This is a genomic window from Bifidobacterium callitrichidarum (genome assembly GCF_003129905.1).
Lineage (GTDB): Bacteria > Actinomycetota > Actinomycetes > Actinomycetales > Bifidobacteriaceae > Bifidobacterium > Bifidobacterium callitrichidarum.
The window spans coordinates 115,343-173,013 of record NZ_QFFM01000001.1 but is presented as its reverse complement, the minus strand read 5'-3'; the positions used below and the strand labels follow the sequence as shown (position 1 = coordinate 173,013).

Annotated in this window: 40 protein-coding genes, 2 tRNA genes and 6 pseudogenes (2 of these 48 running past the window's edge); 16 read left to right on the top strand and 32 right to left on the bottom strand. The window is 63.6% G+C overall.

The features are described from left to right. From DF196_RS00620 to DF196_RS00585, 8 genes are all read right to left on the bottom strand, one after another. Nucleotides 1-147 carry the 5' portion of a fluoride efflux transporter FluC gene (locus DF196_RS00620; protein ID WP_421728438.1) on the bottom strand. 222 nt of this gene lie to the left of the window's left edge, so only the first 147 of its 369 coding nucleotides appear in the window; it begins with the start codon at nt 145-147; its stop codon lies beyond the left edge, outside the window. A 2-nt stretch (nt 148-149) separates the two neighbouring features. Next, on the bottom strand, nt 150-1,013 hold the full coding sequence (locus DF196_RS00615; protein WP_109055994.1) for a fluoride efflux transporter FluC: 864 nt from the start codon (nt 1,011-1,013) through the stop codon (nt 150-152). Between the two features lie 49 nt (nt 1,014-1,062). After that, nucleotides 1,063-2,349 carry an adenylosuccinate synthase gene (locus DF196_RS00610; RefSeq protein ID WP_109055993.1) on the bottom strand — a complete coding sequence of 429 codons (1,287 nt, stop codon included), beginning with the start codon at nt 2,347-2,349 and terminating at the stop codon, nt 1,063-1,065. Between the two features lie 189 nt (nt 2,350-2,538). Then, nucleotides 2,539-3,606 (bottom strand): class II fructose-bisphosphate aldolase, encoded by a 1,068-nt coding sequence (fbaA, locus tag DF196_RS00605; protein ID WP_109055992.1) that lies wholly within the window; start codon nt 3,604-3,606, stop codon nt 2,539-2,541. Between the two features lie 96 nt (nt 3,607-3,702). Next, nucleotides 3,703-4,686 (bottom strand): DMT family transporter, encoded by a 984-nt coding sequence (locus DF196_RS00600; RefSeq protein WP_109055991.1) that lies wholly within the window; start codon nt 4,684-4,686, stop codon nt 3,703-3,705. 29 nt (nt 4,687-4,715) lie between these two features. Further along, nucleotides 4,716-4,789 (bottom strand) — tRNA-Gly (locus DF196_RS00595). A gap of 64 nt (nt 4,790-4,853) precedes the next feature. Beyond that, nucleotides 4,854-5,798 carry a zinc metalloprotease HtpX gene (gene htpX / locus DF196_RS00590; RefSeq protein ID WP_109055990.1) on the bottom strand — a complete coding sequence of 315 codons (945 nt, stop codon included), beginning with the start codon at nt 5,796-5,798 and terminating at the stop codon, nt 4,854-4,856. Nucleotides 5,799-6,547: 749 nt separating this feature from the next. Then, a complete protein-coding gene (locus DF196_RS00585; protein WP_109055989.1) occupies nt 6,548-7,999 on the bottom strand; it encodes an FAD-dependent oxidoreductase in 1,452 nt (483 codons plus the stop codon). A 211-nt stretch (nt 8,000-8,210) separates the two neighbouring features. Between DF196_RS00585 and DF196_RS00580 the strand changes: the two genes are divergently transcribed. After that, a complete protein-coding gene (locus DF196_RS00580; protein WP_109055988.1) occupies nt 8,211-9,395 on the top strand; it encodes an ATP-binding protein in 1,185 nt (394 codons plus the stop codon). Nucleotides 9,396-9,488: 93 nt separating this feature from the next. Here the strand turns inward: DF196_RS00580 and DF196_RS00575 are convergent, their stop codons facing one another. The 8 genes and pseudogenes from DF196_RS00575 to DF196_RS00545 all read right to left on the bottom strand — a co-directional run bounded on the left by DF196_RS00575 (nt 9,489) and on the right by DF196_RS00545 (nt 20,924). Then, the gene (locus DF196_RS00575) at nt 9,489-11,543 is read right to left on the bottom strand and encodes a right-handed parallel beta-helix repeat-containing protein (RefSeq protein ID WP_109055987.1); all 2,055 of its coding nucleotides are present in this window, start codon (nt 11,541-11,543) and stop codon (nt 9,489-9,491) included. 169 nt (nt 11,544-11,712) lie between these two features. Beyond that, the gene (locus DF196_RS00570) at nt 11,713-12,543 is read right to left on the bottom strand and encodes a carbohydrate ABC transporter permease (RefSeq protein ID WP_109055986.1); all 831 of its coding nucleotides are present in this window, start codon (nt 12,541-12,543) and stop codon (nt 11,713-11,715) included. Nucleotides 12,544-12,549: 6 nt separating this feature from the next. After that, a complete protein-coding gene (locus DF196_RS00565; protein ID WP_109055985.1) occupies nt 12,550-13,524 on the bottom strand; it encodes a carbohydrate ABC transporter permease in 975 nt (324 codons plus the stop codon). A 156-nt stretch (nt 13,525-13,680) separates the two neighbouring features. After that, the gene (locus DF196_RS00560) at nt 13,681-15,075 is read right to left on the bottom strand and encodes an ABC transporter substrate-binding protein (RefSeq protein WP_109055984.1); all 1,395 of its coding nucleotides are present in this window, start codon (nt 15,073-15,075) and stop codon (nt 13,681-13,683) included. Nucleotides 15,076-15,375: 300 nt separating this feature from the next. Then, on the bottom strand, nt 15,376-15,990 hold the full coding sequence (locus DF196_RS00555; RefSeq protein ID WP_158276220.1) for a TetR/AcrR family transcriptional regulator: 615 nt from the start codon (nt 15,988-15,990) through the stop codon (nt 15,376-15,378). Between the two features lie 86 nt (nt 15,991-16,076). Then, nucleotides 16,077-17,819: pseudogene (locus DF196_RS00550) on the bottom strand (heavy metal translocating P-type ATPase); the annotation flags it as partial. A 204-nt stretch (nt 17,820-18,023) separates the two neighbouring features. Beyond that, a pseudogene (locus tag DF196_RS14150) lies at nt 18,024-18,611 on the bottom strand (hypothetical protein); the annotation flags it as partial. 351 nt (nt 18,612-18,962) lie between these two features. Next, a complete protein-coding gene (locus DF196_RS00545; protein ID WP_109055982.1) occupies nt 18,963-20,924 on the bottom strand; it encodes a S1C family serine protease in 1,962 nt (653 codons plus the stop codon). A 421-nt stretch (nt 20,925-21,345) separates the two neighbouring features. On the opposite strand from DF196_RS00545, the gene tgt reads away from it, so the two are divergent. Beyond that, nucleotides 21,346-22,671 carry a tRNA guanosine(34) transglycosylase Tgt gene (tgt, locus tag DF196_RS00540; protein ID WP_109055981.1) on the top strand — a complete coding sequence of 442 codons (1,326 nt, stop codon included), beginning with the start codon at nt 21,346-21,348 and terminating at the stop codon, nt 22,669-22,671. Between the two features lie 101 nt (nt 22,672-22,772). Beyond that, nucleotides 22,773-22,858: transfer RNA gene (locus tag DF196_RS00535), tRNA-Leu, on the top strand. 57 nt (nt 22,859-22,915) lie between these two features. Here the strand turns inward: DF196_RS00535 and DF196_RS00530 are convergent. Further along, nucleotides 22,916-23,782 (bottom strand): annotated as a pseudogene (locus DF196_RS00530) (IS1249 family transposase); the annotation flags it as partial. A gap of 283 nt (nt 23,783-24,065) precedes the next feature. Next, a complete protein-coding gene (locus DF196_RS13175; RefSeq protein ID WP_146194640.1) occupies nt 24,066-24,725 on the bottom strand; it encodes a hypothetical protein in 660 nt (219 codons plus the stop codon). A gap of 144 nt (nt 24,726-24,869) precedes the next feature. Between DF196_RS13175 and DF196_RS00525 the strand changes: the two genes are divergently transcribed. Next, nucleotides 24,870-25,139 carry a hypothetical protein gene (locus DF196_RS00525; RefSeq protein ID WP_109055980.1) on the top strand — a complete coding sequence of 90 codons (270 nt, stop codon included), beginning with the start codon at nt 24,870-24,872 and terminating at the stop codon, nt 25,137-25,139. A 530-nt stretch (nt 25,140-25,669) separates the two neighbouring features. Next, nucleotides 25,670-27,349 (top strand): RNA-binding domain-containing protein, encoded by a 1,680-nt coding sequence (locus tag DF196_RS00520; protein ID WP_109055979.1) that lies wholly within the window; start codon nt 25,670-25,672, stop codon nt 27,347-27,349. A gap of 453 nt (nt 27,350-27,802) precedes the next feature. On the opposite strand, the gene DF196_RS00515 is transcribed toward DF196_RS00520, so the two are convergent. Genes DF196_RS00515 through DF196_RS00505 form a run of 3 tightly spaced genes read right to left on the bottom strand, consistent with a single transcriptional unit; the run spans nt 27,803 to nt 29,192 of the window. Beyond that, nucleotides 27,803-28,507, bottom strand: coding sequence for a hypothetical protein (locus tag DF196_RS00515; protein WP_146194639.1), 705 nt, complete (start codon nt 28,505-28,507; stop codon nt 27,803-27,805). A 60-nt stretch (nt 28,508-28,567) separates the two neighbouring features. After that, nucleotides 28,568-28,900 carry a putative heavy metal-binding protein gene (locus tag DF196_RS00510; protein ID WP_109055977.1) on the bottom strand — a complete coding sequence of 111 codons (333 nt, stop codon included), beginning with the start codon at nt 28,898-28,900 and terminating at the stop codon, nt 28,568-28,570. Between the two features lie 25 nt (nt 28,901-28,925). Continuing rightward, nucleotides 28,926-29,192, bottom strand: coding sequence for a hypothetical protein (locus tag DF196_RS00505; protein ID WP_109055976.1), 267 nt, complete (start codon nt 29,190-29,192; stop codon nt 28,926-28,928). A 142-nt stretch (nt 29,193-29,334) separates the two neighbouring features. Here DF196_RS00505 and DF196_RS00500 point away from each other — a divergent pair, with 142 nt between their 5' ends. From DF196_RS00500 to DF196_RS00490, 3 genes are all read left to right on the top strand, one after another. Further along, on the top strand, nt 29,335-29,757 hold the full coding sequence (locus DF196_RS00500; protein WP_109055975.1) for a (deoxy)nucleoside triphosphate pyrophosphohydrolase: 423 nt from the start codon (nt 29,335-29,337) through the stop codon (nt 29,755-29,757). 85 nt (nt 29,758-29,842) lie between these two features. Continuing rightward, nucleotides 29,843-33,049 carry a DUF3427 domain-containing protein gene (locus tag DF196_RS00495; protein WP_421728436.1) on the top strand — a complete coding sequence of 1,069 codons (3,207 nt, stop codon included), beginning with the start codon at nt 29,843-29,845 and terminating at the stop codon, nt 33,047-33,049. Nucleotides 33,050-33,430: 381 nt separating this feature from the next. Continuing rightward, nucleotides 33,431-34,528, top strand: a complete 1,098-nt coding sequence (locus DF196_RS00490) for a Fic family protein (RefSeq protein WP_109055973.1) — start codon at nt 33,431-33,433, stop codon at nt 34,526-34,528. A 58-nt stretch (nt 34,529-34,586) separates the two neighbouring features. Here the strand turns inward: DF196_RS00490 and DF196_RS00485 are convergent, their stop codons facing one another. Further along, nucleotides 34,587-35,381 (bottom strand): pyridoxamine 5'-phosphate oxidase family protein, encoded by a 795-nt coding sequence (locus tag DF196_RS00485; protein ID WP_109055972.1) that lies wholly within the window; start codon nt 35,379-35,381, stop codon nt 34,587-34,589. 2 nt (nt 35,382-35,383) lie between these two features. After that, the gene (msrA, locus tag DF196_RS00480) at nt 35,384-36,361 is read right to left on the bottom strand and encodes a peptide-methionine (S)-S-oxide reductase MsrA (protein WP_421728435.1); all 978 of its coding nucleotides are present in this window, start codon (nt 36,359-36,361) and stop codon (nt 35,384-35,386) included. An 80-nt stretch (nt 36,362-36,441) separates the two neighbouring features. Between msrA and DF196_RS00475 the strand changes: the two genes are divergently transcribed. Beyond that, on the top strand, nt 36,442-36,777 hold the full coding sequence (locus DF196_RS00475; RefSeq protein WP_241519520.1) for a hypothetical protein: 336 nt from the start codon (nt 36,442-36,444) through the stop codon (nt 36,775-36,777). A gap of 39 nt (nt 36,778-36,816) precedes the next feature. Here the strand turns inward: DF196_RS00475 and yddG are convergent, their stop codons facing one another. From yddG to DF196_RS14145, 8 genes and pseudogenes are all read right to left on the bottom strand, one after another. Beyond that, the gene (gene yddG, locus DF196_RS00470) at nt 36,817-37,773 is read right to left on the bottom strand and encodes an aromatic amino acid DMT transporter YddG (RefSeq protein WP_109055970.1); all 957 of its coding nucleotides are present in this window, start codon (nt 37,771-37,773) and stop codon (nt 36,817-36,819) included. 58 nt (nt 37,774-37,831) lie between these two features. Next, nucleotides 37,832-39,004 (bottom strand): toxic anion resistance protein, encoded by a 1,173-nt coding sequence (locus DF196_RS00465; RefSeq protein WP_241519519.1) that lies wholly within the window; start codon nt 39,002-39,004, stop codon nt 37,832-37,834. A gap of 116 nt (nt 39,005-39,120) precedes the next feature. Continuing rightward, entirely contained in the window at nt 39,121-40,221 is a 1,101-nt protein-coding gene (locus DF196_RS00460; RefSeq protein ID WP_109055969.1) for a substrate-binding domain-containing protein, read from the bottom strand. Then, on the bottom strand, nt 40,218-40,970 hold the full coding sequence (locus DF196_RS00455) for a hypothetical protein (RefSeq protein ID WP_241519518.1): 753 nt from the start codon (nt 40,968-40,970) through the stop codon (nt 40,218-40,220). Before DF196_RS00455 ends, DF196_RS00460 begins: the two co-directional genes overlap by 4 nt. An 85-nt stretch (nt 40,971-41,055) precedes the next feature. Further along, nucleotides 41,056-41,655 (bottom strand): annotated as a pseudogene (locus tag DF196_RS14085) (vWA domain-containing protein); the annotation flags it as partial. A 1,225-nt stretch (nt 41,656-42,880) separates the two neighbouring features. Beyond that, nucleotides 42,881-43,978, bottom strand: a complete 1,098-nt coding sequence (locus DF196_RS00445) for an alpha/beta fold hydrolase (protein ID WP_109055968.1) — start codon at nt 43,976-43,978, stop codon at nt 42,881-42,883. Nucleotides 43,979-44,311: 333 nt separating this feature from the next. Beyond that, nucleotides 44,312-46,405: pseudogene (locus tag DF196_RS00440) on the bottom strand (alpha/beta fold hydrolase); the annotation flags it as partial. Nucleotides 46,406-46,585: 180 nt separating this feature from the next. Beyond that, nucleotides 46,586-47,209, bottom strand: a pseudogene (locus tag DF196_RS14145) (peptidase); the annotation flags it as partial. 447 nt (nt 47,210-47,656) lie between these two features. Here DF196_RS14145 and DF196_RS00435 point away from each other — a divergent pair. The 7 genes from DF196_RS00435 to pknB are packed head-to-tail and all read left to right on the top strand — an operon-like array spanning nt 47,657 to nt 56,950. Then, entirely contained in the window at nt 47,657-48,358 is a 702-nt protein-coding gene (locus tag DF196_RS00435) for an FhaA domain-containing protein (protein ID WP_094667912.1), read from the top strand. 30 nt (nt 48,359-48,388) lie between these two features. After that, nucleotides 48,389-48,916, top strand: a complete 528-nt coding sequence (locus DF196_RS00430; protein ID WP_109055966.1) for an FHA domain-containing protein FhaB/FipA — start codon at nt 48,389-48,391, stop codon at nt 48,914-48,916. A 4-nt stretch (nt 48,917-48,920) separates the two neighbouring features. After that, nucleotides 48,921-50,585 carry a protein phosphatase 2C domain-containing protein gene (locus tag DF196_RS00425; RefSeq protein WP_109055965.1) on the top strand — a complete coding sequence of 555 codons (1,665 nt, stop codon included), beginning with the start codon at nt 48,921-48,923 and terminating at the stop codon, nt 50,583-50,585. Beyond that, complete coding sequence (locus tag DF196_RS00420; RefSeq protein ID WP_109055964.1) at nt 50,582-52,462, top strand: FtsW/RodA/SpoVE family cell cycle protein; 1,881 nt, start codon at nt 50,582-50,584, stop codon at nt 52,460-52,462. The genes DF196_RS00425 and DF196_RS00420 overlap by 4 nt, the downstream gene beginning before the upstream one ends. Continuing rightward, nucleotides 52,459-53,925 carry a peptidoglycan D,D-transpeptidase FtsI family protein gene (locus DF196_RS00415; RefSeq protein ID WP_109055963.1) on the top strand — a complete coding sequence of 489 codons (1,467 nt, stop codon included), beginning with the start codon at nt 52,459-52,461 and terminating at the stop codon, nt 53,923-53,925. The genes DF196_RS00420 and DF196_RS00415 overlap by 4 nt, the downstream gene beginning before the upstream one ends. Beyond that, nucleotides 53,922-54,875 (top strand): serine/threonine-protein kinase, encoded by a 954-nt coding sequence (locus DF196_RS00410; RefSeq protein WP_109055962.1) that lies wholly within the window; start codon nt 53,922-53,924, stop codon nt 54,873-54,875. The genes DF196_RS00415 and DF196_RS00410 overlap by 4 nt, the downstream gene beginning before the upstream one ends. Further along, nucleotides 54,872-56,950, top strand: a complete 2,079-nt coding sequence (pknB, locus tag DF196_RS00405) for a Stk1 family PASTA domain-containing Ser/Thr kinase (protein ID WP_421728434.1) — start codon at nt 54,872-54,874, stop codon at nt 56,948-56,950. The genes DF196_RS00410 and pknB overlap by 4 nt, the downstream gene beginning before the upstream one ends. 153 nt (nt 56,951-57,103) lie before the next feature. Here pknB and DF196_RS00400 read toward each other — a convergent pair whose 3' ends face one another. Next, a protein-coding gene (locus tag DF196_RS00400) for an anthranilate synthase component II (RefSeq protein WP_109055961.1) crosses the window boundary here: on the bottom strand, nt 57,104-57,671 show its 3' portion. It continues 77 nt past the right edge of the window; 568 of the gene's 645 nt are visible here — the last part of the coding sequence; the start codon falls outside the window, past its right edge; it ends in the stop codon at nt 57,104-57,106.

The following is a 57,671-nucleotide window of genomic DNA, read 5'->3' as shown; positions in this document are numbered from 1 at the left end:
CGCAAGGCCCGCGCAGAACGTGGCGATCACGTTGATCACGAACGTGGAGAGCGGGAACAGACGGCTCCACCAGCGCTGGATGGAGGTGTTGAGCACGAATCGCGCAACCGCACCGAGGCCGCCGCACATGCACACGAACAGGAACAGCATCAGTGGGCCTCCCCGGTAGTCGGGTCGCCGGTCAGCGGAATCTCATCGGTGATGGGCGCGGGCTCGTAGGAGGGTGGGTTGATATGGGCGATGTGTCCGGAGACGTCGCCTGCAAGCGATGCCGAACCGTTGCCGGACATGCCGGACGCACCGGTCATACCGACCCCGGCCGCGACGGCATCGTCGCCGCGGGTCTCGGGCATGGCCACCGTCTCCCCCGCCGTCACATGACGCCAGGTCTCCGGCTGCTGCTGACGGACCGCGACGATGGCGGCCTTGGCGGTTTTGCGGGCGGCCAGCGCGAGGCCCAGCCGGGCGCCGAGATACGCCACGATCAGGCCCATCAGGAAGCTCACGAGCAGATAGAACACGGCCCCGGCGATGAGACTGGCCTGCATCGTGGTGAGTTCCTCGATGGCCAGCGCCGAGAGCGTGGAGAAGCCGCCGCACATGCCCATGCCGATGCCGCGCGAGGTGAGCTCGCGCACGCGCTTGCGGATCCATGCCGCCTGCGACAGGTAGGAGGTCAGGCACGCGAAGATGAAGCAGGCCGCCATGTTCGCCGTGAACGTGGGCACATGGAAGGCATGCCAGAATCCTTCGGTCCCGGCGGTGGCGGGCAGGATGAAGCTCAGGCCGTACCGCATGGCGGTGCCCAACGTGCCACCGAGGAACACCACCAGATACAGCATGCCGTCGGCCAGCGGGTTGAACCGGGCCTGGACGCGCTTGATGGGCGCGAGTGGAATCTGCGGCGGTTTGGCCGCGGCGGCCGCGCCCTGCGGTTCGGGCATGGATTGGGCACGCACCTGGGCCGTGGAGATCTCCTGGGTGCTGGCCGAAGGCTCTTGAGTATCCATCATCTGACGAATCAGTCGAATCAGTCGGCTCGGACGAATCGAACCGATCGGATCAGTCGATCAGCGAGTGGACGGAGATGATGTGGTCGCGCTGCGGACCGGTGCCGATGGCGGAGATACGGCAGTTGCTGAGCTCCTCCAGACGCTTGACGTACGCCTGGCAGGTGGCCGGCAGCTCATCGAAGCTGTGGCAGTTGGAGATGTCCTCGCTCCAGCCGGGCATGGTCTCGTAAATCGGCTTGGCGGCGGAGAAGGCGGCCTGGTCGGTGGGCATGTCGTCGTAACGCTCGCCGTCCACGTCGTAGGCCACGCAAATCGGGATCTCGTCAAGGCCGGTGAGCACGTCGAGCTTGGTGAGCACGATGTCCGTCAGGCCGTTGACCTGGGAGGCGTAGCGGTTCACGACGGCGTCGAACCAGCCGCAGCGACGCGGACGACCGGTGGTCACGCCGAACTCGTGGCCCTGGGTGCGCAGCCACTCGCCGGATTCGTCGAACAGCTCGGTGGGGAACGGGCCCTCGCCCACGCGGGTCACGTACGCCTTGGAGACGCCGATCACGCGGGTGATCTTGGTGGGTCCCACGCCGGTGCCGGTGCAGGCGCCGCCGGCGGTCGGGTTGGAGGAGGTGACGAACGGGTAGGTGCCGTGGTCCACGTCGAGCATGGTGGCCTGGGCGCCCTCGAACAGGACGGTCTTGCCCTCGTCCAGCGCCTTGTTGAGAATCAGGCCGGTGTTGGCCACGTACGGCTTGAGACGTTCGCCGAGCTTGAGCAGCTCCTCGGTGGTCTGGTCCACGTCGATGGGGCGACGGTTGTACAGCTTGACGAGCATCTGGTTCTTCTGGTGAAGGCTGGCCTCGACCTTGTCGTGCAGGTGCTGCTCGTTGAACAGGTCGTGCACGCGGATGCCCACGCGGTTGATCTTGTCGGCGTAGGCCGGGCCGATGCCGCGGCCGGTGGTGCCGATCTTGTGCTTGCCGAGGAATCGCTCGGTGACCTTGTCCAGCGTGCGGTGGTAGGGCGCGATGATGTGCGCGGCCTCGCTCACCAGCAGGTGGGAGCAGTCGATGCCGCGGGCCTCGAGGCCGTCGATCTCCTGGAAGAGCACTTCGGGATCGACCACCACGCCGTTGCCGATCACGGGGGTCAGATGCGGGTTGATGATGCCGGAGGGCAGCAGGTGCAGGGCGTACGATTCGTTGCCCACGACCACGCTGTGGCCGGCGTTGTTGCCGCCGTTGAAGCGGGCCACGTAATCGACCTTGGTGCCGATCAGATCGGTCGCCTTGCCTTTACCTTCATCGCCCCACTGAGCGCCGATAAGAACAATTCCAGGCATGATAGCCTCCCCGCTAGTACGATTCCGCCGGGGATAAGAGTACCGTAAACCCTCTACCCGCGGAAGGCCTCATCTCACCGGAGCCGGGCCCATATGGATATGCCTCGGCGGCCTCCCATGGAGCAGGAAGCCGCCGAGGCATGTGAAGCCGAATCGAGGGAGCGTGGAAGCCCCCTGCGCGGCCCGCCGCTACTTGAGCGCCTTGCCCGCGGAGCCGAGCTGCTGGCAGGCCTCCACCACGCGCTGGGACATGCCGTCCTCCGCCTTGCGCCCCCAGGAGCGCGGGTCGTAGAACTTCTTCTCGCCCACTTCGCCGTCGATCTTCAAGACCTTGTCGTAGTTCTCGAACACGTGGTCGGCGATCGGGCGGGTGAAGGCGTACTGGGTGTCGGTGTCGATGTTCATCTTGACCACGCCGTAGCGCACGGCCTCGGCGATCTCCTCCGGCGTGGAGCCGGAGCCGCCGTGGAAGACCAGCTCGAACGGCTTGCCGTTGGGGAAGTCCACCATGCCGGCGGCGCTGGGCAGCTCGCCGTCCACCACGGCCTGGGCCACGCGGGCCTGGATCTCGCCGAGCAGGGCCGGGCGCAGCTTGACCACGCCGGGCTTGTACGCGCCATGCACGTTGCCGAACGTGAAGGCGGCCATGTACCGGCCGCGCTCCCCCAGACCCAGTCGGCGGGCCACTTCCAGGCCGTCGGCGGGCGTGGAGTACAGCTTCTCGTTGATTTCGGCGGAGTGGCCGTCCTCCTCGCCGCCGACCGCGCCGATCTCGATCTCCAGGATGGTGTGGGCCTTCTGCGACTTGTCCAGCAGCTCCTCGGCGATGTCGAGGTTCTCCTTGAGCGGCACGGTGGAGCCATCCCACATGTGCGACTGGAACGTGGGCTCCTGGCCGCGGGCCACCTGCTCGGCCTCGTGGGCCAGCAGCGGCCGCACCCACTCGTCCAGGTACTGCTTGGCGCAGTGGTCGGTGTGCAGGGCCACGGTGATGTTCGGGTACTTCGCGGCCACCTCGTGCGCGAAGGCCGCAAGCGCCAGCGAACCGGTGACGCGGTCGTTGACCCCCATGCCGGACACGTATGCCGCGCCGCCTACGGAAATCTGGATGATGCCGTCCGATTCGGCATCCGCGAAGCCCTTCAGCGCGGCGTTCAGCGTCTGCGAGCTGGTCACGTTGATGGCAGGGTAGGCATATCCGCCGCGACGGGCGGCGTCGAGCATTTCGGCATAGCGTTCCGGTGTTGCGATCGTCATGGCTTCATTATCGCTCGGGGCATGCCCGCTGGCCGGGCCGGACGGGCCGGTACGGACGTGACCTAGCTCACCCGTTACCGTAAAATCACCGCGGGTTCACCGTACCAGGAACACCATGAGGATGATCATGGCGAAGCCCGCCAGGTCGGTGGGCGTGAACACGGCCCCCGCGAACAGCACGCCGGAGATGGTGGCGGTCACCGGTTCGCTGGTGCCGAGCATGGTGGCGCGCATGGCCCCGCACTTCTGCGTGCCGGCCAGGAACAGCCAGAAGGCGCCGAACGTGCCGCCGATCACCGTGAATGCCATCAACGCCACGCCGACCCAGTCCAGTGCGGGCGCGGTGGCCCATGGCCTGACGAACGGCAGCAGCAGGATGCCGGAGATCATGAACATGATGCCGTTGACGGTGAAGTTGCCCCATCTGGCCATCAGCGCGATGGGAAGGATGGTCATCATCGAGGTACCCACCGCGTCCGCGAGGCCCCACAGGAGGCCCGGCAACGGCAGGCTGAGCTGGGTCAGGTCGCCGCCGGTGGCAATGAGCACGGTGCCCACGAACGCGAGCGCCACACCCACGCTCTCCCGTTTGCCGGGAAGCCTGCGCCCCATGACGCACACGAACGCCAGCACCACCAGCAGGTTGAGCGTCTGCAGCACGGTGGCGGTGCCCGAATTGGTCCAGTCGATGGCCTTGAGGTAGGAGACCTGCACCATGAGCACGCAGGTGACGGCGCAGACCAGCAATCTGGGGTACGAGCCGCGGTCCTTGAGCGCACCCATGAGCTTGTCCGGCGTGAACAGGCCCGAGCAGACCAGGAAGATCACGCCGGCGAGCAGTTCACGCACGCACGCGATCCACAGCGGGTCCGCATGGTAGGAGCCCATGAGGATTTTGGAAACGGTGGCGTTGACGCCCCACAGCACGCCGCCGGCAAGCGCGAGCCCGCCACCGACGAGGATGTCCCGCGGCGTGCGTTCGAAGCTGGGGGTGGGCCTGCCGGTCGCGGTTTCGCCTGATTCGGCGACGCCTGGTTCGGTGACGTCCGCGGGGCGTTCGGAGGTTTTGGAAGTACACATCGCGCATCACGATACGCGCAGGATGAGAATGGAGCGGACAACGGGAGTCGAACCCGCCTCTAAAGCTTGGGAAGCTTTCATTCTACCGATGAACTATGTCCGCGAATCGGTCGGCTGCGGTCGGGGCCGCAACGTCACGAACAGCTATCGTATCACGCCGTGTGACGCTACCGCAGCACGCGGGTGGAGTACGTGGGCGCGGAAACCGGCGTGCCGTTCATCTCCCGCGCCATTTCCATGAGGCGGGCGATGCGCTGGTCGGTCGGCGGATGGGTGGAGAAGAGCTTGGAGAACCCGGCCGCGGAGAACGGGTTGGCGATCATCATGGCGGAGACGGACTGGGTGCCGGCGGTCTTGCGCATCGGCGTGGTCTGGGCGCCGTAGGAGATCTTGTTGAGCGCGGAGGCGAGGGCCTCGGGGTCGCCGGTCAGGAGGCTGCCGTCCTCGTCGGCGTCGTATTCGCGGGTGCGGGAGATGGCCATCTGGATGAGGGATGCGGCGATCGGCGCCAGGATCACGCTCAGCAGCACGCCGACCAGGCCGAGACCGCCGGAGCCGCCATCGCGGTCGTCGCGCGAATTGCCGCCGCCGATGTACATGAGCGAGTAGCCGAGATAGGTGATCACGGTGGCCATGGCGGAGGCGATGGCGGAGGTCAGGATGTCGTGATTGTAGACGTGCATGAGTTCGTGGCCCAGCACGCCGCGCAGTTCGCGGGCGTTGAGGATCTGCAGGATGCCCTGGGTGCAGCACACGGCGGCGTGGCGTTCGTTGCGGCCGGTGGCGAAGGCATTGGGACTCATGGTGGGGGCGATGTAGATGCGAGGCATCGGCTTGCCGGCCTTGGCGCTCAGCTCGCGCACGATCTGGTAGATCTCGGGGGCCTCGGCCTCGGAGACCTCGCGCGCGCCCATGGAGGCGATGGCGAGTTTGTCGGAGAACCAGTAGGAGAAGAACGTGGTGGCCAGGCCGATGACGATGTAGATGCCGAGCGTCTGCCGGGTGCCGCCGGTGGCCCACCAGATCAGCATGATGACGGCCCACATCAGGGCGAACAGCAGCGTCGTCTTCAGGCCGTTGAAATGGCCATGCACCCGTACTTTGGCATCCATGAGGCCCAGCCTAAGGACGCAGCCTGAATGATTGCTGGATATGCACGGGATGTCCGTACGTGTCAGGCGGTCATCACGGAACCGTGGATCTGGTCCAGGAGGGTGATGAGTTCGGTGAGCTGCTGGGCCCACATGCGCGCCATGTCGATGGCGGACATCCAGGTACTCGCCGGCCGTCACGTCCGTGGTCACGCCGATGCCGTCAAGCCATTGGGCGAGGGGCGCGCATGCTCTCGCGCCACAACGGCAGGGTGCGGCCATGCTCCTCCCCCGCGTCACGCCCCGATCCATGGCGGGCACGCCATGCTGACCGGCGCCGTGCGGATTTGCGTTCCCCGGGCTGGTTCATTCGCTGCATCATGCCGCTCCTTGGCGCTGGTTTGGTGGTCGGGTCGTCGGTTTTCGCCGTGCCACAGCCTATGACTCCATGCTGACCGCACGGTGTCGACCGACTGGGAATTCCCGGAAAACCGTTGACGGAACGGGGACGCGCCGACACGCAAATGCGGCTCCCGCCGGGACCTTGTCATGAAGAGCCGTTTTACAGGCAATACGCAAGGCAACAGTAGAGCCGAGATGGTCCGGCTCCCCTCCCTGAGGGGAGCTGTCGCTGACAGCGCTTGCGGGGCGCACCACGGGACTCACCCGCCAGGCTCCCCTCAGTCTCACTGCGGTCGACAGCTCCCCTCAGCGAGGGGAGCCGGAATCAGCCGCGCCATCAGGCTCGGCAACAACTTTTGCCCTCAAAATCAGGCGTGGGCGAGCTCGCGCATCTGGGCGGGCTCGATGACCTTCTTGTGCTCGCGGCCTTCCTTGGCGCCCTCGGCGCGTTCGAAGGCGTCCACCTTCTTCCAGCCGGCGAAGTCGATGGGCTTGACGCCACGCTCGGCCAGCAGGCGGTCGATGGATTCGGGGTCGCGGTCGGCGGCCACGCGACCGCCCTCGGCGGCCTTGGCCAGGTCCTCAAGCATGTTGGTCACGATGGCCAGGGCGTCGGACTTGGTGGAGCCGATCAGGCCCACCGGGCCGCGCTTGGCCCAACCGGTGGCGTAGAGGCGTTCGCGCACCTCGCCGCCTTCGGCTTCGGTGGTGATGCGGCCGTCGCCGTTGGCGTTGGCCAGGTGGGCGCCATGCTCGTCGTAGGCGATGCCGGGGGCCTCGGCCGGCTTGTAGCCGATGGCGTGGTAGACGGCCTCGACCGGGTAGTCGGTGAATTCGCCGGTGCGGTGCATCTTGCCGTCGGCGCCGGTCTCGGTGCGCTCCACGCGGATGGCGGTCACCTTGCCGTCCTCGCCGAGCACCTCGGTGGGAGCGGAGTTGAAGTGGATGTAGTACTTGCGGTCGGCCGGGTTGCCCTCGAAGTCCACGTCGCCGTCGTCTTCCATGTCCTCGGCCATCTCGCGGATGGCGAACAGCTCCTCGACCATCTGGCGGGTGAGCTTGTCCTTGCCGGCCACCTCGATGGTTTCGTCGTCAAGGTCGAAGTCGTCCTCGTTGATGATGAGCTGCACGCCGGGCAGCTTCTCCATCTCGCGCAGCTCCTGCACGCTGAACTTGGCCTGGGCCACGCCGCGGCGGATGAACAGGTGCAGCACCTTGGCCTTGTTGTTCTGGATGCCCTCGTAGACGTTGTCCGGGATGTCGGTCTTGGCCTTGAGGTCGTCCGCGTTGCGCATGAGCTCGCGGGCCACGTCCATGGCCACGTTGCCGCCGCCGATCACGGCCACGTTCTCGGCGGTCAGCGGCCACTCGCGGGCGCCGGTGGGGTAGCCGTCGTACCATTCGACGAACTTGGCGGCGCCATACACGCCGTCCAGGTCGGCGCCGGGCAGGCCGAGCGGCTTGTCCTTGACCGCGCCGGTGGCGAAGAGCACGGCGTCGTAACGGGCGAGGAGGTCCTCGAGGGTCACGTCCTTGCCGAACTCCACGTCGCAGTAGAGGTGGATGTCCGGGTTGTCGAGGGTCTTCTCGAGCGCGGAGGCGATGAACTTGATGGAGGGGTGGTCGGGGGCCACGCCGTAGCGCACCAGGCCGAACGGCACGGGCAGCTTCTCGAACAGGTCGATGCGGGCTTCGGTGCCGAGGCCCAGCTCCTTGCCCAGCTTCTTGAGCTGGCGCAGGAAGATATCGGAGGAGTAGACACCGGCCGGGCCGGCGCCGATCACGGCAATGCGGAGTTCAGTATTCGAAGATTCAGTCACGCGCTCTAGCCTAACGCAAGCCGCCGAATCGGGGAAGGGTGATTTCCGGTGCGATATCGGCGGCTTTGGTGGTGTCAGCCGCACCCGGTCCCGCCTCGAATCGCGAATCACGCTACTGTCAGATTATGGTTTTTCCTAATGTAGGATTACGGGGATTTCTAATGTAGGATTATGGTAATCACTACTGCATGATCATGAGGGGAAGACGACGATGATTCCACGACTGCTCGGAAAACAAGCCAAACAGCTGGCGCAATGGTTCCCCGTGATCTCCATCACCGGCCCGCGGCAAAGCGGCAAATCCACTCTGGCCAAGGCCATGTTCCCGGACTACGACTATGTGAATCTGGAGAACCCAGGGACGCGCAAGGCCGCCATCGATGACCCGGTGGGGTTCATTCGACAGCGTCCGTCCAAATTGATCGTGGATGAGGCGCAGTACGCCCCTGATCTGTTTTCCATGATTCAGGTGGCGTCCGACGAGCGCGGTGGACAGGGGCAGTACGTGCTGTCCGGCTCGCAGAATTTCCTGCTGCTCAAGCGCATCCGGCAATCGCTGGCCGGCAGGGTCGGCCTGGTTAAGCTGCTTCCGTTCTCATATCAGGAAGCGGTTCAAGCCGATCAGACGCTTACGCCGGATGCGTTCATGCTGCAAGGCGGATACCCGCGTATTTATGACACTGGGATGCCGCTTGCCGTGTTCTTCTCGAACTACGTCGACACCTATATCGAACGTGATGTCTCCGAATATCTCGACGTACGTAATTTGGCGGATTTCCGCCGATTCCTGACCCTGTGCGCACTGAGTTCCGGTGCCCTGGTGAATTACACGAACATCGCCAACGAGCTTGGCGTGAGCCCACGGACCGTAAAGGCGTGGATGTCCATTCTGGAATCAAGCTATCTGGCGTTCCACCTCATGCCGTTCTACACCAATGCCCGCAAGCAGGTGGTCAAGACGCCGAAGCTCTATTTCTACGACACCGGTCTGCTGTGCCATCTCCTTGGCATTCGTACGGTCGAGGCGCTGATCGCCCATCCGAAGTTCGGCGACATCTTCGAGAACCTCATCATCGCCGAAACCATGAAACAGCATCTGAACGCCGGGAGGGACCCCCAACTGTTCTTCTACCGCGACGCCAGCAAGGTTGAGGTGGATCTGCTGGACTTCACCGACCCGAACAACCGCCTGATGATCGAAATCAAATCCGGGCAGACCTACCACGACCGGTTCGCCCGGCACCTGACCTTGATCGGCGACGTACTCGACGTGCCACGAGAACAGCAGTACGTGGTCAGCCGGGTCGAGCAAAGCTACGTATCGCAAGGCATCCATGTCACCACAGCCGCCGATTGGCTGACCGGCAAGCAACGGGACGGCGCATCGGCCCAATGACGAGGTGATTATCAAGAGCTCTCGGGCGTGCTGCCGGAACCAGGTGATTTCGGCAGCACGCCCGAGAGCTCGTCAATGGTATTGCCGAACGTTTCAGGCCAGACGGATACGGTTGCGGCCGGGGGTGAGGCTTTCGACGGGGCCGGGCGTCGGGTGCTCGCCGCGCGGGGCTCCGGTGAGGTCCGTATCGACGGCGAGCGCGGTGCCGTCCGGGTTCTCGTACGGTTCGGTGACGATGCGCGGGGTGCCGAGCAGCTCGGTGTTTACCGTCACGGTCGGCAGGCCGAGCAGGCCCGGATCCACGTCCATGTCCAGCCAGACCGAGCCGTCCGCCTCCGTCACGACGTGCGCCTGCGCCTTGGCGGCCAGACGATTGGCCTCCGCGACGCCATCGGGCCCGACCGGCTCGGCGGACGCGGCGCCCGCATCCGCACCGGTCGCGCCGGCACCGGCCACGTACTTGTGCTCCTCACGGTCGAACGAGGGGGCCACCCGGCCGTCACCGCCGCGCAGGTAGGCGTTGCCGTCGATGTACATCGGCTGGGGCACCTGCTCGAACATCTCCACGTCGCCCGGGTCGTTGACGTGCACGCGCTCCATGTATTCGGCCTCGGAGACCGGCGAGCCGTCGGCGTAGGCGGTGCCGCGGCGCGTGACCGCGCTGAACTCCGGGCCGCCCACGAACACGTTCTGGTAGAAGCGGTCGTCGCCGCCGTACACGCAGGCGTATCCGGCCACGGCGGTGGAATGCGGCAGGTGGTACGGCGTGGAGCGGTTGAGCACCTTGCGCGGCTGCACGGTGCCGCAGAACAGGTTGTGCACGAACGCGCTGCCCTGCGCCACGTTGTCCATGGCGTAGAACGAGCCGAACACGTTGTTGTCGAACAGGCAGGGGCCGGAGGTGACCTCGATCATGAAGTCGCGCCAGTTGTCGTGGTAGATGTTGCGGGTCACGCGGGTGCCCTGCAGCTCCCAGTCCAGCCAGGTGCCCAACGTGCAGTCGTGGATGTGGTTGTGACGGATGACCGTGTCGATGGCGGCGTGGAACTTGATGCCCGCGATCTCATGGCCGAAGAACTCGCGCTTGGTGGCGATGTGGTGGATGTGGTTGTCCTCGATGAGGCTGAACGCGCAGCCCATGTGGCCCACGATGCCGTTCTGGCCGCAGTCGTGGATGTGGTTGCGGCGCACGATGTGCCCGCCGACCGTCTCGCGCGACCAGCCGTGACGGATGGCGCGGAACACCACCTCCTGCTGGATCTGGTAGCCGGGCTTGCGGCCGAAGCGGGACGCCTCGTTGTCGCCGGTCACACCGTCCTTGCCCAGGCTCACGCCGGAGCAGCGGGCGTCGTGGATGTCGTTGTCCTCGATGATCCAGCCCTTCGACCAATGCGTGCCGATGAGCCCCTTCTGGTCGCCGGTGGGCGGGGCCCAGCCGCAGGCGGCCTGCGCCAGCTCGAAACCACGCACGGTGATGTAGTCGCGGCCTGGGAGCTCCGGATAGAAGCAGGTCTCACGCACGTTGATTTCGGTCAGGTGCCCGTTCGGGTCGACGTCATGGAAGTTGGCCCAAATCTCGGTGACGTCGCCACCTACCTCGGCATGCCACTGCCAGATGGTCTTGGACGGGTCGTCGATCGGCTCGGTGACGGACACCCAGTCCGGCCCGTAGCCGAACGTGCGCGGCTCGGCGGCGGCGACAGCCTCCACGCTGGGCGCCTCGTACATCGAACGGCCGTCCAGATACACTTCGCCCAGGCTCATGGTCCAGTCGCTCGGCCGCTCCAGCCAGTCGCCGCGGAGGGGCTTGGCGAACGGGTTGAACCCACCGAACACCGCGTTCGGCACGCTCACATGCCACACGCCCGGCTTGCCGGCCACGGGCTCCCAGCCCGAGACGACCTCGGAGCCCTTGATCACCGCGTGCTCGCCGGGGGCCGCGGCGTAGGTGATGCGCGCGAATTCGTTGAGTCCGCCCAAGGCCGGGCTCACCTGCTCGCGATAGACGCCCTCGTGCACCAGCACGGTGTCGCCGGGGCGGGCCACGACCGCTGCGGCCGATATCGCGGCGAACGGCGTGGCCTCACCGCCGTCCTGTACTGCGGCGCCGACCGCCGCGGCTGAAACATGAAGTGTGCGCTGAGTCATGTCAGCATTCCTTTCGGATTGAAAAAGCTTGGAAAAGGGCACGTTGGCCTAAGGTGGCATGGATTCTGTTGGACTACCCCTCAGTCGGCTCCGCCGACAGCTCCCCTGACAAGGGGAGCCGAGAAAAGAAACCATGCCGGCCTTAACGCAACAACGCCTTAGTTGGTGATTACTTGCTGAATCCGGCGGTCAGGCCGGCGACCATCTGCTTGCGGCCGATGATGTAGGCGGTCAGGATCGGAATCACCGAGACCACCACGGCGGCGAGGATGCCGGGGATATCCACGGTGAACTGGCCCTGGAACGCCCACAGGCTCAGGGTGATTACGCGGTTCGAGGAGCTTTGGGTCAGGATCAGGGGGAAGAGGAACCCGTTCCAGACCTGCAGCGCGTCGTAGATGGAGACGGTGATGATGGCCGGCTTGATCATCGGGATGGCGAGCCGCCACATGATCTTCCATTCGGTGGCGCCGTCCACCTCCATGGCCTCGAACAGCGACTGCGGGATGTCGCGCAGGAAGTTGCACAGAATCATGACGGTGATCGGGATGGCGAAGCCCACCGAGGGCAGGATGATGGCCCAGAGCGTGTCGTACAGGCCCATCTGGATGATCAGGTAATACACCGGGATGATGGTGGCCTGCATCGGGATGGCCAGGCCCGTGATGATCACCTTGTAGATGGCGCGTGCGCCGGCGTCCGCACGGCGGGTGATGGCATAGGCGGCCATCACGGTGACCAGGAGGATCAGCGCCACGGTCACGATGGTGACGAACAGCGTGTTGCCGATGTACAGCAGGAAGTCGTTGGCGAACACGCGCCCATACGCGGCGAACGTGAAGTGCTTGGGCAGGGAGAGCGGGTTCTGGGAGTAGATCTCGCTCTGGTCGCGCAGGGACGTGACCACGATGTAGTAGATCGGGATGACGATGAGGGCGAACCAGAACCAGCCGAGGAATCCGCCGACGATGTTGTATTGCTTGTTCTTGATGCGAATCATGATTGATCAGGCGCCTTCCATCTGGCTTTCCATCTTGTCCGAACCGGACAGCTTGTTGAGGATCAGCGATACCGCGATGCCCAGGGCGAGGATGATCACGCCCACCACGGACGCACCGCCCATGTCGTAGCTCTTGAAGCCCTTGAGGTACATGTCGAGCGGCAGGATGCGGGTGGCGTTGCCGGGGCCGCCGCCGGTCATCACGTACACCAGATCGAAGTAGGTCAGCGAGCCGACGATCATCAGCGTGGAGTCGGTGGCGAAGGTGTACTTGAGCTGTGGCAGGGTGATGGAGAAGAACTGGCGGATCGGGCCGGCGCCGTCGATGGTGGCGGCCTCGTACATGGTCTGCGGAATCTGGCGGACGGCGCCCTGGTAGAGCAGCGAGTGCAGCGGGATGAAGCACCAGGAGACCACGAAGATCACGGTCCACAGGGCGGTCTTGGGGTCGCCGAGCCAGTTGTGCGCCAGCCAGCCGATGCCGAACGCCTTACCCACGCCGAAGTTCGGGTCCAGAAGGTTCTTCCAGGTGATGGCCACGGCGGTGGAGCTGAAGAGCAGAGGCAGGAAGTAGAAGACGGCGAGGAACGCGCGGTACTTCTGCGTGCCGGCCATGAAGGTGCCGAGCAGGATGCAGATCGGGGTCTGGACGGCCCAGCTCACGATGGTCAGGATGATGGTGAGCTTGAAGGCGTTCATGACCAGCGGGTCGGAGAACATGCGCACCCAGTTGCCCAGGCCGTTGAAGGTGATGGCGCCCAGGCCGTCCCAGTTCATGAAGGACAGCACGAGCACGCCGACCAGCGGAATGAGGGCGAAGATGCCGAAGAAGATGAGGGCCGGGGCCGTGTACCACAGGGACGGACCCTTGTGGAGCTTGCCGGACTTGGTGGATTTGGCCGCGGTTTTGGCGGATTTGTTGGATGAAACGGCCGCGCGGGCGGGCTTGGGCTGCGCGACGGCCTTGGAAACGAATGACATGATGTCCTCTCTTGTCACTGGGCTCCCCCGCTACGGTGCGGGGAGGGAGCCGTAGGTGCCGGCGGCGGGGCCCGGAACGTGGGCGGAAGCGGAGATGGGAATCGACGCGCATCGATCGTCCCCGTCCCGCGCCCCGGCCGCTGGCGGCAGTCGGATTTACAGGGTCTTGTTCATCGCGTCCGCGAACTGCTGCGGGGTGATCTGCTTGAGGAAGACCTGTTCGAGGTTGTTGAGCAGCGCCTGGCCCTGGTCGGCGGGCAGGGCCACGTCGAGGGAGAGCTGGTAGTTGGAGGCGTTCTTCACGGAGTCGTAGACGTAGGTGAGGAAGCCGGTGCCGTCATCGGCGGACTTGACCTTGTCCTCGATGCCCTTGACCGGGGGCACACCGCCGCTGGAGAGCAGGCCGTCCACGATGCCGTCGGAGTAGGTGTTCTCCTTGAGATACTTGATGGCGGTCTGCTGGGATTCCTTGCCCGCGGAGGCGGCCACGGACCAGTAGTTGGCGAGGTTGCCGGTGAGCATGGACGGGTCGCCCTTGCCGCCTTCGACGGCCGGGAAGGCCGCGTAGCCGAGGTCGTTCTTGGCGAAGTCCGCGTTGATGGTGCCGAAGTCGGCGTACACCCAGGAGCCCATAAGGTCGAAGCCGGCCTGGCCGTTGGCGAGCAGGGCGGTGTCCTTCTTGTCGTCGGCGGACATGGACTGGTAGCTGTCGCCGAACGCGCCGGCGTCCACGAGGTCCTGGATCTTGGTCATGGCCTCGATGACGGCCGGGTCGGACCAGGCGTCCTTCTTGCCGTCGAGGATGTTCTGCATCACGTCCGGGCCGCCGATGCGGTCGATGAGGTAGGCGGCCCACATCAGGTAGGGCCACTTGCTGCCGCCGGCCAGGGCGATCGGGGTCTTGCCGGCGTCCTTGAGCTTGGCCACGTCGTCGAGCAGTTCGTCCCAGGTCTGCGGGGCGTCGGAGATGCCGGCTTCCTTGAGCACGGCCTTGTTGGTCCACAGGATGGCGGGCTGGACCTGGCCCACGGGCACGGCCACGAGCTTGTCGTCGCGGTAGCCTTCGGCGGCCACGGAGTCGAGCACCTTCTCCTTGACCACGGAGTCCAGATCGGAGGTGAGGTCGATGATGTTCTTGTTGGTCCAGTAGTCGGTGACCGGGGAGCCGCCCCAGCTCAGGACGAGGGTGGGCGCGTTGCCGGAGCCGATGGCGGTGCGGATCTTCTCCTTGTAGGAGTCGTTGGCGAAGGACTCGTTCTTGATCTGCGCGTCCGGATTGGCCTTGTTCCAGTCCTCGAAGGTCTGCTGGACGGAGGCCCACGTGCTGTCCGTGAGGCTCCATACGGTGGCGTTCGCGCCGGTGGCCTTGGCGGAGCCGCCGCCCGGCTGCGCGCCGCATGCCGCGACCGACAGCAGGGTGGCGCCGGCCGCCACTGCGGCCATGAGCCTGATCGCCTTCGTCTTCAATGTGCCTTTCATCTGTTCCTCCTCGAACTTTGGCTGCGTCAATAACGACTTGGCTTGATTGGTGTGGATGGTGTTGGTTTCCACGGCTGTTCGTTCAACCGATGGCTTAACTATATCCTGAGTGAGTACTCAGTTCAACTCAGTTGCGGCGTGTCTCAGTCGAGTTGAGGAGCGCTGGCGTGAATGTTAAGGCAAACATAAGGGTGATTTTGCGCGAAACGCTGATTTTTCAACGGTTTTTGCTTATTCCTCAAAGCAATTGCGCTGCTCGTGGCACGACATGACCGCACAAACGAAACACGGGTGCTGTGGCGAATTCACTAGGAATCACCACAGCACCCGTGTGCTTTCGTATATTTAACTGAGTCTTTACTCAGTTGCTTTTCAGGCCACCGAATCAGGGATCACCCGGTCGATGTAACGCCTCCAAAGTCCAACCAAATCAAGGGTTCGCCCGCTCCTGAGCCAACGGAACTGCAGGCCGTCCATGGCAGCAAGGGCCTCGATGGCCACGGCCGTGGGGTTGTCAACCTTGTCTCGTTTAGCGGCCTGGCGGTATTCGTTGAGCACCCACTGCTCGCGATCCTGGAAGTACTTCCACGCCGGATGGTCCTCGCTCAGGGACTCCCCCTGCAGCACCATGTATAGGCGCACGATCTCCGGACGCTCCATGTTCATGCGGCAGGTGGCCATGGTGAGGTCCTTGAGGCCCACGGGGAACGGGTCGCCCTCCAGCTTCTCCAGCCCGAGGCTCTCGCACAGCATCATGCGATCGGCTTCATCGCGGTGTTTGAGCACCGCGATGAGCAATTCATCCTTGGATTTGAAGTGGTAGAGCACGCCACCTTCGGTGATGCCGCATTCGTTGGCCACGTCGCGCAGGGTGAAGCCGTGGAAACCGTATTCGCCGATGAGCAGCGTGGCCGCGTCGATGATCTGCAGCAGCCGCTCCTGCGTGGGGATGCGCTGGTATCTGTTCCCGGTCTGCTTGCGTGGCATGACGTGCTCCTTCATTGGCGGTGTCGCATGTGTCCTGTACTGAACTATAGTCAAGTTCAGTTCAGGACACACCTATCGTGGCTCCTTCAGTCGCGGTCGAGGACGGCGGTGAGAGCCCAGAGGATGCTCACCACGTCGATGGCCTCCTGCAGGAAAGCGCCGACCACCACCGGAATGAGGTTGAACGCGGCGGCCACCATGCCGATCACGGCGAGCGCCAGTCCCGCGATCACGGCCTGGAGCATCACGCGCTTGGTGCGGCGGGCGATGGCGATGGCGCGCGGCACGGCGGCGATGTCGTCGTTCATGATGACTACCTGCGCGCTTTCGGATGCGGCGGTGGAGGTGCCGTCCGTGATGGCCACGCCGAGGTCCGCCACGGCGAGCACGGGCGCGTCGTTCACGCCGTCGCCCACCATCATCGTGACCGGACGGACGGCCTTGCGATGGCTTGTCGTGACGACACCTTCGTGTGCGGCGAGCGCCCGATTGCCGCGAATCCGCGTCCCGGCACCCGGCTCCCCCACGGTCGCGGCCTTGACGGCGGCCACCTTATCCTCCGGGAACAACTCGGCGTGCACCTCGTCGATGCCGACCTCGCGGGCGATAATCTCGGCCGAGGCGCGCTTGTCTCCGGTGAGCATGGTGAGTTTGGCGACGCCGAGCCCGTGCAGTGCGGCGAGCGCGGCCTTGGCGTTGGCGCGAGGCACGTCACGCAGCACGATACGGGCGATCAGCCGACCATCCACGGACACGTAGGATGCCATCTCGTCCGGCTCCAGCATCCCGAATCGCGTGCGTATCGACTCCTTGCGTTCACTTCTTTCCTTGGCGCCCTCGTCCAAGAGGAGCTGTCCGCGGAGCGGACTGAGGGGATCGGCTTCCCTCCGGAGGGAGCCCGCGCCCGCCGTCAGGAACCCATCGTCGCGAGCCGCGGCGAACGACAGCCTGCCCACGCGCACCATATGCCCGTTGACCTCGCCGGACACACCCTTGCCGGCCTCCTCCTCGATGTGCTTCACCACCGGATAGTCGCGGCCGTGTCCTGGCCAGCTGGCCTCCGGTTCCGGGCATTCGCGCTGCCCGGCCGCGAACCGAGCACGCAGGCGACCCATCGCCTCGGCACCGGCCTTGGCGATGCCCTTGGACAGGATGTGCACCGAATAGCCTTCCACCACGCCGGCCATCATGAGCACGTGATCTTCATTGAGCCGGGTCTCAACACCCGGCAGCATCTCCACGCGCACCACCTGCGGCTGCTTGACGGTGAGCGTGCCGGTCTTGTCGAAGAACACCTGCGTGACCCGGCCAAGGTTCTCCAGTACGTCCTGTGCCTTGATGAGCACGCCGTTCTTGGCCAATCGGCCGGTGCCGGCCACGTATGCCACGGGCGCGGCGATGAGTAGCGGGCAGGGGGTGGCCAACACCAGCACCTGCGCGAATCGCGTCGGGATGCCGGACACGGCCCACGCGACGCCCGCGATCATCAGCGAGAGCACCGTGAACGGCACGGCCAGCCGGTCCGCGGTTTTGACCACGGCCGGGCGCGATTCCTGTGCGGCGGTCACGAGCTGGAGGATGCGCTGGTACTGCGAGTCGGCGGCGGCCTGCGTGGCGCGCATGGTCAGGGTGGTGGAGCCGTTCACCGCGCCGGACATCACGCGGGCGCCGGCGAACACCTCGCGCGGCACCGGCTCGCCGTTGATGGCGCTCAGATCCAGCGTGGCCGTGCCGGAGAGCAGTTCGCCGTCCACCGGCACGGTCTCGCCCGGCAGCACCATCAGCACGTCGCCTGGCTGCACCTGGTTCACCGGCACCGTGGTGAAGTGCTGTGCGGCGGAAGCCACCGCGGCGGATCGCATGGCGGTCTTCGCCTTGTCGATGGCCGGATCGCAAGCCTCGGGGCCGCGGCCGGTGATGGCGCAGGCGGGGGATGTCGGCGTGGCAGCTGCTGCTGTTGCACCGGCCGGAGGCCTCCCCTCAGTCGGCTTTGCCGACAGCTCCCCTCCCAGAGGGGAGCCGAGATTACGGGAGGTGCGGCGGAAGCCATCGGCGGGGGCAGCATCGCCCTTGCGGGTATTGTCGGCGGCACCGGTACCGTTGGCGCTGGCTCGCCCCACGCCAGGCAGCGTCACCACATGGGCGGTCTGCGGGGCGGCCTTGACCAAGGCGGTCAGGCTGTGCTCGGCCTTGTTCTGCGCGTATTCCTCGATGGCCTCACCGGACGTAATCATCAGGGTCACGGCCCAGCTGGCCCAGTATTCGTGGACCGCCACGGTGGACAGCATCGCCATCACGGCCAGCAGATCGACGCCCACCTGGCCGTGGCGCAGGTCGTCGATCATGCCTCGCACGGTGTCCGTCACGATGACCAGCACCAGCGCGATGACCAGCCACTGGCCCACGCCGGGGTCGCCGAGGATCGGAATCGCAATCGAGGAGGCGGAAGCCGAACCGGACGAACCGGGCTGGCCGACAAGGGCGGCATCCCACGGACGCCAGTCGCCCAGCAAGGCCAGCGGAATCGAGGCAATCACCACCACGGGCAGCATGGGCACCAGCCGGCAGACGCGCACGGCGGCGGCGAACAATCGTTGGAAGAATCGGATGAGACCACTCATCATTGCTCCTTACGCTCGTATACGGGGCCGTTTCCGGGCGGTGCAGGGTATGCGTATGCGTGGCCCGGCCGGAAATCGGCACTGTGGTCACGCCTTGTTAACCCACCGGCGTCTGTGCCGGGCAGCAGACCATTGCCAGACCCAAGCTGCTCCCGCGCGACCTTCCGATACACGGCGTAAAGAATTCGGTATTCAGTTATTGCAATTTCGTTGCATCTGCCATGGTACCTGAGACGCCGGACTTTCGACGCGCAGACGCAAAAGGACCGTGGGGGTCGAGCCCTCCACGGTCCTTTGGTTGTCCGGCATGACGCTCAGCGGTGGCCGCCCAGCGTCATGCGACGTCTGGATTTACCAGAGGCCGAACGGGTCGGAGAAACCGCCACCGTCACCGGTGCCGCCGTCGCTGTTGCCGCCGGAACCGTTGCCGTAGCCGTTGTTGCCGTTGCCGTTCTGGTTGTTCTGGTTGTTGTTGTTATTGCTGTTGCCGTTCGAGTTGGAGCTGGACGAACCGTTCACGGACGACTCCTCCTGATCCAGCGTGACGTCCACGTCCATGGTCTTGCCGTTACGCACGATAGTGAGGGTCACCTTGTCGCCGAGGGCGGCGGCGCGGACGTAGCCGAGCAGCGAGTAGTTGTTGTTCACGGCGTTGCCGTTGAAGGCCACGATGGTGTCGTCGGCCTTGAGACCGGCCTTGTCGGCCGGGCCGCCGGAGACGACCGCGGAACCGCCGGTAGACGGGGTGGTGATCTTGGCGCCGCCGCGGGTCACGCCGTCCGCCTCGACGGTGGCGGAGGAGATGGTCACGCCGAGGGCGACGTGCTTGACCTTGCCGTCCTTGATGATCTCGTTGGCCACGCGCTTGACCAGGTTGGACGGGATGGCGAAGCCGATGCCGATGGAGCCGGCGGAATCAGAAGAGGTGGCGGTGGAGGCGATGGACGAGTTGATGCCGATCACCTGGCCGGCCGCGTTGAAGGTCGGGCCGCCGGAGTTGCCGGGGTTGATGGCCGCGTCGATCTGCACGGCGTTGGTGACGATCTCGTTGTTGTTGTCGTCGGTCACGGTCACCGGGCGGTTGAGGGCGGAGACGATACCGGTGGTGGCGGTGTCGTCGTAGCCGAGCGGGTTGCCGATGGCCATCACGTTCTCGCCCACCGCGAGCTTGTCGGAATCGGCGAACTCCACGGCCTTCAAGTCGCTCGGCGGGTTGTCGAGCTTGATGACGGCCAGATCGGTAGTGGTGTCGGTGCCCACGAGGGTGGCGCTGTAGATGTTGCCGTTGGCGAGCGTCACCTGGATCTGCTGGGCGCCGGAGATCACGTGGTTGTTGGTCACGATGTGGCCCTCGGTGTCAAGGATGGCGCCGGAGCCCTTGGCCGTGCCGTTGGACAGAGTGGTCTGGATGGAGACCACGGAGTTGGACACGTCGGAGGCCACGGAGGTCCAGTCGACGGCCTCGCCGCTCTTGGCGGTGGCCGTGCCGGAGCCGGACTTGTTCGAGGTGATGCTGGACAGCGAGCTGGTGCTGGGCACGGAGACCCAGCCGTTGGTGATGGCCGCGAAGCCGAGGCCGAGGCACAGGGCGGCGGCGACCACGGCCGCGATGACGGCGGTGAGCACGTAGCCGAACGTCTTGGAGACGGGCTTGCCGGCGCCGGGCTGACCGGGCTGGCCCGGCAGCGGGCCGTTGCCGTTCGGGGCGCCGGGAGCGCCGTTGCCCACGAACATGCCGCCCTGGGCCGGGTTAGTGAACGGGTTGCCGTTGTTGGCGGGGGTCTGGCCGTTCTGCGGGCCGTTAGCGTTGCCGGAGCCGGCCGGGGCGAACGGGTTGCCGTTGCCGGTGGGCTGCGGGTTGTTGGTGAAGTACGGGTTGCGGTTGCCCGCCTGGCCCTGAGGGACCTGGTTCTGCGCGGCGGGGGCGCCGAACGGGTAATTGTTGGCGGCGTTCGGGGTGCCGGTCGACTGGTTCTGGGTGGGAACCGGACCATACGCGCCGTACTCCGGAGCCGGGCGGTAGAGCGGGGCCGTGGGTGCGGTCTGCGACGCCTGCGTGGAGGCGGAATCGTTCGGCAGCGCGGTGGTCGGCGTTGACGGGGCGCTGGAGACCACGGTGCTTTCGCCCTTGGCGGAGGCGTAATCCGGAATCGGCTCGGTGACGGCGGTCTGCTCGGCCTGCGGCTGGGCCTCGGACGCGGCGGCCGGGGCGGCGGGGGCTGTCTGCTCCCCTGCCGGGGCCTGCGCGGCCTCATTGGTATTGCTACTCTGCGGGGTCTGGTCGACGCCCTGCGGGTTGAATTCGTCAGCCATTGCTGCTCCTTTGTCTACATTCCAATCACGTTCATCGGCGCGCGGCCGCGAATCGTTCACTGCCGAATCCGCTGGGCTGCGCGCCTCTCGTTCGCTACCTCTGTAGTAAAGGCAGTCAATCTGGAGGTTTTCTGAACGTTGGTTGGGAGTCTTGGAGTAATCATCGCAGAGTCTGATGAGCATCTCGCTTACAAGGGGCTGATTCGGGATTTCCCGGAGATCAATCTGCGTTACGAGGGGCTGCCCTCCCCCGCTAAAAGCCCCCATACGGCCCTAAAACGGTGTGTTTGAGGTTGATTTAAGCGAAACGGAGCCCCTCGTAACGCAGATAGACGTTCCGGACACCGCACAAGAGCCCCTCGTAACGCAGAAAGCCCGAACATCTTCACATTTTCGAGCCCTTCTGCCTAAAGTGAAACGTATGAGCGAACCCACAGCCACAGGCCTTCTTGACCACCCGCGCGGAGCGGAAGCCGGCAAGCCCGGCGACCGCAGCGCCTTCCATTTCGAAACCATCACCCGCCTGCCCTCCTCGGCCGAGGGACTGGGCCGCGACGGCGCGCGCTACGGCCGCACCGGCATCATCCACACGCCCCACGGCGACATCAAGACCCCCGCATTCGTGCCGGTGGGCACGCAGGCCGCCATGAAGGCCGTGCTGCCGGAGCAGATGAAGGACCTGGGCGCGCAGTGCCTGCTGGCCAACGCCTTCCACCTGTTCGAGCGCCCCGGCGAGGACGTGCTGGACGCCGCCGGAGGCCTTGCGCGCTTCATGAACTGGGACGGCCCGACCTTCACCGATTCGGGCGGTTTCCAAGTCATGTCCCTGGGCGTGGGCTTCAAGAAGACGCTGGCGATGGACGTGACCGGCATGAAGTCGGACGACATCATCGCCAAGGGCAAGGAGCGCATGGCCTGGGTGGACGAGGACGGCGCGACGTTCAAGTCGCCCCTGAACGGCGATGAGCACCGCTTCTCCGCCGAGATCTCGATGGGCATCCAGCACAAGCTCGGCGCTGACATCATGTTCGCGTTCGACGAGCTGACCACGCTGATGAACACGCGCTCCTACCAAGAGGATTCGGTGGAGCGCACCTTCCGCTGGGCCAAGCGTTGCGTGGCGGAACACGAACGGCTGACCGCCGAGCGACTGGGCAAGCCGTATCAGGCGCTGTACGGCGTGGTGCAGGGTGCGAACTACGAGGATCTGCGCCGTCACGCGGCCGAGCAGATTGCCTCGCTGGACTTCGACGGCGTGGGCATCGGCGGCGCCATCGAGAAACGCATCATCGGCAACACATGCGCGTGGATCTGCGATGCGATGCCGGAGAGCCGGCCGCGCCACGTGCTCGGCATCGCCTCCGTGGACGACATCTTCGCGTGCGTGGAGAACGGCGGCGACACGTTCGACTGCGTGGCCCCCGCCCGCTGTGCCCGCAACGGCGCCATCTACACGCGCACCGGCCGCTACAACATCAAGCGCGCGCAGCACAAGTTCGATTTCGGCCCGCTTGAGGAGGGCTGCGACTGCTACACCTGCCAGCATTATTCGCGCGCGTACGTGGACCACCTGCTGCGCGCCCGCGAATTCAACGGGTTCACGCTGGCCACCATCCACAACGAGCACTTCTTCGTGAAGCTGCTGGACGACATCCGCGCCTCCATCGACGGCGGCTACTTCGACGAATTCCGCGACGAGACGCTGGCCCACTTCTACGGCAACGGCGAGCGCAAGCCGGGGCTGTGACCGATAGCACACGTCTCAAAGCCGCGAAAATACAGGCATATCGACGCGACACGCCGAGGATTGTACAATCTGCGATGAGGGTGTAAGTTAGTCGATTGTCTGCGAGTGTGGCGGAATGGTAGACGCGCTGTCTTCAGGTGGCAGTGAGTGTATGCTCGTGGGGGTTCAACTCCCCCCACTCGCACCAGCAAGAAAAGGCTGGAACCGAAAGGTTCCAGCCTTTTTGCTTTATCCTGATTCAGGACCGCAGGCGGCCGTTCCATGATTCGATGAGGTTGTTCGTGGACGGCACCGGGCCGCCGGCAGTGAGTTCCTCGTCGAGGAACGTGAACAACTGGCCCTCGCGGATGCGACGGCGGATCATGCGCCTGGCTTTGACGAGCCGTTGGTGCATGTCGTTCACGCTGCCGTCCTCGTACCGGCTTTTCTCGTCGAGGAAGGCGGCGAAGTCCCGCTCCCACTGGTTGTAGGAGGCAAACCATGCCGCGGCGGAATCCCTTTCCTTGGCCCGGGGCAGCGCGACGGCGATCGCGCGCAGCCGTCTGCCGGCCTGAAGACGCGGCCTCATGCCGGTCAGCTCCATGATGTTGGCCTGCACGTGGAACAGGCGGCGCTGAATCCTCGTGTCCGGCCACACGGTCTTCGCGGCCTTCATGATGCCGCCGCCACCGTCGCATACGAGCACGTCCGGCGGCGCGATCCTGCCCATCAGGCACCGCCATGCCGCCGACCGTTCGCTCCTGGCGATGTGCCAGCCGACCACATGCCCATCGGCCACCGCGATCAGCACCACCGCGTCCCGGTGCAGGTGGATGCCGTCCACATGCACCACGCGGTGCACCTCGTCCATCAAGGGCACGGGCGGCCACAGGCTCCACATCAGCTCGCACCGGCGTCGCAGGGTGCGCGCCGGCAGCCGGTGTTCCGCCTGCGAGGACTTCGAGAACAGCCAATCCAGACCGCACCGCAGATCACGCGCCTTCGTGTCGTACGAGCGCGACGCCGAGGAGCCGCATCGCGCGTTCCTGCACCGCCACCGGGTACGCCCCGACGAAGTGGTGCCGTTCTTCTTCATTCCGCCGCCGCACGCCGCGCATCTGGGTGCCCTCATGCGACCAGTCAAACAGACGACATTCAAACATCCGCAAGGCCTTACGGCACAAGGCCTCGCATCCTGTTCCGGACACACATTCCGGCCGGCCTCGAGAGTCCCGGCATCCACATTCAAGCCAGCGAAACGCCAATCATTCCAAGGCCCGGCAAGCCAAAACAGACACACATTCTGACCTATAACCCTTAATCCCTTCCCTTTGAATAAAAGGAAGGGATTTTTTTGAAGCACAGCAAATTAACATCACGTGCTTAAATGTCTGCAATTAAAACCACCTAGATAGTCATAGCAGCTTAAGTCCATTCTTACGAATGAGTTTAATTTCCTCTTCAATTTCACTCAGAGGATCGTAGTCAGCTGCACTATATTGCCAGTCGGACAAATCAAGACAATAATGCTCATGATATGTGCGATCACGCAAGTCATTATATGAAATGGATGCCGTGGTCACGCTCGGGAGGGAACCATCTTTAATATGATCAAGTACTTCGTTTGATCCATCTATTAGAAATAAAAATCGCGCTCCGGGCGCTATCATACTAATTGGTCGTTCAACTAAACCTTTTTGAAATAGTTCTGGAGCAATTGAACTTGGGTCTTGTTGACTTTTCGGAGCTGATAGTTGCGGCTCAAAAGATATCCTGACCGTATTAGCCGCGGTCTTACCTACATTAGCAACGCTCACAAAGAGAAAATGCTGATCAAAGTGATATGAAACATGCACATACGGACGAACCTGCTCCCAGGACTCATCCTCATGCGTACGATACTCCGCCCAAGCCAGCAAAGCCGCCATCACCGCCACTAAGAATGTACCGAAAGACCACCATGCCGGCCAGTCCGTATCAAAACGACCGGTTATGCCTTGATACAAGTAAGGAACTAAGCAAAAGATAATAGTTGTTAATACGACCAGCGCGAAACCGATTTTCCAGTGCTTCATGCACTTATTCTAGAGCAATCCAATGCAACCACTTCGTTTATCACTTCAGCAGCAGACCGACAACAGGCATTCCCATCCAACACAGATAGCGATTCAGCATGAGGGGACAGAGGAAAGACCAACGACATTGAATACACCGCGGCAGTGGTCAAGATGGGCGCCCGGTTCTGGAAGGACGTCGCGCAATGGCTGATCGACGAGAACGAGGGCGACGCCAAGGAACGCGGCTGCGTGAACGTGGCGGCCTCCATGCCGAACAAGATCCCCAGTGATAAGCAGAGCGCCGTCATCGTTCAGCTCATGAAACGCCTGTCCAAGGTCGGCTGCCCTACCGGATCAAGAACATCGACTGACCACCATCATGACCGGCCGACGGCTCGGCGGAACACCCTTGAACCGTCGGCCAAGCCTTGAATATCGAGACGTTTAACTTTCCTCAACTTTCCATGACTTTCCATAACTTTCCTCAGTACCACGCCGAGCCTGAATCTTCCACTTACTGGAAACGGGAGCAATCTGGGATGCTCCATCTTCGCTGGAGCCGCCAGAACCGTTGCAATCACGGTCTTCACGGCCCCGTGCGCATCGTATTCGAATGCTGCGGACGATGCCGATTCAGCGTCTTCATGGAGCTGTGGGCATCCGACAAGACCGTCTTTCAAGCCGTCTGACCCATTTTAACTTTCCTTAACTTTCCAATCCATCGTTTCAAGACCGATGCCAATCCTTTGTCAAAACCGATAAACGTTGAAATTCCAACACTTCCAGCACAATCAACATCACAGGATTTAACTTTCCCCTAGCTTTTTCTTTTTTGCCATAATAACGGCATGGAAAATCCGGCTATACCAATGCACGAGCCCGTCAAGGATATGGACACTACATTAGTTGCCATATAATTACATTAGTTTGCCTTAAAAATTACATTAGTTGGGAGACGGCAGATGATCTACGGCACCGCTGAGATGATCGACAAGGTGCGTCGCCTGCTGGCGGACGTCGAGACCGAGGTCGTGGAGTACAAGTCAGCGAAGAACAACTTCGATTCCGACGATCTGGGCAAATACTTCTCCGCGTTAAGCAACGAGGCCAACCTGAGGCACGCGGACGCGGGATGGCTATTGTTCGGCGTACGTAACAACAGAACAATTTGCGGCACCGGGTACCGCAAGGAAAACCATGTTCCCAGCATCGGACTGCGGAACCTCAAACGAGAGATCACGCTCAACACCAACAACGGCATGACGTTTGAAGAGATCTACGAGCTTGAGATGGACGGGCATCGCGTCATTGTGTTCCAGATTCCGCCCGCCACGTTCGCCACGCCGACCACATGGCACGGCATCCCCTGGTCGAGGGAGAACGAGTCACTGGTACAGATGCCGCAGTTCAAACTTGAAGCCATATATAGCCAGTCGCGCCCCGACTGGTCACGCCAGATTGCCTATGACGCCACCATTGACGACCTCGATCCGGATGCGATACGGTTCGCATGCGACGAGTACGTCAAGAAATACGCACCCACGCAGAAGGCGGCCGAGAACCTGTCCGGCGAAGAGATCCTAGCGAAGATCGGCTTGCTGATACACGATCACGTCACCAATGCGGCGCTCGTGTTGCTTGGCAAGCCCGAATCCACAGTCTTCCTCGGCGGCGTCGGGCCGCGCATCACATGGACGCTGTACTCCTCGAGCGGCGAGGTCTCCTCATATGAGCACTTCGAACCGCCATTCCTGCTGCAAGTGGACAAGGTCTTGGCCAAGATACGCAACGAGAAGTACCGGTTCTTCACCGACCCCAGCACGCTGTTCCCGGAAGTCGCGCAACGTTACAGCCCCGAGATTATCCGAGAGCTGCTGCACAACGCGATCGCCCATCAGGATTACCGGCTTTCCGGGAAAATCAACGTTCTCGAATACGAGGATCATCTGGTCTTCCTCAACGAAGGCTCTTTTATCCCCGGCAGCATCGACGCGGCTCTGGCTCCCGGCTACAAACCCCCTTACTACCGCAATGCTCTGCTGGCAAAGGCCATGAGCAAGGTCGGCATGATCGATCAGAACGCGATCGGCATCCGCAGCGTCTTCGACATCCAACGCGAACGCCGTCTGCCGCTGCCCACTTACGATCTCTCGCAGCCCTCGCGTGTATCGGTCACAATATTCGGCACCATCATCGACGAAAAGTACTCGCAGCTTTTGGCGACATACCCTGATTTGGACCTGCAAAGCGTGGTACTGCTCGACATGGTGCAGAAAGAACAGCCCATTACCAAGGATCAAGCCAAAGATCTGCGTTCACGGGGTTTGGTGGAAGGCCGCTATCCAAGACTCACCATCTCATCATCCGTGGCGAAGGCCCTCGGTAAGCAGAAGGAATACGTTCGCAGCAAAGGACTGGATAACCAAATCTGCAAGGCGCTCATCCTTCAATTGCTCGGCTCGCGACCATCCACAAGAATCGAAATCCTCACGGCAATCAGGCACGCCTTGCCGGCAGGACTGTCCGAACAGCAGCAGGCCAACAAGGTCAGTTATCTGTTGCAGACCTTGCGCAAGCAGGGGAAAATCCGCTCTGACGGAGCAACCTCGTCAGCCAAATGGCACATACGCCAGGACTCATGAGTCCCAGTCGACTAATGTAATTCCACCAGAATTACATTAGTCGATAACTTTTTATATTAGTTTGATACAAAAATTACATTAGTTGGTATACCGGTTGAGGCATCATCACTTCCCTCAACTGCAAGGCGGGTGCACAACGACTTCAGTAAGATGGTTGAAAGCTCCGGCATATGCTCGGCCTTTCCCAGATCCGCCGTAACAAAAAAGTGACGGACGAATCCAAACCAGCCGAAAATGCGTGATTCAACACCAGATGGAAGCCAGGCGAACACAGGCAAAACCGGTCATCATGATCCAAACCCGCAACACCGGCAGAGTTCACCCCCCCACTCGCACCAGCAAGAAAGGGCTGGAACCGAAAGGTTCCAGCCCTTTTGCTTTTCACCGGCCCCGAACATACGGCGCCGGTGGCGTCAGCGCACTGTAACGACGGTTGCCGCGAATCCGCGGTGCTCAGAATGAGGACTGCGCCGAGTTCGTCGCATCCGGCACCAGCAGATACTCGCCTCGTTCGTAGTATCTGGCCATCGGGCGCTCAGGCGATGCGTCCGAACCTGATTGGTCGGCGGCAAGTCCCACCAGACGAACCCTGGTACCGGAGATGAGCAGGGTGACGCGGGCTGCATCCCCTCGATTCCCGACTTCGCTGCCTGCGGGATACGCGGACACGGTAATGCTGCGATCGCCGGAAACCGGGCGGAATAGCAGCGTCCGTACCGGCCTGGACAGCCACGAGGGCGCCATGCTGTCATTGTTGGAATCCGTATGGTCATCGCCACCGACGATTTCGTAGCCCTGCGGCTCGAACAGCGCTGTCTGCACGCCGACCAGCCCTTCCGGCATATGCGCCCGATGCCAGAACACCTGCAAATGAGCCAGGGAGCGTGCGACGACGAACGTCGCGCCGACGAGAATCAACGCTTCGACTTTATGGTCTTCGAAATGGTTGAATATCTCCCGCGTATACGGAATCGCCATGACGATTACGGCTACCACCGCCCAACAGCCGAAGAAAAGCAGCGCCATCGCGATACCGCTCAACGGCTTCAAGCGAAGCCACGCCTCACGGCCGACATCTTCCTTGGCCTCGACCCAGCCATTTGTCTCCGCACCCATAACCCGATTATGACGACCTTCCAGGCCGGAATCGCGCGGCATCGGATGAATAGTCGATGAATCGCGCGGCGGGTCGTCCCCGTTCGCGTTCGGCTGCCGACCTCAGGCCTTGCGCGCGAGCTGCACGGCAGTACCGGAGGCGGTGACCATGAGCATGGAACCGTCCGTGCCGAGCACCTCGTAATCGATGTCGACGCCGACCACCGCGTGCGCGCCCATCGCCTCGGCACGCTGCTGCATCTCGGCGATGGCCTCGTTGCGGGCGTTCAGCAGCTCCTCCTCATAGCCCTGGCTGCGGCCGCCAAACACGTTGCGGAAGCTCGCGCCGATGTCCCTGAACATGTTCACGCCCGAGACGACCTCGCCGAACACGATGCCCTGGTAGTTGGTGATGGTGTATCCGTCGACGGACGGCGTGGTGGTGACGAGAATCATCGCGGGTCTCCTTTGGCTTGATGGTTCAATCGGTATCCATCCTATCGTCCTGCTCTGCATCATCGTCATCGTCAGCAAGTGCGGTCTTCAACAACGAAATCAAATTCTCCGGCACGAATGCGATGGACGCCACTTTCGGCGTATTCTCGCGCAACAGTTCCAGCAGTTCCTCTTTCGATTCAATGCAGCTGTCACCATCCGACCTCTCCGCCTCCACTGCTTTGCACAGCCAGCGAATTCGCTCTCCATTCGGCATAGCCAATGTGATGCAAGCTCCGATATGCATGTACATGGAATCCTCCAATCTGCTAAGGCAACTGGGCTTAATCTCTGGCCCTCGCATTTAGCATGATCAAAATCCAACCAAGAGAAAGCATGTACACCCTCAAGATCCACGATCGATCTACAGAGGAACGGCGTTGTATCCTGGCTGCATGGAGTCGGAACGCAAGGTCATCAATGTTGTCGGAGCCGCAATCGTCAAAAACGGAACGGTGTTGTGCGCGCAACGAGGTCCCGGCAAATCGCTCGCCGGCTATTGGGAGTTTCCGGGAGGAAAAATCGAACCTCACGAGACTCCTCGCCAAGCCCTACACCGAGAAATCGAAGAGGAGCTTCTATGCGACATCGAAGTCGCCGATGAGGTATGCACCAGCGAATATGACTACGCCTTCGGCACCGTCCGCCTCACCACCTTCATCTGCCACCTGCATGCCGGCTTACCGCGACTTACCGAGCACACCGCCATTCAATGGTTGGAACCTTCCGCGATGCCGCAACTGGGCTGGGCTCCGGTGGACAGAGCAGCCGTAACGTTGATTTCGCAAATGGATTTCAGGGCGCCGAACGCCATCTGACAGCCCCAATCAAACAACGAAACATCCCACTCCTCCACCGCCCATTTCTACTTCATTTTCGATGAGCACAAACGGAAAGCCGTCCATGAGCACCACGCCCGCGACCAGCCAGCAGCAACTGCATGCATACGATTCCAGCCCAGACAACAAGTTCAATGCATCGGAATCGATACTCGAAGATGTTATTTCAGGCCTGATTCAGCCCCGACAGGATGCTCCAGGCACGTACGCGCCTGCACTCATCGCCAATCGGCCCGGTGGACTCACGATGAGCGACGCGCTTAATGAAGAAATCGCCAACAGCGACAGATTCGACGTATCCGTCGCCTTTGTGTCCCCCGAAGCCATTCTCAGTCTGTTCGAGGCATTCCGTAGCCATCGGACCTCCGAAGAGGGCGACATTCCCAGCCGCATCATCACTTCCACGAAGAACCATTTCAACGACCCCAAAGCCTTCTGGGAGCTACTGCATCTGAAGAACGATACCGGCGTAGATGTGCGTATCTGGAGTGAGGACAGCACTCAAAACGCATCCTCCCAAGGTCAACCCTTCCATCCCAAAGGATACGTATTCGCCCGTCACATGCAGGATGGACGCCCTTACTACAACCTGTACATCGGCAGCTCGAACCTCACCTCATTCGCCCTGAGTCGCCAACGTGAATGGAACCTGCGAGTATCCTCCTTGGCCGAGGGAGACCTTGTGAACCAGGTCCGCCAGGAGTTGGACGCTCAAATCGCAGAATCGATGCCACTCACCGAGGAGTGGATTCAGCAATACGAAGAAGATTTCAAGAAGTACGCGCCGCCGCGTAAGGCCATCCTGAAGTCGCTTGATAACCGCACTATTCAGCCGAACAGCATGCAAAGGGAAGCCCTGCGCAATCTCAAATCGCTGCGGGAGCAAGGCGAGCACCGCGCGATTATCATCTCGGCCACAGGTACCGGTAAAACCTATCTCTCCGCGTTTGACGTGCGTGCATACAAACCGCGCCGCATGTTGTACATTGCCCAGCAACAGCAAATTCTCACCAAGGCGATGGAATCCTACCAGCGCGTACTCGGATGCGACGCCTCCGAATTGGGTCTGTACTCCGGCACCAGAAAGCAATCAGACCGACGTTACGTATTCGCCACCATCCAGACGATGCGTCAGCCTGATGTTCTCCGACAGTTCGCATCCGATGAGTTCGATTACATCCTGGTCGATGAGGTCCATCACGCCGGCGCAGCCGGATATCAGACGGTGATGGAGCACTTCAAGGACGCCGACTTCATGCTGGGCATGACCGCAACCCCTGAACGCACGGACGGCATCAACATCTTCGAATTGTTCGGTCATAACATCGCCTATGAGATCCGGCTGCAGAAGGCCTTGGATGAGGGCATGCTCTGCCCGTTCCATTACTACGGCGTCGCGGAATATCTTGGCTCGGACGACGACCCGAATCAGGTCGCTCATCGCATTGATGTATCCTCTGGCACTTCCAGCACCGATGCAGCACAGTTGAAGTACGAAATCTCCCAGCTCGCCACCGAAGAGCGCGTGCGGTACATCATCGACAAGCTCCAGGAATACGGCCAGTTCAATATCCCGGTCACCGGTCTCGTGTTCTGCAGCCGTCAGGAGGAAGCACACGCGCTTTCCAGGTTGTTCAATCAGCACATCAATCAGCAGGCCGAGCGTCCGTACCGGACCGCGGCCGTGACCAGCAAAGATGAGAACGGCCATGCTGTTTCGCAGGAGCAGCGCGAGGAATACGTGCGCCAACTGGAGAATGGCGAACTTGATTATCTGTTCACCGTGGATATGTTCAACGAAGGCATCGATATTCCCGCGCTGAATCAAGTGGTCATGTTGCGCAGCACGGAATCCAGCATCATCTTCACACAACAGCTGGGCCGAGGTTTGCGCAAGTTCCCGTATAAGGACAGCGTTGTGGTCATCGACTTCATCGGCAATTACAACAACAATTACCTGATTCCGGTGGCACTATATGGCAATACCGGCGACCGCGACCGCGCACGTAAGAATCTACAACGGCAGTCCATCGGACTGTCTTCCATCAGCTTCGACCCCATCGCCAAGGAACGCATCCTGAAGTCCTTGGATACGGCCGACTGGTCCGATATGAAGCGACTTTCCGAACAGTACCGTCAGGTGCGTTACGAGCTCGGCCGCATCCCCATGCTGATTGATATCTACCGGTATGATCCTTCATTGCCGTTCACCATGGCAGCAAAGAAGAATAACTACCTGGATTTCGTTCGCTCCCGAGAACAGAGTCTCAGCCGCAGCAAGCACCAAGATGCCGCCTTTGAGGACCAGCTGGAGCCGGTTTCCAACGTCGAAGATTCGATTCTGAAGATGGCCACGGAACTGCTGTTGCCAGGACTACGTCCTCATGAGTTGGTGATTCTTTCGCAGCTCTGCAGGTTCTCCTACGCATCCGCAAAACCGGCCTCTACCGACAGCAACTGGAGCGAGCCTGCCCCAATACAGAGGGCAACGCTGATGGCCATGCTCCGCGAACAATACCCGCAAGCCGATCTGTCCGAATCGCAATTCGATTCGGCGATAAGCGTGCTTGATTACTCGTATTTCACCGACCCGAACCGCAAGCGCTTCGGCGGTCTTCCCCTCGTGGAAACTGTGGATGGCCGCACGCCGGCATATCGCATCTCCCGAGAGTTCGCATCCCTGCTTGCCGGGAACCACACCTTCCGAAAATTCCTGGCGGATACCCTACACGTCGGTCTGCTGAATTGCGCCGATATGTTCCGCGAGGCCAGTGACAAGCAGCGCAGATTCGACCGTGCGTTCCTGTATGAGCAAAAGTATTCTCTGGCAGATGTGATGCGTCTGTGCGGATGGAAGAAGGAGAACACCCCTCAGAATGTCGGTGGTTATCTGTTGGACAAGACCAGCGGAACCATGCCGATTTTCGTGAAGTATGCGGCAAGCCAATATGAAGATGAATTCCTCAGCGCGCAGGAGATGAAGTACTTCAGCAAAAACGGCCGTACTCCACAATCACCGGAATTCCGCTGGGTGCGCGAAGACGCAGGCCCGGATTGGTCTGAGACGCATTTCATTCCGTTGTTCGTGATGCGTAAGGCGGAAGCGGCCGATGGCAAGTACTACTACGTGGGCCACGTAGCCGCGGTGGAGCATCCACAGCTGACGACCAAACCGAATGCCGCTGGCGACGGAACCGTGAACGTGACGCTGTCCACGTTGCGACTGGCGAAGCCGATTGACCCGGAGCTGTACCGGCATTTGGTGGGGTGATTTCGGTTTTATTGGCTGTTCCGCAGCTGGCTTGGCGATGTTATATGGCCACGACTTAGCCGTATAGCATCGCAGAGATGGCGGAACGGCGGCAGAAAGCCATTGACTGGCTGTTTGACATCGTTCTGCGCGAATCAGCGATGGGAGTCGGCCCGCTGTTGGCTTGCCAACGTCACTGAGAAGCGGATTCGTGCAGGCATCGGACCAAGGGCTGGCCATATGCCGTCGCTTACGACTGCCAGCGACGGCGAAGGACCATACGTTGGCTTTTCTGCATCATTTTCTGCATCATCGGACAGTTTTCTGCATCATATTGGTATGATTTGATGCAGAAAACTCACGGATGAGGCAGAAACGACATAGACGATGGGAGCCAACAGTATGAGGCAGTTTGATTACATCCATTCAGCCGAAGCACTGCTCACGCCCCGAACCACGAATCTACTGACCGCAATCCATGAAGCCAAAGGACGGCAGAGCGTCCAAGCCGCAATTCGCCCGGATGTTCTGGAATCCATGACGGCAATCGCGCGCATCCAAAGCACCAGCGCCTCCAATCGCATCGAAGGCATCTCCACCAGCGACAAACGCCTCAACGCCCTGGTCATGGAGAAAACCACGCCACGCAATCGGGACGAGGAGGAAATCGCCGGCTATCGTGACGCGCTGTCCACCATCCACGAAAGCCATGATTACATCCCACTGACCCCGAACGTAATCCTCCAACTGCACCGCGATATGTTCCGGCACACGCCGCTCACGTTCGGCGGGCATTTCAAGGACACCGATAACGTCATCATCGAACGCGATTCAGAGGGCAATCGCACCGTACGGTTCGCACCGCCCAACGCGCTTATCACACCCGAACTCGTGCAACAGGCCTGCACGGCCTATTCGGATGCCATTCGGGACAGGCGGACAGACCCGCTGCTCGTCACGGCCATGTTCATCTTTGATTTTACCTGCATACATCCGTTCAACGACGGCAATGGGCGTATGAGCCGTCTGCTCACATTGCTTCTGTTGTATCGTGCAGGATACAACGTGGGCAAATACATCAGCATCGAGCACCTCATAGAACTCAGCAAGGAAACCTACTATGAGGCGCTGGCCGCCAGTACGGCGGGGTGGAACGACAACATGAACGACTACACGCCGTTCGTGAATTACCTGCTTGGCATCATTCTCTCGGCATGCAAGGAATTCGATGAACGGCTCACAGAATTGACCGGAGTCGTCGCCTCTGCCGAAGTGGCACCCAAAAATACGGCTGCGCGGAGTCCGAAGCCGACCAAGGAGCAACGCATCACCGCACTGTTCGAGCGCACACTCTCCCCACTGTCCAAGGCCGAGATTCATACCCAACTGCCGGATGTCAGCATCTCTACCATCGAGCGCACGCTGAAATCGCTGCTCGATGCCGGTTCGATCGTCAAAATCGGGGCGGGACGAAGCACCAGGTACGTCAAGCGACGGTGACGGAGTCGCACGTCAGGCTCCACCAATCGACAGTCAGACGCATGGTGCGGGCCCGGGTTCATCCGCGGCCATGCGCGTGCGTCGGGCCGGGCTTGGGGTGGACCTTGACGGTGAAGTAGTCGGCCTCGATTTTCCAGACGGACACGCTCATGAGCTGGGCGTCGGTGAATTCGACGTGGGGCATGTGCGCCTGCTGGGCCATGAGGGCCTGCAGGCCGCGGCGGCGCTCGTCCAGACTGTCGACCAGCGAGGCGGTACCGTTGCCGACAATCGACTTGAACGCCTCGCCCCAGTTGCATGCGGTACGGCCGGCCACCATCTCGCAGTCGGTCTGCATGGTGAAGGCGACCGGAAGACGATTGCCGGCGGTACGGATTGCGTCGAGCTTGCGGCCGCGCGGTGCGGAGTGGAACCAGAGCGTCAGACGGCCGGCTGCACCAACGGCATCACCGCTATCATCAGCGGTCACGACAGTGTCCGGACCAGTCGAATCAGCTGTGCCCACTGAATCAGCCGTGCCAGTCGAACCATTCGCATCAGCCGAATCACTTACGCCGTCCGCGCCAACCGAACCATTCGCACCGGCATTATTCGCCTTAGCCACATCAGCCGAGTACTCATACCCGAAGTTCAGCGGCACGATGGTCAGTCCTTCGGCGTCCGCGTACGCCATCTCCACGATGTCGCACCCGTCGATGATCGCGGCAATCTGCGCGGGGTCGGCCACCTCACGATCGGCCCGGCGCATCGGACGATGCTCGCCGGCAACCGTACGCTCGTTCTCCCGCTTCTTCGGCTGCGAATGCACCGGATGCGCCGAGTCCGTTTCAGCGGTCGGCGGCACGTTCTCCATGCTCATGATTCAGAGGCACCCGTATCGTCACCGTCCACGGCGGGAATCCAGTCGCCGTAGCCTTCGGCCTCCATCCGCGAGCGCGGCACGAACCGCAGGGCCGCCGAGTTCATGCAGTAGCGCAGGCCGCCACGGTCGGCAGGGCCGTCCTCGAACACGTGGCCCAAGTGAATCTGCGTCTCCGCCGTGCGCACCTCGATGCGGTCGCGGCCGGGAATGCGATGGTCCTCGTGCTCGGTCAGCAGCGAGCCGGACAGCGGCTTCGAGAACGCCGGCCAGCCGCATCCGGAATCGAACTTGTCACGCGAGGAGAACAGCGGCTCACCGCTGACGATGTCCACGTAGATGCCCGGCTCGAACTCCTCGTCGTACTCGTTGACGAACGGGCGCTCGGTGGCGGCGTTCTGCGTGACCGCGAACTGCTCCAGCGTCAGGTCCCAGATGCGTTCCACGTACTTCTGGCGACGCTTCACGTTCGCGATCGCCGCGATCGGCACATGGCAGTAGCCGCCGGGGTTGTTGATGAGGTAGTCCTGATGACGCGCCTCGGCCGGGTAGAAGTTGCGCAGCGGCTCGACCAGCACGGCCGGACGCTGCGGCTGGCGGTCCACCAGCTGCTCCAGCGCGGCGATGTACACGGACTTCTGCGCGTCGTCGGTGTAGAACATGCCGGTGCGGTACTGGCGGCCGGTGTCCTCGCCCTGACGGTCCACGGAGAACGGGTCGATGACCTCCAGGAACAGCAGTGCCAACGTGCGCAGGCTCACCTGCGACGGGTCGAACGTGACCTGCACGGTTTCGGCCGCGTCCGTCGCGCCCGAGCAGACCTGCTCGTAGGTGGGCGATTCCACCTTGGACTGCGTGTAGCCGACCGTGGTGTCCGTAACGCCGTCGACGTTCTGGAAGTACCGTTCGAGGCCCCAGAAGCAACCGCCGGCGAAGTATGCGATCTGTGCTGAAGTACCGTTGTGCTCGCTCATGGGATTCACGTTACTACGGGCCGAACGTCCGCCGGCGGGAACGTCCATAGGTACAGGCCGAGTGGCATATGCTGATGGGTATGACGAACACGAACGAAGAGCGATTGCAGCGGAGCGACGGGCCGGTGTCAAAGGCATCGAAAGGCACCTGGACCAAGGCATCGGGCCCCAGGCAGGCACGGGCGACCATCATCGGCGCGATTGTGGTGATTGCGGTCGTGCTGGTGGGCATCGGGCTGTTCGTAAGCTGGGGATTGGCGGCGATCGCCGCGATCATCATGATTCCGGGCGCGATTTCATTGGCGATTCTGGCCCGTCACCCGGAATCGACCGGCGGACGAAGCATGCTGGGCATCTCCAACCCGGATACGCTGCTCGACCCGCTGCGCAGGCCGTCCGAGCGCCGAGGCAAGTAGGCGAACCTCCGATCAGTCACTTCCCTCGGTAGGGGAGCCTTACTTCCGCGCGGTGACGAGGTAGTTGAGCACCGAACCGGCGACGACCAGCACCACGCCGCACCAGAACGGCAGGGCGAGCGCCAGCCCCAGCAGCACGGCGCTGGCCGCGGTGGACAAGACCGGCGTGGCATAGGAGGCGATGGCCAAGCGCTCCATGGAACCATGCAGGATGCCGTAGCCCCAGCAGGCGTAGCCGCCACCGATCGATGCGGCCGCGATCAACACGAACAGCCATGCCAGCGGCCCCGGCATATGGGCGGGCATGCCCTGGCCGGACGCGAAGTGGATGATCCACAGGGCCACGGCCACGCAGGGGAAGAACAGCGACGTGCCGTCCACTCCCTGCGACCATGCCGGGGTGAACACCGCGTACACCGACCATGCGAACGCGCCCAGGAACGCCAGTATGTACGGCAGAGGGTTCTCCGCGATATGTTGCGCGGCCGCATGCCAGTCAAGTCCGGAATTGCCGCCGACCGCCAACGCCACGCCGACAGTGGCCACGACCGCGCCCGGCAGCACCCTGAGCACCGCGTGTCTGCGATGCGAGACGCCGGCCGCGAGCAGCACCATCATCGTGGGCCACAGGTAGTTGACCAGACTCACCTCCACCGAGGACGCGGCCGTCGAGGCCAAGCCCAGCGAGAGGGAGATCGACGACTCGTAGAACACGAACAGCAGTCCGCCCGCGATGAGGTATTTCTTCGGAAACTCGTGCAACGGAGCCGGGCGACGGAAGATGAGCAGCAGGATGCCGCCGATGGTGTAGATCAGGGCCGAGCCGAGCGTGGCACCGAAGTCCTCAGCCACGATGCGCACGGTGCCGGCCATGAAGCTCCATAGGATGATGGCCAGGAAGCCGACCGCCGTGGCACGCGCCGAGACGACGTGGCCGCCGGCAAGGCTGCCGGCAGTGCCGTTCTGGTTCTCCGGTTCCGACGTGTTCGACGCCATCGCTCGCCCACTCCTCTTGCTTCGACGTAACTCCCCTCGCTGAGGCTACTCTACCAAGTCACATCTGCTGGGCGTTTTCGAGGAGGGCCTGCTTGAGGTCGGACTCGATCTGGCGCATCTTGACCTGCGCGGCCTCGCGGTTGGCCTTGCCTTCTTTCTGGATCTGCACGGTCTCCTTGAGGGTGGCGATGAGCTCGGAGTTGATCTTCTCCAGCGTGTCGATCTCGACCACGGAACGCTGATTGGCTTTCTCGGCGTCCACCGCGCCCTTGTGCAGGGCGGCGGCGTTGCGCTGAAGCAGCTTGTTGGTCACGTCGTCAGCCTTGTTCTGCAGGTCGAGGGCCTTGCGCTGGTTGGACAGGCCCAGCGCAATCACCATCTGGCTCTTCCACACCGGGATGGTGGTGGAGATGGTGGTGTCGATCTTGTCCACGATGGTCTGGTCGGCGTTCTGGATGATCTTGATCTGCGGCGCGGTCTGCAGCGTCACCACGGAGATGCGGTCGAGGTCGTCCAGACGCTTCTCGAAGCGGTCGAGCTTGGACTTGAAGTCCTTGAGGACCTGGGCCTGCATGGCGTCGCCGCTCTTGGCGGCCTCGGCCTCCAGCGCAGGCAGCTGCGTAGCACGGAAGTCGGTCAGCGCCTTCTTGCCGGCCAGCACGGTCATCTTGAGCTCGCGGTACTGCTGGGCGTTCTGCTGGTACATCGTGTCGTACATGGAGATGTCCGCCACGAGCTTGGCCTGCGCGGCCTCAAGCTTGGTGATGATCTCGTCGATCTGCGCGTCCACCTTCTGGTAGCGGCGGCGCAGCTTGTCAATCGAGACGGCTACTTGGCCGATGATCGGGAGCTTGCGGAAGCCGCCGAGCTCGGCCTCATCGATGGTCACCAGCATGGTGTTGAGCAGTTCGCCGGCCTCGCCGGTGTCCTTGGAACGGGTGTCGGAGAGGATTTCGTCGGCGAAGGTGGAGGTGGCGCGCTGGGCGTCCTTGCCGTAGCTGGATTCGATGCCGTCGCGCGTGAAGTCGATCTGGCCGGCGAGCTGGTTAACGGTGGCCTGGTCGGCGGCCGGCAGTTTGGCGATCTGCTGGTCCGGGGTCAAGGCCGCGGCAGCCTGCGCTTCGGCGGCGCTGGGCACGAGCTCCCCGCCCGCGGCAGCGGTGGCGAGCGACGGGCTGGTTACGGGAGAGGCGCCTTTGGTGAGGTCCGCAAGGGTGATTTGGTTAGGCATGGTGTGGGTCCTTTCGTACATGACATTCGTGTTGACTACCCCTCAGTCTCGCTGTGCGAGCCAGCTCCCCTAACAAGGGAGCCAAGAAAAACCAACGATGACAAGGGGAATGACGACTACTGCTTGACGCCCTGGAGCGTGGCGATGAGTTTCTGCATGGCGTCGTTGTTGGGCAGTTCGGAGACGGCAGGGATCTGATCGAGCGTGCCGGGCACCTTGAACCGGCCGATGGAGTCCGTGCCCACGAAGTTGGCCGCACGGAAGCCGTGACGCTCCCACGCAAGTTTCTGGATTTCCGGCGTCTTGAGCAGGTTCAGCAGTTTCACACCCTTGTCGTCCAGGGCCATCACGGTGTGCGTGCTCCAGACGGTGGGCGTGGGGTAGACGATGGTCACGTCGTCTTTGATCTGCTTGAAGGCGTCCGGCTGGTTCACGGCCAGGTCCAGGATCTGCGATTCGTAGCCCACCATCATCGGTTTGGAACCCACGCCGAGGGTGAGGAACTGGTTGAACGAGTCTTCGGAGGAGGTCTCCATCCAACCGGATTTGGCGAAGATGTCCGCGATTTTGGAGCCGTCGCGCGTGACCGAATCCACGGTGGCCGGCTGTCCGCCGTTGAGGACCGTGGCGATGAGCGCCGCGTATTCGTTGCCCGAGTTCGACTGGACCGGGTCGGTGGAGTCGATGCGGAACTGTCCGTAGCCTGCCGTGTACCCCACGTCCGCCCAGGTCTTGTTGTTCTCCATCGCGTCCACGGCCTTGGCCATGTCCATGTGGTAGACGCCGTTCTGGTCCTTGGTGATGAGCCCGCCCGCGACCAGCCCGTCCGCCACGGCCTTGTGCGTGTACAGCACGATCGGCGAGTTGAAGACGATGTCGCTCTGCTGGGCCTTGACGCCCTTGGCGTTGCCGTATTCCACGGCCGCGCGCGAGGAGGGGAACAGGTAGTCCATGCCGGAGCGATCGGCGTCCATCATGGCCAGCGAGCCGGCCTTGCGGTAGTCGATGTCGAGTCCCTGCTTGGCGGCTGCGGCCTTGAATTTGGCGTCGTCGAACAGGCCGATCTTCTCGCCGCCGAGGTAGCCGGTCACCTTCACCTGCTCGACCGGCGCGGCGGGCTTGGGCTGGGCCTGCCGCCAGACCAGCGTGCCGCACACCACGGCCACCACCGCGAGCAGGGCGATGAGGCCGATGATCTTGGATTTGGAGAGTTTCATGATTGCTGTTGCTCCGTTCTCGGCTCCGACGGCGCCGGGTGGTCCGGTGCGGGGGCCTGCTGGGCGGACGGCCCGCTAAGTGGCGGTGTGATGCCAGCGGCATGCGCAGTCGGCCCCGCGGGCACGCCGGCGGCCGCCGTGTCCGTGTCGTATCCGTCCATGCGGGCCAGTCGCTGGATGGCGTCGGAATCGGCCGCGATGCCGAGCGTCTTGGCGCTCACCGCGCGGCTCAGCTCGCCGGCAGCAGTCTGTTCCAGCACCTGCAACGCCTCGATGGTCTCCTGCCGGGCCTTGGCCACCTGGTCGCACGCACCGGAGCTTTCCACGTCCACGTACGAGCGCAGCAGTTTCTCGGTCTGGCCGCCGTACACGGTGATGTAGTGACGCAGGATGGCGTAGGCGGACGTATCCCGCGCCACGTACTTCACCAGGTCCTGCGTGGCCACGATGAAATCGTTCGCCTCCTTGCGCACCACGGGGTCGCGCACCTGCCGCAGCAGCATGCCGATACCGTTGAGCCGCGTATTGGCGGCGTCGATGGCGTCGGCGGCCTTCTGTCCGTTCGGCAGCGCGGAGACGAGGATCTTGCCGATGCGGCGTTCGGGCTCGGTGAGCGTGGAGGCGGCCACGTAGCCCAGCGCGGCCAGCACCACGGCCACGCCCATGCCCACCACGCCGCCGCCGGCGAGCCAGAAGCCCAGCCCGGCGAGCAGCGCGCCGGCCACGAATCCGCATATCACCTGCAGCACTGTGCGCTCCTTTCCGCGAGTACCGTGCGCGCTTCACCGGCCACGACCATCGATTCACCGGCCGACCGGCCCATCAGTCGAACCATCAGTTGAATCCCTTGACCTGGCGGAATACGGCGGCCAGGTCGCCGGAGCGGCCGTCGAACACCTTGGCGTTGCTCAGTGAGGCGAGGGACTTGAGCTGGCTCGGATCGGCGTCGCCGAACATGATGGAGAAGATCGGCAGGTCGCGGCCGTCGCTCTTGTAGTCGCTTTCGAAGGACGACTGGTTGTCCGTTTCCGACCGGCCGTCCGTCATGAGCACGATGGCGGTGGTGTACTTCGAGGCCTCGGATTCGCTGGGCAGTTGCTTGAGGGCCTCGTCAAGGCCGAGGTAGATGTCGGTGCCGCCGCTGGCCTCGGTGGTCTGGGCCTTGTTCAGCAGGGTCTCGGTGTTCTGTCCGGTGGCCTTGATGGGGTTGTGCGCCTCGGATTCGAAGGGGATGAGGATGTTCACGTCGTCGTCCGCGGGTTCGATGTACGCGGCCTTGGCCTTGGCCGGGTCAAGTGCGGCGTTGAGACCCTTGACCACGCCGTCCTTGCCGTCGCCGTACATGGAGCCGGAATAGTCGACCACCCACACGGTCCAACTGGGCTTGCGCAAGGCGGTCTGGTAGACGTTAAGCGCGCTGTTGATGACGGATGCGGCGGGCAGAGGGATGGTCTTCAGGGCCGAGCCGTCCGCGTTGATGCCCCAGTCCGTGCGGAAGGATTCTTTGACCTTGCTGTCCGATGCGTAGGCGAGCACGCCGCCCAGTCCGGTGCGGCGGCCGGCGCGTTCGAACTCCAGCTTGGAGTCCTTGGATGCGAGCGCTTTGGCGAAGGAGTCGAAGGCGTCCTTGAGGTTCTGGCCGCGGTCCACGTAGCCGAGCGGGGAGTCGGAGATGGCGATGCCGTCCGCCGGGTAGACCGCGAGCAGCGGGTCGTGGCCGTTCTTTTCGAGCGTCTTGTTGGCTTGGATGACCAGCGATTCGTAGTTGACCATCGAATCGAAGCGGTCGGGATTGGCCACCACCATGTCCTTGAGCCAGTCGGAGGAGCCGGAGGAGCGGTCCACGCCGGACAGCAGCGTCTTGACCTGATCCTTGAGCTCGCTGTTCTTGAGGTCGGCGTCGGTGAGCGGCCCGTCGCCGCCGCGCAGGGCGGTCATGAAGGCCAGGTAGGCGGAGGCGCCGGAGTTCGACTGGGTGGCGGAGGTCATCGAGAACTTGAGGTCGCCCTTCTTGACGGCCTCGATGATGTCCGCGGTGCTCACGGGTTTGGTGGTGCCGTTCGAGTCCGCCCATCCCAGGGATACGGCCTTGGATTTGGCGATGCCGAAGACGATGGGCGTGGTGGACGTGCTGGCGGCGTCCTTGACCACGTGCTTGGTGTCTCCCATCGAGATCCACATGGAGGAGGCGGGCCAGACGGCGTCGTAGTCCCGTCCGCCGGCCTTGAGCGCGTTCATGATCTCCAGCGAGCCCATGTAGTGCATGGTGATGGCTACGTTGGAGGCGTCCGCGGCCTTCTGGATGGCGGTGGCGACTTCCTTGTTCTCGGAGCCGGAGGCCACGTTCAGCGTGGCGGTGGGTTTGCCGTCGGCGGGCGTGAAGGTCTGCATGTTGGCGTCGGATGCGGCGTCCGCGTTGCTGTTGCCGCCATCGGGCAGCAGGGAACAGCCGGCAAGCGTCAACGCGCCGGCGGCGATCACGGCAACGACCGCGGCGGCGCGGCGGCGAAGGGAAGACATGATGTCCATGCTTCCATTCTTCTCCCGCCATTTGAAGCGGGCAGGACCGCAAGATGACCGCAAGGTGAACTCTCAGTGAAGAGCTACATGCGGGTACGTAGTCCTCTTACCTCATCGGAGGAGGAATCGAAACCCGAACTCAGTAGGAGGCACTGGCGATCATCGGATCGTCATAGAACTTGAGGATCTGCTCAAGGTAGGGGCGGAACGTGCTGTTGGGCATCGAGAAGATCTCGTGACGCGATTCGGGGAACCGCACGATGGTCGCCTCGCCGCCGCCGTCCTTGACCAGCTCCACGAACCGGTTCTGCGGCTTGTTGAGCACCCAGATGTCCCGGCCGGACTGGAACAGCAGAATAGGCGTCTCCACTTCCGAACAGGCCGAGGGGCTGAGTATCGCACGGTTGAGCTTGAGGGCCTGACGCACCCATTCGAAGGCCGCGCAGTAGGTCTGGTATTCGGGGTTCTCGCACCGCAGCTTGAAGTACCAGCGTTCGCGGGCTTCGGAGGCGCCCTCGTTGCCCTTCATCGAGAATTCGGGCGTGAAGTCGCCCTGGCCGAACACGCGCTTGTGACTGAAGCCGAGCTTGCACAACACGCCCACGAGCACGCGCGCCACACCCAGCGGCATGCCGGTGGCGGGGGCGATCATCGGGGCGGACAGCACCGCCTTGTCGAACAGGGTGGGGTATTGCTCCAGCACGGCCGCACCGATGCCGCCGCCCATCGAATGGCAGAACAGGTTCAGGGGCATGCCGGCCGCGTACTGCTGGCCGATGGTCTGAGCGAACGCGGCGAGATCGACCACGTAGCGACGCCAGTCGTCGATCCAGACCATGCAACGGTTCTCCACGTTGCGCGCGGATTTGCCGTGTCCGCGATGGTCGAGCACGCACACCGAATAGCCGGCGAGCAGGAAGTACCAGACCAGTTCGTCGTACTTTTCGGCGAACTCGGTGAAGCCGTGGCTGATCACGACGGCGCCGCGGAAGGTGGCGGTGGCCCCTTCCTCGCGGATGGCGTCGAATTTGGCGGCGTCGTAGCACAGGTAGTGCAGCTGGCCGGGGTGGCTGCCGCTGTCGCCGATCACGTCACCGACCAGCGGTTCGAGGCCGGCGGCGCGTTCGGCGGTGGCCGGGGCGAACCAGCCTTCGGTGCGGCATTGCTCCAATGCTGGCACCACCATGTCCGTCATGGTCTGGGCATACGTGCGTTCGTCGATCATCGTCACCTGCATGCCCCTTATCTTAGGGCAGAGGGTCCGCGGCGGCCGATTACCGGGCAGATTCGGGTGGCGTGACGGATGCTTCCGGGCCGTGCAACAGCTGTTCCGCCCATCCCGAGTGGCTTTCGCGGTCCTTTCAGCCCAGAAGACCAGTGCTTCTAGCATCAAAAGACCGCTACAGGGGGCTTTCGCGGTCCTTTGAATCCAGAAGACGGACACAACTGGACTCAAAAGACCGCTGAAACCGTGTTTTGCGGTCTTTTGGATCCAGTAGGACCGTGCTCATGTCCTCAAAAGACCGCTACGGCACCTCGGCAACCGAATAGGCCGGCGTTCGGCCGACCGTTAGGCCAGGGAGTCCTTGAGGAAGTCGCGCTGGAGGATGAGCAGGTTCTCGGCCACGGTCTCGTCGTTGGTCATATGGGTGATGCCGGTGAGTGGCAGGAACGTGTGCGGCCGGCCCGCCGCCATCAGCGCCTGGGAGAGCCGCAGGCTGTGGGCGATGGCGACGTTGTCATCCGCGAAGCCATGGATGAGCATGAGCGGGCGTTCGAGCTTCGGGGCGTCCTGGATGATGCCGTTGCGCGCGTACACCTCGGGGTTGAGGCCCAGATAGCGCTCGGTGTAATGCGTGTCGTACAACGTCCAGTCGGTGGGCGGGGCACCGGCGCACGCGGCCTTGAACACGTCCGGCGCGTCCAGCACGGCGAGCGCCGAGAGGAATCCACCGTAGGACCACCCGATCATGCATACCTTGTCAAGGTCGGGTGCGGGGATGGGTTCCGCTTCGTCCAGCGCGGCGACCGCTTCGGGCAGAGCGTGAACGGCCTCGATCTGATCGGCCAGGGTCACGTCCTTCATGTCCTCGAAGATGGCGCGATCCCACTTCGGCCCGCGACCGGTGGTGCCGCGGCCGTCCGCGGTGACCACCAGGAAGCCCTGGTCGGCCCACCACTGCGCATCCCAGTAGAAGGACTGCGAATCCACGACCTGCTGGTGGCCGGGGCCGCCGTACGGCTTCATAAGCACCGGCAGTTTCTCGGCGCGCGCGTAGGGGCTATCGGCGCTCGGTGCGATGATCGCGGTGTAGAGGCGATGCTCACCGAGGCGCGTGAAGCGGACGTTCGGCGCGAATCCGGGTTTGGCGGCGTAGTTGGCGATATCGGCGGAGAAGCCGCGGCCGTTCCCGGACGTCCCGTCAGCGGCTTCCGGCTCCCCTCCCTGAGGGGAGCTGTCGTCCACAGGACGACTGAGGAGAGCTTCATCACCGGGCCTCCCCTCAGTCAGCTCCGCTGACAGCTCCCCTCGGAGAGGGGAGCCGGAGAAGAACGCCGAATCATTGATATCGGCGCAGGCAGCATCCGGCACGAAATAGTGGGTCATATGCGTGGCGGCGTGCTCCATATCACGTCCGGAAACGACCATGCCGCGCTGACCGACCGAAACCGTCCAGACGCCGGGGCGCGTGGTGACGGGCACCACGCCGCCGTCATGCGAACCGTCGTAGTCGAACAGCACCACGTCGAAGCTGCGGGCGTCGTGCTCGCCACCGGCCGCGGCCCAGACGAACGGCAATTCGGCCGTATCCGGCTCGCGCTGGACCACGGCCATCACCCCGGCGTCATCCACGTGCAGCACCTCGCGCACATTCCAGCCGGTCGGCGTGAACGGGCGGCCGTCCACAGTCAGGCGGTTGGTGTCCGTATCCATGTCGTTCAAAGCGCAGACCAGACGGCCGTCCGGCGTGTAGGCGGGAGTACCGGCCACCAAGTCGATCCACTGGTCGTTCGCATGCTCCTCCAGCACGCGCGTCGCACCGAAGGCGGGTACCGACATCTCGGATTCCGCGTCCGTGCCAAAACCGTCCCCCGCAGAGTCTCCAGCATCGACGGCGTCCTCCGCCAGCGCCGCGCGCCAGCCTTCGGCGGCCTTGGCGCTCAGCGTCTTCGACTCCTCCGCAGCGGCCACAGCCACCTCAAGCACCTGGTCGCGCGTCTGACGGCGGTTCTGCACAAGCAGCAACGGGTCGTGGCCCTCGCTCCAGTTCACGACGGCCACGTATTCGTACGCCTCGCGGTCCCAGTCCACATCCGCGTTGGCGGTGATGCCCACGTACCGGTCGTCCTCGTCGAACGCCAGGGAAATGACGGTCAGGTACACATCCGCGTTACGGGTCAACGCACGCGGGTATCGACGTCCGGCCGCGGGGGCCTCCGGATCGGCGGGATCGCTGATGTACCAGGTCGGCTCGTCGGCGGTGTCGAAGGACTCGAACATCACATGCTGCGAGTCCGGGGACCACCAGAAGCCGTCATAGCGGTCCATCTCCTCGCCGGCCACGAACTCGGCCAGGCCGATCTTCCACGTGTTCTCGGCCGGGTTGCCGTCCTCGTCCTCCACGCTCACGCCGTAGATCGCGGTGATGCGGTCGTCCAGCGGACCGTCCTCCTCATCGCCGTCGGATTCGCCGGCATCAAGCTCGTCCAACTCATCGTCCGCATCCTCGCCGTACAGTCCCTCGCTCAGGGCCTCCTCGACGGCGTCCGATTCGACGTCCACACCGTCGGCAAGTTCGCCAGCCGGTTCCTCAGCGATGTGATTCGCCTCAGCCGGCCAATCGCCGATATCCACCAGCATCAGGTACGAGCCGGTGGTATACAGCACGTGGGTGCCGTCCGGTGCGATGCGCGGGTTCAGCACCGGCGCATACATGTCCGGATCCTCGTCCAGCCATGCGCCGGCCAGTTCGCGCGTGCGGGCGACGGGCGTGGTCACGCGGGCCTCGGCCTCATCAATCTCGTCGTCGTATTCGTCCGGCCAGGTCACGGTGCCATCGGCATCCGCCTCGCCGATTTCGGTCAGGAACAGACGGCCGTTGATGGTGAACACCACACGATCGCCATCCTCGGACACCGAATAGCCCACGATGCCGGTACCGCCCTCGCGCGCACGTTCGCGGCGGGCGCGCTCCTCGGCCGGCACATCCTCACTGTCCGCCTTGCCGCCCAGCAGTTCGCGTGGGTCGGCGAGTTTGGTCTCGTGATGCTCGCCGTCCGCATCGAACCAGCTCAGCCACAGCGCGGTGACCAGGTCCTCGGGACCGTCGGAACGCAGGAACAGTGCACGGGAGCCGTCCGCGATGGTTTTCGCCGAACGCGGCGCGCCACAGGTGAACCGCAGCGTGCGGGCCTTGCGACGGGGGAAATCCTTGATGGCATCGTTGGTATCAGTCGTTTCGCTCATGCCTTACAACCTACGCCGTTGTGCGGAGATGCCGAACGGTCGGAAGCTGGCGCTTCGCCGTCGTAAACAGTCGTTGGACGCCCCTCAGCGACGGCAGCGATCCAAAGGCTGGCACGCCGCCTCCGGTGAAATCGCTCAGTGACGGCATCCTGCCATACCTTGGCCCGCAAGCGTCGCCAAATCCCTTTTCAGCGACGTCGAAAGGCCAAAGTCTGGCTTCCCACCACTGCCACGGCCCGTCAGTGCAGTCTGACGGCCAATCGCTGGCCCTATGCCATCACTGATCACTGAGAAGTCACTGAAGCGATGTGGTGCCGGGTGGTGCGCCGCGCCCATAGACAGCCCTAATTTTTGTAAATTTTGCGCCCATCACCACGCTAGGGCACGGTTTTTTGCCCCAAATTCCCATTGCCGCGTAGGATAGGTGAAGATTAGAAAGGGATGACTATGAGCGTTCTCGACCGTTTTGAAAAAAGCGTGGAGGGTGCAGTCAACGGAGTGTTCGCCAAATTCGGCTCCAAGGATCTGCAGCCCGTCGACCTCTCCAGCGCCTTGGAGCGCGAGATCGACGCCGAGGCCATGCCGGTGGGCCGCGACCGCACCGTGGCCCCGAACGAATACCGCTTCAAGCTCAGCACGCCGGACTTCGACCGCATCGAGGCGTGGGGCAGCGAGACCCTGGCCAATGAGCTGGCGGACAATCTCACCGAGTACGCCAAGAGCCAGCATTACGCCTTTGTAGGCCCGGTGGTCGTGATCTTCGAAGAAGATCTTGACCTGTCCAAGGGCAACTTCAACCTCACTTCCGAATCCGTGCAGGGCAACGCCGTGCCCGTCACCACGGACGCGCAGACCGAGGACAGCCCGGTGCTCGAGGTGAACGGCAACCAGTACCTGCTCACCAAGGACAAGACCGTGATCGGCCGCGGCTCCGGCTGCGACATCGTCATCGACGATCCGGGCATCTCCCGCAAGCACCTCGAAATCGACATCACGGACAACGGCGTGATCGCCCGCGACCTCGGCTCCACGAACGGCACGTACGTGGAGGGTCACCAAGTGCCCGCCGCCACGCTGCTGGACGGCAACACCATCACCATCGGCCGCACGCGCATCCTCTACTGGGCCTCGGCGCAAGCCCAGGAGTAATCGAGCGTACCGCCCGAAAGTCGGCATCCTATGACCGAACTGACATTCGCCCTACTCAAGTACGGATTCCTGATCCTGCTGTGGGTCTTCGTATGGCTGTGCGTGCGTTCCCTGCACCGGGACATCGAGACGTTCAGCCCCCGTCCCTCGCGCGCACGCCGTCGCCGTGAACGCGAGCGCGAGGCCCATAAGGCCAACGCCGAGATCCCGCAGCCGCAGTCACCCGTACGCGCACACCGCACACCGACCGCCGGGTCGGGGGCGGAGCCTACCCTCCTGGTGATCATCGACGGACCGCTGGCAGGCAGCTCCGTGCCGCTGAGCGGCTCCGAAATCACGCTGGGCCGCGCCGCCTCGAATACCGTGGTGCTGGACGACGAGTTCGTCTCCTCCCACCACGCGCGCGTCTACAAGGATCCCCGCGCCGGCCAGTGGGCCATCGAGGACCTGAATTCCACCAACGGCACGGTCGTGAACCTGCAGCGCATCAACCGTCCGACCATCCTGCCCGCCCGCGTGCCCGTGCGCATCGGCGCCACCACCTTCGAACTGAGGTAGCCGCATGCCCAATTCCGCCGTTTCACAACCGCTCTTCCTGTATTCCACCACCGTGTCCGACGTGGGCACGGTGCGCGCGAACAATCAGGATTCATCCTTCGCGGGCGAGCATCTCATCGCCATCTGCGACGGCATGGGCGGTCACGCCGGCGGCGACACGGCCTCCTCCATCGCCATCCGCTCGCTGGCGCACATCGAACAGGACGACACCGGCGGCGACATCGAAACCATCTCGCGCATGATGGAGACCTCCGTCATGGCCGCGCACGACGCGATCGTGGGCAAGGCCAAGCGCGAACGCAAGCTGGCCGGCATGGGCACCACCGTGACCGCGGTGGCCCTCGTGGCCGGATACTGGGTAATCGCGCACATCGGCGATTCACGCGCCTATCTGCTGCGCGACGGCCATCTGGGGCGCATCACCTGCGACCACAGCTACGTCCAGCACCTCATCGACACCGGCCGCATCACGCCCGCCGAGGCCAAGAACCATCCCCAGCGCAACGTGGTGATGCGCGTGCTCGGCGACTTCGACATCGACCCGCACCCGGACATCTCCATCCGCAAGGCCCACCCGGCCGACCGCTGGCTGCTGTGCTCGGACGGCCTGTGCGGCGTACTGGAGGACTCCACCATCGAGGAGACCATGACCTCGCTGGCCGATCAGGGCGAATGCGCCCAGCGGCTCGTGCAGATGGCCCTGCGCGCCGGCAGCACGGACAACGTGACCGCCGTGATCGCGGACGCCACGCTGGCCCTCGACGCTGATGCCTTCGACCTGCCGCACCAGACGCCGCTCATCGGCGGCGCGGCCCGCCGCCACCTGGCGCCCATCGCGGACAGCATCACCGAACCGGTGGCCACCGCCCCGGCCTTGCGCGAGGACGACTCCCCCGCCGCCCGCGCCGCCGCGCTCATCCAGCCGGCCAGCGCCCACGAGGACGCCGACGACGCGCCCGCCGCCGAACCCGGCACGGTGCGCGTGGCCCAACCGTCCACCGTGCGCGAGGAGAACGGCGAGCGCGCCAATCCGGACACCGGCGAGATCCCGGTGGTCCTCAAGACCGACGGCCGCCTGTCTGCCGACCCCAACGACCCGGAGGTGGCCAAGGCCATCCATGCCGAGCACGTGGAGCAGAAGAAGGCCAAGCGCGTCAAGAAACGCCGCGGCACCATCGCCGTGGTGATCAGCTGCGTACTGGTACTGCTGGCGTTGGCCGGCGCGGCCTGGGGCGGGTATGCCTGGAGCCAGACCCGCTATTACGTGGGCACCAGCAACGGCAAGGTCACCATCTACCAGGGCATTCCCACCAACGTGTTCGGCCTGGAGCTCTCGCACGCGGTGGAGCGCACGGACATCGTCTCCTCGCAGCTGCCGACCACCTGGCGCGACCAGCTCAAGCAGGGCATCACGGTGGATTCGCTGGCCGAGGCGCAGTCGCATGTGAACATCATCCGCAGTGAAATGATCAAACTTCAGCAACAGCAGGAGAAGGCGGCCGAGGAGAAGGCCGAGGCGCTGACCAAGAGCGCCGAGAAGGCACAGTCCAAGACCGATTCGTCCGACAAGTCCAATGATTCCGGTTCGTCCGGTGATTCCGGTTCCTCCGATTCGTCCAGCCCGGACATCGGCGCGGCGGACGACGCCGCCACGGGGGGTGCGCAATGATCGCAACCCGCCTGCGCCAGATCTCGCTGCTCGTGTTCGCCATGGCGGTGAGCGCTCTGGGCCTGGTCCAGATGTTCCAGCGCACCACCGGCGAGTTCCCGCAGCAGTACATCATCATGCTGGCGGTCGTGGTGGCGCTGTTCCTTGTGCTGTGGGCGCTGACCATCCGATTCCAGCCCTACGCCAGCCAGTCGATCATCCCGTGCGTGCTGCTGCTGACGGGCACCGGCGTGACGATGATTGCCCGCATCGACCAGAGCATGGGCAAGGCCGTGGCCATGCGCCAACTGCTGTGGCTGTGCCTGGCGCTGGTGATCGTGGCGCCGATCATCATCTTCCTGCGTGACTACCGCGTACTGAGACGGTTCTCGTACGTGTCCATGGTGGTGGGCCTGGTGCTGCTGCTTTCCCCGATGCTGCCCGTGCTCGGCGAGGAGGTCAACGGCGCGCGTATCTGGGTCAAGATCCCCGGATTGGGCCAGTTCCAGCCCGGCGAGTTCGCCAAGCTGTTCCTGGCGTTCTTCTTCGCCGCCTACCTGTTCGACCATCGCGACCAGCTGGCCGTGGGCGGCAAGAAGGTGCTCGGCCTGCAGCTGCCGCGCATCAAGGACCTGGGCCCGATCATCATCGTGTGGTTCGCCTCGATGGGCGTGCTCATCATGCAGCATGACCTGGGCACCTCGCTCATGTTCTTCGCCATGTTCGTGGCCATGCTGTACGTGGCTACCGGCCGCAAGAGCTGGATCGTCATCGGCCTGATCGCCTTCGCGGCAGGCGCCGTGCTCGCCGCGGGCATGTTCAGCCACGTGGGCCAGCGCGTGGACGCCTGGCTGCACCCGTTCAGCGCCGAGGAATACAACAAGGAATACGGCGGCTCATGGCAGCTGGTCACCGGCATCTTCGGCCTGGCCTCCGGCGGCCTGCTGGGCACCGGTCTGGGCCAGGGACATCCGGCCCTGACCACGTTCGCCAACTCGGACTTCATCTACGCGGCCCTCGGCGAGGAGCTCGGTCTGGTGGGGCTGCTGGCCATCCTGATGATGTACCTGATCATCGTGGCCTCCGGATTCATCACGTCCATGAAGGTCAAGGACGGCTTCGGCAAGCTGCTGGCTTCCGGCCTGGTGTTCACCATGGCATTCCAGGTGTTCACCGTGGTGGGCGGCATCACGCTCGTCATCCCGCTGACCGGCCTGACCCTGCCGTATATGGCGGCGGGCGGTTCAAGCCTCATCGCCAACTACGTTCTGGCGGCGCTGCTCATCGTGATCTCCAACGCGGCCAACGCGCCGGAACCCGAGCTGACCTCGGACACGTTCCAGTACGAGGCGCTGGCGGTGCTTCGGGACAAGGAGCTCAAGGCCCGCGCACGCGCCACCGAGGAGATCGTCAAGCCGCGCAGCGCGTCCGCCGCGGCATCCGCAGCATCCGCGGACGCAACCGGAACCGAAGCCGTGGCCCAGCAGGTGGCCTATGCGGCGCAGTCCACGCCGACCGTGTCAGCCGCCGCCGCTCAGCCGGGGCAGCCGACGCAATCAGGGCAATCGGCACAGCTGGTCGGTCCGGGCGCAGGAACGCCAGACCAGGCCCCCGCGCCGACCGCATCGTTCGCCGACATCCCCGCTCCCCCGGCTCCGCACGCAGGCCATGCCGCGCACGCCACCCACGGAGCCCACGCCGCGCACGCCGTCGAGGACAACCCGTTCTCCGGTTTCCCCGGCTTCGGCAGCCCGGACGGTACCGACAACCTCGATGATGACGATCCAATCATCGACATCACCCGTCAGGATCCCTCACGCTTCGACATCCCCGAGCCGTCCACCCGGACCGCTTCCCTACCGCCCATTCCACCAGTCAACGGAGGTGACCGCGTATGAACAAGTATCTGCGCCAGCTCTTCACCGCCGTGGTGGCGCTGTTCGTGGTGCTTGGACTATCCTCCACGATTCTCATGGCCGTGCGCGCGAACGAGCTCAACAACGATTCGCGCAACGCCCGCTCGCTCTACCACCAGCTCGGCGCCGACCGCGGTGCCATCCTGGCCTCGGACGGCACGGTGATGGCCAAATCCGAACCGATCAACGACGCCTTCAAGTACCAGCGCGTCTACTCCAACGGCCCGCTGTACGCACCCGTGACCGGCTTCTTCTCCATCTCCCAGACGGCCGACCGCGGTCTCGAGGCCTCCCGCAGCATGCTGCTCAACGGTGAGGCCGACGCGCTGATGTGGCAGCGCACCAAGGCGTTGCTCACCGGCGGCTCCAACCAGGGCGCCTCCATCGAGACGTCCATCGACCCGAAGCTGCAGCAGGTGGCCTACGACCAGCTCGGCTCGCGCGACGGCGCGGCCGTAGCCATCGAGGTCAAGTCCGGCCGCATCCTGGCCATGGTGAGTACCCCGAGCTACGACCCGAACCAGCTGGCCACGCACGACACCCAGGCCGCCGCCAAGGCGTACCAGGAGCTGTCCGCAGGCCAGGACAGCCCGCTCATCAACCGCGTCACCTCGCAGCTCTACCCGCCCGGATCCACGTTCAAGACCATCGTGGCGGCCACCGCGCTGGAGACCGGCGACTACGAGCCGGACACGCAGATTCCGGCCGGCTCCTCCTACACGCTGCCCGGCACGGTGACCCAGCTGCCGAACGCCGAATCGCAGGCGGACGGCGCCAACGGCCAGATCACCCTGCAGAACGCCATCGCATGGTCGTCGAACACCGCGTTCGCCCAGTTGGGCGTCAAGCTCGGCTCCGAGAAGGTCTCCGACATGGCCACCAAGCTCGGTTTCGGCAGCACCATCACCATCGACGGCTCGGACGCGACCGGCACCCCGATGACGGCCACCGCATCCACCTTCCCCACCGATCCGACCGACGACAAGCTCGCGCTGGCCTCCATCGGCCAGGGCGACACCACGGCCACACCGCTGCAGATGGCGATGGTGGCCCAGGCCATCGCCAACGACGGCAAGCTCATGCGCCCCACCCTCGTGGACCGCGTGCGCGCGTCCGACCTGACCGTGCTCTCGCAGACCAAGGCGCAGGTCATGGCGAACGTCTTCAGCAAGGATTCGGCGGACAAGCTCACGCAGATGATGGAACAGGTGGTCACCCAGGCTAACCCGCAGCTGGCCATCGACGGCATCCAGGTGGCCGCCAAGACCGGCACCGCGCAGATCGGCGTGGGCAACACCAGCATCGACGGCTGGGTGATTGGCTTCGCGCCGGCGGACGATCCGCAGATCGCCGTGGCCGTGCTGGTGCACAACACTGACGTATACGGTTCGCTCGCCGCTGGCCCGATCATGCGTGCGATGATTCAGGAGGCGCTGCAGCAATGAGACTGATCGAAGGTCAGCTGATTCACCGACGTTACCGCTTGGATTCCCGCCTTGCGCAAGGCGGTATGGGCGAGGTCTGGAAAGGCTACGACATCCAGCTCGGCCGCGAGGTGGCCATCAAGGCCCTGCGTTCGGACGTGACCAACGCCGAGGCCAAGCTGCGCCGACTGCGCGCCGAGGCCCACAATTCCGCGAACCTCGCGCACCCGAACATCGCCGCGCTGTTCGAATACTACGAACACGACGGCATCGGCTTCCTCATCATGGAATACGTGCCGAGCAAGTCGCTGGCGGACTTGTTCCATGAGAAGGGCGCGATGGACGCCACCGAACTGCTGCCGATCCTCATCCAGACCGCGCGCGGCCTGTTCGTGGCGCACAGCCACGGCGTGATCCACCGCGACGTCAAGCCGGCCAACATCATGGTCTCCGATTCCGGTCAGGTCAAGATCACGGACTTCGGCGTGAGCTACTCCACCGGCCAGGGCCAGATCACCCAGGACGGCATGGTGGTGGGCACCGCCCAGTACATCTCCCCCGAGCAGGCGCAGGGCCAGCAGGCCACGCCCCAGTCGGACATCTACTCGCTGGGCGTGGTGGCCTACGAGGGTCTGGCCGGCCACCGCCCGTTCACCGGCACCACTCCGGTGGACATCGCGGCCGCGCACGTGAACGACCCGGTGCCGCCGCTGCCCGATTCGGTGGACGTGCAGTTGCGCGAGTTCGTCATGTCCATGCTGGCCAAGGACCCGCTGGACCGCCCGAAGGACGCCCTCGTGGTCTCCCGCACGCTCGCCCGCATCGAACGCCGCCTGCTAGACCAGCAGACCGAAATGACCGACCGGACCGCCACGATCGCGTCCGGCGGCCGTCTGCCGCGCAGGGTCACGAGCACGCCGCGCATCGTATTGGAGACCCCGGTCTCAAGGATTGGAAGGAAGAAGCAATGAGCAGCATGCCTACTGCGTTGGCCGGCGGCCGATACCAGCTTGGCCAGCTCATCGGCCGCGGCGGCATGGCCGAGGTCCACGTGGCCCTCGACACCCGTCTGGGCCGCACTGTGGCCATCAAGATCATGCGTGCCGACCTGGCCAACGACGACATCTTCCTGGCCCGCTTCCGCCGCGAGGCGCACGCCGTGGCGCAGATGAACAACCCGAACATCGTCAACATCTACGATTCCGGCGAGGAGACCGTCTCCTCCGAGAACGGCCAGACCGAACTCCTGCCGTACCTGGTCATGGAGTACGTCAAGGGCCAGACCCTGCGCGACATCCTCAAGGTGAACGGCTCCCTGAGCCAGCGCGACGCCGAACAGGTGATGCTCGGCGTGCTCAGCGCCCTCGACTACTCGCACCGCATGGGTGTGATCCACCGCGACATCAAGCCCGGCAACATCATGATCTCCGAGCAAGGCGTGGTCAAGGTCATGGACTTCGGCATCGCGCGCGCCCTGGATGATTCCGCGGCCACGATGACCCAGTCGCAGGGCGTGGTGGGCACCGCGCAGTACCTCTCCCCCGAGCAGGCCCGCGGCGAGACCGTGGACATGCGCTCCGACCTGTATTCCGCCGGTTGCGTGCTGTACGAGATGCTCACCGGGCGTCCGCCGTTCACCGGTGATTCGGCCGTGGCCATCGCCTACCAGCATGTGTCCGAGGTAGCCACGCCGCCTTCCGCCGTGGTGCCCGGTCTGCCGAAGATGTGGGATTCCATCTGCGCCAAGGCCATGGCCAAGGATCGTCAGAACCGCTATGCCACGGCCGCGGAGTTCCGCAACGACATCCTGACCTTCATGAACGGCGGCGTGCCCGTGGCGGCCGCGTTCAACCCGCTCACGGACATGACCAACGTGCAGGCCCGCAAGAACGCGGAGACCGCCAACCCCACCGTGCAGATGGACCGTCCGTCCACCACCGCGTACAACCCCGCCACCGGCCAGTTCGAGCAGATCGTGCCGGCCAGCGGCAGCTTCGCATCGGTGCAGTCGCGCGCCAAGCAGCGTGCGGCGGCTGCCAAGGCCAAGAAGCGCCGGACCATCATCATCAGCACGATCATCGGCATCGTGGCGGTGATCGCCATCGTCTGCGGCTTGGTGTTCGCCCTGCGGGACACGGGTTCCGCCACGGCCGATACCGTCACCATCCCCGAATGCACGGCCAACACCTCCAAGGACGGCATCAATGCCAAGCTCAAGGCGCTGGGCCTGACCATGGTGGAGAAGCACGACACCGACTCCATCGAGCCGGCCGGCACCTGCACCAAGATGAGCCCCGAGGCGGGCTCCAAGGTGGCCAAGGGCTCCGAGGTGGAGGTTTGGTTCTCCGACGGCCCGCAGTCCACATCCGTGCCGGACGTCAAGGACCTGAGCCAGAGCGAGGCCCGCACCAAGCTGGAGAAGGCCGGTTTCAAGGTGAACAGCTCGGTCAAGAGCGAGCCCAGCGATTCCATCGAGAAGGACAAGGTGACCCGCACCGACCCGGCCGCCGGTTCCTCGCAGGCCAAGGGCACGACCATCACGATTTACGTGTCCACCGGCATGACGGTGGTGCCGAGCAACCTCGTGGGCCAGACCAAGGAAGCCGTGGTGGCCGAATACGGCGACGACTTCACCCTCAACTTCCAGGAGGAAGAGTCGGATACGGTGCCGGCCGGCTCAATCACGCGCGTAAGCCCCGGCTCGGGCGTGGCCATCGAGCAGCACGGCACGATTACGCTGTGGGTGTCCACCGGCAAGCAGCAGGTCACGGTACCTTCGATCGCGGCGGGCACGTCCTACACGACCGCCAAGCTCATGCTGCAGGCTGAGGGTCTGAACGTCTCGGTGAGCGGCCCCACCGATTCCACAGCCATTGTGGTGAGCATCAATCCGGGTGCCGGCACCCAGGTGGACAAGGGCTCCACGGTGACGATCACCACCACCAGCAGCGGTAGCGGTGGCAACGGCAACAACGGGGGCAGCACCGACAACGGCGGCGGTTCCACCGACGGCGGCGAAACCAAGCCGACTACCCCCACGGAATGACCATCGATAGAGACAAGTTGGCTCCCCTCTCTGAGGGGAGCTGTCGAACGGAGCAAGACTGAGGGAAGCACATCGGGACGCCCCTCCATCCAGCTTCGCTGACAGCTCCCCTCATCGAGGGGAGCCAACTATTTATATAGGCTATATAGGCCCTTACTTCGTCACCTTGGGCTGCAGGCCGGCGGACTTGGCGACGGCGTTCTCCTGGCCGCAGACCTTGAGCCAGTTGGCAAGCAGACGGTAGCCGTCCTGCGTCATCACCGATTCGGGGTGGAACTGCACCGCGTACATGCGCTTGCCCTTGACCTTCAGGCCCTGGATGATGTGGTCGCCCTCGGTCCATGCGGTCACCACGAGCGTGTCCGGCACGGAATCGGGCTCCACGGCCAGCGAATGGTAGCGGGTGGCGGTCATCGGATTGGCCACGCCTTCGAAGATCTCGTCGTCGATATGCTCCACCTGGCTCGTCTTGCCGTGCATGATGGTGGGCGCGTGGTCCACCGTGCAGCCGTAGACCTCGGCGAGCGCCTGCAGGCCCAGGCATACGCCGAACATGGGCGTATCGGTCTCGGCGGCCAAGCGGATCATGCCCTCGCTGGCGCCGGATTCGGCCGGGGCGCCGGGGCCGGGAGAGATCAGCACGCCGTCGTAGCCGTCCAGCACGCCGGGCGCGGCGGGGTCGATGGCGTCGTTGCGCACCACGTCAACGGTGGCGCCGAGG

Bases quoted from the DNA above. Each gene is read 5' to 3' on its own strand.
- DF196_RS00615 (WP_109055994.1), bottom strand. From the start codon at position 1,013: ATGATGGATACTCAAGAGCCTTCGGCCAGCACCCAGGAGATCTCCACG.
- DF196_RS00610 (WP_109055993.1), bottom strand. From the start codon at position 2,349: ATGCCTGGAATTGTTCTTATCGGCGCTCAGTGGGGCGATGAAGGTAAA.
- fbaA (WP_109055992.1), bottom strand. From the start codon at position 3,606: ATGACGATCGCAACACCGGAACGCTATGCCGAAATGCTCGACGCCGCC.
- DF196_RS00600 (WP_109055991.1), bottom strand. From the start codon at position 4,686: ATGTGTACTTCCAAAACCTCCGAACGCCCCGCGGACGTCACCGAACCA.
- htpX (WP_109055990.1), bottom strand. From the start codon at position 5,798: ATGGATGCCAAAGTACGGGTGCATGGCCATTTCAACGGCCTGAAGACG.
- DF196_RS00580 (WP_109055988.1), top strand. From the start codon at position 8,211: ATGATTCCACGACTGCTCGGAAAACAAGCCAAACAGCTGGCGCAATGG.
- DF196_RS00575 (WP_109055987.1), bottom strand. From the start codon at position 11,543: ATGACTCAGCGCACACTTCATGTTTCAGCCGCGGCGGTCGGCGCCGCA.
- DF196_RS00570 (WP_109055986.1), bottom strand. From the start codon at position 12,543: ATGATTCGCATCAAGAACAAGCAATACAACATCGTCGGCGGATTCCTC.
- DF196_RS00565 (WP_109055985.1), bottom strand. From the start codon at position 13,524: ATGTCATTCGTTTCCAAGGCCGTCGCGCAGCCCAAGCCCGCCCGCGCG.
- DF196_RS00555 (WP_158276220.1), bottom strand. From the start codon at position 15,990: ATGCCACGCAAGCAGACCGGGAACAGATACCAGCGCATCCCCACGCAG.
- DF196_RS00545 (WP_109055982.1), bottom strand. From the start codon at position 20,924: ATGGCTGACGAATTCAACCCGCAGGGCGTCGACCAGACCCCGCAGAGT.
- tgt (WP_109055981.1), top strand. From the start codon at position 21,346: ATGAGCGAACCCACAGCCACAGGCCTTCTTGACCACCCGCGCGGAGCG.
- DF196_RS13175 (WP_146194640.1), bottom strand. From the start codon at position 24,725: ATGAAGCACTGGAAAATCGGTTTCGCGCTGGTCGTATTAACAACTATT.
- DF196_RS00520 (WP_109055979.1), top strand. From the start codon at position 25,670: ATGATCTACGGCACCGCTGAGATGATCGACAAGGTGCGTCGCCTGCTG.
- DF196_RS00515 (WP_146194639.1), bottom strand. From the start codon at position 28,507: ATGCCGCGCGATTCCGGCCTGGAAGGTCGTCATAATCGGGTTATGGGT.
- DF196_RS00510 (WP_109055977.1), bottom strand. From the start codon at position 28,900: ATGATTCTCGTCACCACCACGCCGTCCGTCGACGGATACACCATCACC.
- DF196_RS00505 (WP_109055976.1), bottom strand. From the start codon at position 29,192: ATGTACATGCATATCGGAGCTTGCATCACATTGGCTATGCCGAATGGA.
- DF196_RS00500 (WP_109055975.1), top strand. From the start codon at position 29,335: ATGGAGTCGGAACGCAAGGTCATCAATGTTGTCGGAGCCGCAATCGTC.
- DF196_RS00495 (WP_421728436.1), top strand. From the start codon at position 29,843: ATGAGCACCACGCCCGCGACCAGCCAGCAGCAACTGCATGCATACGAT.
- DF196_RS00490 (WP_109055973.1), top strand. From the start codon at position 33,431: ATGAGGCAGTTTGATTACATCCATTCAGCCGAAGCACTGCTCACGCCC.
- DF196_RS00485 (WP_109055972.1), bottom strand. From the start codon at position 35,381: ATGGAGAACGTGCCGCCGACCGCTGAAACGGACTCGGCGCATCCGGTG.
- msrA (WP_421728435.1), bottom strand. From the start codon at position 36,361: ATGAGCGAGCACAACGGTACTTCAGCACAGATCGCATACTTCGCCGGC.
- DF196_RS00475 (WP_241519520.1), top strand. From the start codon at position 36,442: ATGACGAACACGAACGAAGAGCGATTGCAGCGGAGCGACGGGCCGGTG.
- yddG (WP_109055970.1), bottom strand. From the start codon at position 37,773: ATGGCGTCGAACACGTCGGAACCGGAGAACCAGAACGGCACTGCCGGC.
- DF196_RS00465 (WP_241519519.1), bottom strand. From the start codon at position 39,004: ATGCCTAACCAAATCACCCTTGCGGACCTCACCAAAGGCGCCTCTCCC.
- DF196_RS00460 (WP_109055969.1), bottom strand. From the start codon at position 40,221: ATGAAACTCTCCAAATCCAAGATCATCGGCCTCATCGCCCTGCTCGCG.
- DF196_RS00445 (WP_109055968.1), bottom strand. From the start codon at position 43,978: ATGCAGGTGACGATGATCGACGAACGCACGTATGCCCAGACCATGACG.
- DF196_RS00435 (WP_094667912.1), top strand. From the start codon at position 47,657: ATGAGCGTTCTCGACCGTTTTGAAAAAAGCGTGGAGGGTGCAGTCAAC.
- DF196_RS00430 (WP_109055966.1), top strand. From the start codon at position 48,389: ATGACCGAACTGACATTCGCCCTACTCAAGTACGGATTCCTGATCCTG.
- DF196_RS00425 (WP_109055965.1), top strand. From the start codon at position 48,921: ATGCCCAATTCCGCCGTTTCACAACCGCTCTTCCTGTATTCCACCACC.
- DF196_RS00420 (WP_109055964.1), top strand. From the start codon at position 50,582: ATGATCGCAACCCGCCTGCGCCAGATCTCGCTGCTCGTGTTCGCCATG.
- DF196_RS00415 (WP_109055963.1), top strand. From the start codon at position 52,459: ATGAACAAGTATCTGCGCCAGCTCTTCACCGCCGTGGTGGCGCTGTTC.
- DF196_RS00410 (WP_109055962.1), top strand. From the start codon at position 53,922: ATGAGACTGATCGAAGGTCAGCTGATTCACCGACGTTACCGCTTGGAT.
- pknB (WP_421728434.1), top strand. From the start codon at position 54,872: ATGAGCAGCATGCCTACTGCGTTGGCCGGCGGCCGATACCAGCTTGGC.